General features: G+C 71.4%; 54 protein-coding genes and 3 pseudogenes (1 of these 57 running past the window's edge). 34 read left to right on the top strand and 23 right to left on the bottom strand.

Annotated features, from left to right (window positions below; translation table 11 throughout):
• Both ABZ857_RS37635 and ffh read left to right on the top strand, forming a co-directional pair.
• Positions 1-122, top strand: a pseudogene (locus ABZ857_RS37635) (ATP-binding protein); the annotation flags it as partial.
• 128 nt (positions 123-250) lie between these two features.
• Positions 251-1798, top strand: a complete 1548-nt coding sequence (gene ffh / locus ABZ857_RS37640; protein WP_357053460.1) for a signal recognition particle protein — start codon at positions 251-253, stop codon at positions 1796-1798.
• A gap of 125 nt (positions 1799-1923) precedes the next feature.
• Here the strand turns inward: ffh and ABZ857_RS37645 are convergent, their stop codons facing one another.
• A complete protein-coding gene (locus tag ABZ857_RS37645) occupies positions 1924-2607 on the bottom strand; it encodes a DUF4232 domain-containing protein (RefSeq protein ID WP_357053463.1) in 684 nt (227 codons plus the stop codon).
• A 265-nt stretch (positions 2608-2872) separates the two neighbouring features.
• Here ABZ857_RS37645 and rpsP point away from each other — a divergent pair, with 265 nt between their 5' ends.
• The 10 genes and pseudogenes from rpsP (at position 2873) to ABZ857_RS37695 (ending at position 9559) form a co-directional block, all read left to right on the top strand.
• Complete coding sequence (gene rpsP, locus ABZ857_RS37650) at positions 2873-3328, top strand: 30S ribosomal protein S16 (RefSeq protein ID WP_357053466.1); 456 nt, start codon at positions 2873-2875, stop codon at positions 3326-3328.
• A 1-nt stretch (position 3329) separates the two neighbouring features.
• Positions 3330-3572, top strand: a complete 243-nt coding sequence (locus ABZ857_RS37655) for an RNA-binding protein (RefSeq protein ID WP_079320659.1) — start codon at positions 3330-3332, stop codon at positions 3570-3572.
• 163 nt (positions 3573-3735) lie between these two features.
• The gene (rimM, locus tag ABZ857_RS37660; protein WP_357053469.1) at positions 3736-4254 is read left to right on the top strand and encodes a ribosome maturation factor RimM; all 519 of its coding nucleotides are present in this window, start codon (positions 3736-3738) and stop codon (positions 4252-4254) included.
• Between the two features lie 9 nt (positions 4255-4263).
• Positions 4264-5028, top strand: a pseudogene (gene trmD, locus ABZ857_RS37665) (tRNA (guanosine(37)-N1)-methyltransferase TrmD); the annotation flags it as partial.
• Between the two features lie 274 nt (positions 5029-5302).
• Positions 5303-5668: a 50S ribosomal protein L19 gene (gene rplS / locus ABZ857_RS37670; protein ID WP_139580156.1), complete on the top strand. Its 366-nt coding sequence runs from the start codon at positions 5303-5305 to the stop codon at positions 5666-5668.
• Positions 5669-5776: 108 nt separating this feature from the next.
• Positions 5777-6628, top strand: a complete 852-nt coding sequence (lepB, locus tag ABZ857_RS37675) for a signal peptidase I (RefSeq protein WP_357053473.1) — start codon at positions 5777-5779, stop codon at positions 6626-6628.
• Between the two features lie 44 nt (positions 6629-6672).
• Entirely contained in the window at positions 6673-7386 is a 714-nt protein-coding gene (gene lepB / locus ABZ857_RS37680) for a signal peptidase I (RefSeq protein WP_357053476.1), read from the top strand.
• A 78-nt stretch (positions 7387-7464) separates the two neighbouring features.
• The gene (locus ABZ857_RS37685; RefSeq protein WP_357053479.1) at positions 7465-8190 is read left to right on the top strand and encodes a ribonuclease HII; all 726 of its coding nucleotides are present in this window, start codon (positions 7465-7467) and stop codon (positions 8188-8190) included.
• A gap of 54 nt (positions 8191-8244) precedes the next feature.
• Positions 8245-8568 carry a DUF2469 domain-containing protein gene (locus tag ABZ857_RS37690; RefSeq protein ID WP_036327164.1) on the top strand — a complete coding sequence of 108 codons (324 nt, stop codon included), beginning with the start codon at positions 8245-8247 and terminating at the stop codon, positions 8566-8568.
• Positions 8569-9022: 454 nt separating this feature from the next.
• Positions 9023-9559: a M23 family metallopeptidase gene (locus tag ABZ857_RS37695; RefSeq protein WP_357053482.1), complete on the top strand. Its 537-nt coding sequence runs from the start codon at positions 9023-9025 to the stop codon at positions 9557-9559.
• A 187-nt stretch (positions 9560-9746) separates the two neighbouring features.
• Here the strand turns inward: ABZ857_RS37695 and ABZ857_RS37700 are convergent, their stop codons facing one another.
• From ABZ857_RS37700 to ABZ857_RS37720, 5 genes and pseudogenes are all read right to left on the bottom strand, one after another.
• A complete protein-coding gene (locus tag ABZ857_RS37700) occupies positions 9747-10667 on the bottom strand; it encodes a tyrosine recombinase XerC (protein WP_357053485.1) in 921 nt (306 codons plus the stop codon).
• Between the two features lie 550 nt (positions 10668-11217).
• Complete coding sequence (gene dprA, locus ABZ857_RS37705) at positions 11218-12489, bottom strand: DNA-processing protein DprA (protein WP_357053488.1); 1272 nt, start codon at positions 12487-12489, stop codon at positions 11218-11220.
• A pseudogene (locus ABZ857_RS37710) lies at positions 12489-13457 on the bottom strand (ATP-binding protein); the annotation flags it as partial. The gene dprA and the pseudogene ABZ857_RS37710, both read right to left, overlap by 1 nt.
• Positions 13458-13578: 121 nt before the next feature.
• Positions 13579-14334 (bottom strand): magnesium chelatase domain-containing protein, encoded by a 756-nt coding sequence (locus tag ABZ857_RS37715; RefSeq protein WP_357053491.1) that lies wholly within the window; start codon positions 14332-14334, stop codon positions 13579-13581.
• Position 14335: 1 nt separating this feature from the next.
• Positions 14336-14689 (bottom strand): YraN family protein, encoded by a 354-nt coding sequence (locus ABZ857_RS37720; protein ID WP_357053494.1) that lies wholly within the window; start codon positions 14687-14689, stop codon positions 14336-14338.
• A gap of 314 nt (positions 14690-15003) precedes the next feature.
• Between ABZ857_RS37720 and ABZ857_RS37725 the strand changes: the two genes are divergently transcribed.
• Positions 15004-16530, top strand: coding sequence for a CoA transferase (locus tag ABZ857_RS37725; RefSeq protein ID WP_357053497.1), 1527 nt, complete (start codon positions 15004-15006; stop codon positions 16528-16530).
• Positions 16531-16766: 236 nt separating this feature from the next.
• On the opposite strand, the gene ABZ857_RS37730 is transcribed toward ABZ857_RS37725, so the two are convergent.
• Positions 16767-18179, bottom strand: a complete 1413-nt coding sequence (locus ABZ857_RS37730) for a WGR domain-containing protein (protein ID WP_357053500.1) — start codon at positions 18177-18179, stop codon at positions 16767-16769.
• A 358-nt stretch (positions 18180-18537) separates the two neighbouring features.
• Here ABZ857_RS37730 and rpsB point away from each other — a divergent pair, with 358 nt between their 5' ends.
• The 5 genes from rpsB to ABZ857_RS37755 all read left to right on the top strand — a co-directional run bounded on the left by rpsB (position 18538) and on the right by ABZ857_RS37755 (position 23063).
• Positions 18538-19428: a 30S ribosomal protein S2 gene (rpsB, locus tag ABZ857_RS37735; RefSeq protein ID WP_357053503.1), complete on the top strand. Its 891-nt coding sequence runs from the start codon at positions 18538-18540 to the stop codon at positions 19426-19428.
• 193 nt (positions 19429-19621) lie between these two features.
• Positions 19622-20455, top strand: coding sequence for a translation elongation factor Ts (tsf, locus tag ABZ857_RS37740; RefSeq protein ID WP_079320644.1), 834 nt, complete (start codon positions 19622-19624; stop codon positions 20453-20455).
• Between the two features lie 52 nt (positions 20456-20507).
• Positions 20508-21278 (top strand): UMP kinase, encoded by a 771-nt coding sequence (gene pyrH, locus ABZ857_RS37745; protein ID WP_030511713.1) that lies wholly within the window; start codon positions 20508-20510, stop codon positions 21276-21278.
• 9 nt (positions 21279-21287) lie between these two features.
• The gene (gene frr, locus ABZ857_RS37750; protein WP_169981923.1) at positions 21288-21845 is read left to right on the top strand and encodes a ribosome recycling factor; all 558 of its coding nucleotides are present in this window, start codon (positions 21288-21290) and stop codon (positions 21843-21845) included.
• A gap of 105 nt (positions 21846-21950) precedes the next feature.
• A complete protein-coding gene (locus ABZ857_RS37755) occupies positions 21951-23063 on the top strand; it encodes a phosphatidate cytidylyltransferase (protein ID WP_357053506.1) in 1113 nt (370 codons plus the stop codon).
• A gap of 23 nt (positions 23064-23086) precedes the next feature.
• Here ABZ857_RS37755 and ABZ857_RS37760 read toward each other — a convergent pair whose 3' ends face one another.
• A complete protein-coding gene (locus ABZ857_RS37760; RefSeq protein WP_357053509.1) occupies positions 23087-24121 on the bottom strand; it encodes a suppressor of fused domain protein in 1035 nt (344 codons plus the stop codon).
• Between the two features lie 104 nt (positions 24122-24225).
• On the opposite strand from ABZ857_RS37760, the gene rlmN reads away from it, so the two are divergent.
• Positions 24226-25338 carry a 23S rRNA (adenine(2503)-C(2))-methyltransferase RlmN gene (gene rlmN / locus ABZ857_RS37765; RefSeq protein ID WP_357053512.1) on the top strand — a complete coding sequence of 371 codons (1113 nt, stop codon included), beginning with the start codon at positions 24226-24228 and terminating at the stop codon, positions 25336-25338.
• A gap of 67 nt (positions 25339-25405) precedes the next feature.
• Here the strand turns inward: rlmN and ABZ857_RS37770 are convergent, their stop codons facing one another.
• Positions 25406-26077, bottom strand: coding sequence for a hypothetical protein (locus ABZ857_RS37770; protein WP_357053515.1), 672 nt, complete (start codon positions 26075-26077; stop codon positions 25406-25408).
• On the bottom strand, positions 26074-26832 hold the full coding sequence (locus ABZ857_RS37775) for an ATP-binding cassette domain-containing protein (RefSeq protein WP_357053518.1): 759 nt from the start codon (positions 26830-26832) through the stop codon (positions 26074-26076). Before ABZ857_RS37775 ends, ABZ857_RS37770 begins: the two co-directional genes overlap by 4 nt.
• Before the next feature lie 123 nt (positions 26833-26955).
• On the opposite strand from ABZ857_RS37775, the gene ABZ857_RS37780 reads away from it, so the two are divergent.
• Complete coding sequence (locus ABZ857_RS37780; RefSeq protein ID WP_357053521.1) at positions 26956-27744, top strand: DivIVA domain-containing protein; 789 nt, start codon at positions 26956-26958, stop codon at positions 27742-27744.
• Between the two features lie 68 nt (positions 27745-27812).
• Positions 27813-29228 carry a M1 family metallopeptidase gene (locus tag ABZ857_RS37785; protein ID WP_357053524.1) on the top strand — a complete coding sequence of 472 codons (1416 nt, stop codon included), beginning with the start codon at positions 27813-27815 and terminating at the stop codon, positions 29226-29228.
• Between the two features lie 199 nt (positions 29229-29427).
• Here the strand turns inward: ABZ857_RS37785 and ABZ857_RS37790 are convergent, their stop codons facing one another.
• The 7 genes from ABZ857_RS37790 to ABZ857_RS37820 all read right to left on the bottom strand — a co-directional run bounded on the left by ABZ857_RS37790 (position 29428) and on the right by ABZ857_RS37820 (position 38234).
• The gene (locus ABZ857_RS37790; RefSeq protein ID WP_357053527.1) at positions 29428-30978 is read right to left on the bottom strand and encodes an FGGY-family carbohydrate kinase; all 1551 of its coding nucleotides are present in this window, start codon (positions 30976-30978) and stop codon (positions 29428-29430) included.
• Complete coding sequence (locus ABZ857_RS37795) at positions 30975-32645, bottom strand: glycerol-3-phosphate dehydrogenase/oxidase (RefSeq protein ID WP_357053529.1); 1671 nt, start codon at positions 32643-32645, stop codon at positions 30975-30977. The genes ABZ857_RS37790 and ABZ857_RS37795 overlap by 4 nt, the downstream gene beginning before the upstream one ends.
• Before the next feature lie 67 nt (positions 32646-32712).
• Positions 32713-33600 carry a 3-hydroxy-5-phosphonooxypentane-2,4-dione thiolase gene (gene lsrF, locus ABZ857_RS37800; RefSeq protein WP_182901282.1) on the bottom strand — a complete coding sequence of 296 codons (888 nt, stop codon included), beginning with the start codon at positions 33598-33600 and terminating at the stop codon, positions 32713-32715.
• A complete protein-coding gene (locus tag ABZ857_RS37805; RefSeq protein WP_357053532.1) occupies positions 33593-34603 on the bottom strand; it encodes an ABC transporter permease in 1011 nt (336 codons plus the stop codon). The genes lsrF and ABZ857_RS37805 overlap by 8 nt, the downstream gene beginning before the upstream one ends.
• A complete protein-coding gene (locus tag ABZ857_RS37810; RefSeq protein ID WP_357053535.1) occupies positions 34600-35559 on the bottom strand; it encodes an ABC transporter permease in 960 nt (319 codons plus the stop codon). The genes ABZ857_RS37805 and ABZ857_RS37810 overlap by 4 nt, the downstream gene beginning before the upstream one ends.
• On the bottom strand, positions 35559-37070 hold the full coding sequence (locus ABZ857_RS37815; RefSeq protein ID WP_357053538.1) for a sugar ABC transporter ATP-binding protein: 1512 nt from the start codon (positions 37068-37070) through the stop codon (positions 35559-35561). Before ABZ857_RS37815 ends, ABZ857_RS37810 begins: the two co-directional genes overlap by 1 nt.
• Before the next feature lie 48 nt (positions 37071-37118).
• Positions 37119-38234 carry an ABC transporter substrate-binding protein gene (locus ABZ857_RS37820; RefSeq protein WP_357053541.1) on the bottom strand — a complete coding sequence of 372 codons (1116 nt, stop codon included), beginning with the start codon at positions 38232-38234 and terminating at the stop codon, positions 37119-37121.
• Between the two features lie 251 nt (positions 38235-38485).
• Here ABZ857_RS37820 and ABZ857_RS37825 point away from each other — a divergent pair, with 251 nt between their 5' ends.
• Positions 38486-39223, top strand: coding sequence for a GntR family transcriptional regulator (locus ABZ857_RS37825; protein ID WP_079319797.1), 738 nt, complete (start codon positions 38486-38488; stop codon positions 39221-39223).
• Between the two features lie 10 nt (positions 39224-39233).
• Here ABZ857_RS37825 and ABZ857_RS37830 read toward each other — a convergent pair whose 3' ends face one another.
• Positions 39234-40691, bottom strand: coding sequence for a PucR family transcriptional regulator ligand-binding domain-containing protein (locus ABZ857_RS37830; protein ID WP_357053545.1), 1458 nt, complete (start codon positions 40689-40691; stop codon positions 39234-39236).
• A 135-nt stretch (positions 40692-40826) separates the two neighbouring features.
• On the opposite strand from ABZ857_RS37830, the gene ABZ857_RS37835 reads away from it, so the two are divergent.
• Positions 40827-41480 carry a cyclase family protein gene (locus tag ABZ857_RS37835; RefSeq protein ID WP_357053548.1) on the top strand — a complete coding sequence of 218 codons (654 nt, stop codon included), beginning with the start codon at positions 40827-40829 and terminating at the stop codon, positions 41478-41480.
• Positions 41481-41499: 19 nt separating this feature from the next.
• Here the strand turns inward: ABZ857_RS37835 and ABZ857_RS37840 are convergent, their stop codons facing one another.
• A complete protein-coding gene (locus ABZ857_RS37840; protein ID WP_139580184.1) occupies positions 41500-41991 on the bottom strand; it encodes an Lrp/AsnC family transcriptional regulator in 492 nt (163 codons plus the stop codon).
• Positions 41992-42215: 224 nt separating this feature from the next.
• Between ABZ857_RS37840 and ABZ857_RS37845 the strand changes: the two genes are divergently transcribed.
• The 6 genes from ABZ857_RS37845 (at position 42216) to ABZ857_RS37870 (ending at position 49259) form a co-directional block, all read left to right on the top strand.
• Positions 42216-43649 carry a gamma-aminobutyraldehyde dehydrogenase gene (locus tag ABZ857_RS37845; RefSeq protein ID WP_357053551.1) on the top strand — a complete coding sequence of 478 codons (1434 nt, stop codon included), beginning with the start codon at positions 42216-42218 and terminating at the stop codon, positions 43647-43649.
• Positions 43650-43700: 51 nt separating this feature from the next.
• Entirely contained in the window at positions 43701-44849 is a 1149-nt protein-coding gene (locus ABZ857_RS37850; protein WP_357053554.1) for an ABC transporter ATP-binding protein, read from the top strand.
• A 98-nt stretch (positions 44850-44947) separates the two neighbouring features.
• The gene (locus ABZ857_RS37855; RefSeq protein WP_357053557.1) at positions 44948-46165 is read left to right on the top strand and encodes a spermidine/putrescine ABC transporter substrate-binding protein; all 1218 of its coding nucleotides are present in this window, start codon (positions 44948-44950) and stop codon (positions 46163-46165) included.
• Entirely contained in the window at positions 46162-47025 is an 864-nt protein-coding gene (locus ABZ857_RS37860; RefSeq protein WP_357053560.1) for an ABC transporter permease, read from the top strand. Before ABZ857_RS37855 ends, ABZ857_RS37860 begins: the two co-directional genes overlap by 4 nt.
• Positions 47022-47807: an ABC transporter permease gene (locus tag ABZ857_RS37865; RefSeq protein ID WP_357053563.1), complete on the top strand. Its 786-nt coding sequence runs from the start codon at positions 47022-47024 to the stop codon at positions 47805-47807. The genes ABZ857_RS37860 and ABZ857_RS37865 overlap by 4 nt, the downstream gene beginning before the upstream one ends.
• A gap of 57 nt (positions 47808-47864) precedes the next feature.
• Positions 47865-49259, top strand: coding sequence for an FAD-dependent oxidoreductase (locus tag ABZ857_RS37870; protein ID WP_357053566.1), 1395 nt, complete (start codon positions 47865-47867; stop codon positions 49257-49259).
• 26 nt (positions 49260-49285) lie between these two features.
• On the opposite strand, the gene ABZ857_RS37875 is transcribed toward ABZ857_RS37870, so the two are convergent.
• Both ABZ857_RS37875 and ABZ857_RS37880 read right to left on the bottom strand, forming a co-directional pair.
• Positions 49286-50158: an aryldialkylphosphatase gene (locus tag ABZ857_RS37875; RefSeq protein ID WP_357053569.1), complete on the bottom strand. Its 873-nt coding sequence runs from the start codon at positions 50156-50158 to the stop codon at positions 49286-49288.
• Positions 50159-50223: 65 nt separating this feature from the next.
• Positions 50224-50949 (bottom strand): SDR family oxidoreductase, encoded by a 726-nt coding sequence (locus tag ABZ857_RS37880; RefSeq protein ID WP_357053572.1) that lies wholly within the window; start codon positions 50947-50949, stop codon positions 50224-50226.
• A 45-nt stretch (positions 50950-50994) separates the two neighbouring features.
• Between ABZ857_RS37880 and ABZ857_RS37885 the strand changes: the two genes are divergently transcribed.
• Entirely contained in the window at positions 50995-51456 is a 462-nt protein-coding gene (locus ABZ857_RS37885; RefSeq protein ID WP_357053574.1) for a nuclear transport factor 2 family protein, read from the top strand.
• On the opposite strand, the gene ABZ857_RS37890 is transcribed toward ABZ857_RS37885, so the two are convergent.
• On the bottom strand, positions 51453-52094 hold the full coding sequence (locus ABZ857_RS37890) for a VC0807 family protein (RefSeq protein WP_357053577.1): 642 nt from the start codon (positions 52092-52094) through the stop codon (positions 51453-51455). The genes ABZ857_RS37885 and ABZ857_RS37890 overlap by 4 nt on opposite strands.
• Positions 52095-52434: 340 nt before the next feature.
• Between ABZ857_RS37890 and ABZ857_RS37895 the strand changes: the two genes are divergently transcribed.
• Positions 52435-53226 (top strand): TIGR03619 family F420-dependent LLM class oxidoreductase, encoded by a 792-nt coding sequence (locus tag ABZ857_RS37895; RefSeq protein WP_357053580.1) that lies wholly within the window; start codon positions 52435-52437, stop codon positions 53224-53226.
• Positions 53227-53249: 23 nt separating this feature from the next.
• Here ABZ857_RS37895 and leuE read toward each other — a convergent pair whose 3' ends face one another.
• Positions 53250-53933: a leucine efflux protein LeuE gene (gene leuE / locus ABZ857_RS37900; protein WP_357053583.1), complete on the bottom strand. Its 684-nt coding sequence runs from the start codon at positions 53931-53933 to the stop codon at positions 53250-53252.
• A 111-nt stretch (positions 53934-54044) separates the two neighbouring features.
• Here leuE and ABZ857_RS37905 point away from each other — a divergent pair, with 111 nt between their 5' ends.
• From ABZ857_RS37905 to ABZ857_RS37915, 3 genes are all read left to right on the top strand, one after another.
• The gene (locus ABZ857_RS37905; RefSeq protein WP_357053586.1) at positions 54045-55448 is read left to right on the top strand and encodes a selenium-binding protein SBP56-related protein; all 1404 of its coding nucleotides are present in this window, start codon (positions 54045-54047) and stop codon (positions 55446-55448) included.
• A complete protein-coding gene (locus tag ABZ857_RS37910; protein WP_357053625.1) occupies positions 55436-56044 on the top strand; it encodes a hypothetical protein in 609 nt (202 codons plus the stop codon). Before ABZ857_RS37905 ends, ABZ857_RS37910 begins: the two co-directional genes overlap by 13 nt.
• Positions 56045-56160: 116 nt before the next feature.
• Positions 56161-56693 carry the 5' end (the start) of a BTAD domain-containing putative transcriptional regulator gene (locus ABZ857_RS37915; protein WP_357053589.1) on the top strand. The gene runs 2905 nt beyond the window's last position, so the window shows 533 of its 3438 coding nt (coding positions 1-533); it begins with the start codon at positions 56161-56163; its stop codon lies off the right edge, out of view.

Here is a 56693-nt window from a genome sequence, read left to right on the forward strand (position 1 = left end):
TGACGTTGTCGCCGGGGGTCCCGATCGTCCGTACCGACGCCCGTGACCGTGAGTCGGTCAAGAGCACCCTGATCACGCTCGTCGAACACGCCCTGGCGTCCCACGTGGGCGCGGCCCGGTGAGGACCGGGAACGGACAGCACCGGCGATCCGCGCCACGGCGGCACGGGCGTGAAGGGCGCGCGGGCGGATAGTCTGGGGAGACTGATGGTTCACCGACCCGTCCACTCGCTTCGAGGCTGGCCAAACACGTGTTCGAGACGCTTTCCGACCGGCTGACTTCGGTCTTCTCCTCCCTTCGGTCCAAAGGCAGGCTTTCCGACGCCGACATCGACGCGACCTGCCGCGAGATCCGCATCGCGCTGCTCGAGGCGGACGTCGCGCTGCCGGTCGTGAAGGACTTCGTGGCCCGGGTCAAGGAGCGGGCCCGCGGCGCCGAGGTCTCCCAGGCGCTCAACCCCGCGCAGCAGGTCGTGAAGATCGTCAACGACGAGCTCATCGAGGTGCTGGGCGGCGAGACGCGGCGGCTGCGCTACGCCAAGAACCCGCCGACCGTGATCATGCTGGCCGGCCTCCAGGGCTCCGGTAAGACGACCCTGGCCGGCAAGCTCGCCAAGTGGCTGCGCGAGCAGGGGCACGCCCCGCTGCTCGTGGCCTGCGACCTGCAACGGCCCAACGCGGTGCAGCAGCTCACCGTCGTGGCCGAGCGGGCCGGGGTGGCGGTGTACGCCCCCGAGCCGGGCAACGGCGTGGGCGACCCCGTGGCGGTGGCCCGGCAGTCGGTGGACCACGCGCGCCGCCAGCAGCACGACGTGGTCATCGTCGACACCGCCGGCCGCCTCGGCATCGACCAGGAGCTGATGAAGCAGGCCGCCGACATCCGCGACGCGGTCACCCCCGACGAGGTCCTGTTCGTGCTCGACGCCATGATCGGCCAGGACGCGGTCAGCACGGCCCGCGCGTTCATGGACGGCGTCGGCTTCGACGGTGTGGTCCTGACCAAGCTCGACGGCGACGCCCGAGGCGGCGCCGCCCTGTCGGTGCGGCACGTCACCGGCCGGCCGATCATGTTCGCCAGCACCGGCGAGAAGCTCGAGGACTTCGACGCCTTCCACCCCGACCGCATGGCGGGCCGGATCCTCGACATGGGTGACATCCTCACCCTGATCGAGCAGGCGCAGAAGACGTTCGACGAGCAGGAGGCCGCCAAGATGGCGGGCAAGCTCGTCTCCGGGGACGGCTTCACGCTGGAGGACTTCCTCGAGCAGATGATGATGGTGCGCCGCATGGGGCCCATCAAGAACCTGCTCGGCATGATGCCGGGCATGGGGCAGATGCGCGAGCAGCTCAACCAGGTCGACGACCGCGACCTGGACCGCATCGCGGCGATCATCCGCTCCATGACGCCCGGCGAGCGCCAGGACCCGAAGATCATCAACGGCTCGCGCCGGGCGCGCATCGCCATGGGGTCGGGCGTCACGGTCACCGAGGTGAACAACCTGGTGGTCCGCTTCTTCGAGGCACAGAAGATGATGAAGCGGATGACCCAGGGCATGGGCATCCCGGGCATGCCCGGCGGGCGCAAGCAGAAGGCGCAGAAGCCCAAGAAGGGCCGCCGTGTCAGCGGCGACCCGCGCAAGGCCGCGCTCGGCAAGGCCGGCGCGAACGCGTCGTCGTCGGACGCCCCGAAGCTGCCCAAGGGCCTGCTCGGCAACGTCGGCGGCGGTCAGCTGCCCCCCGGCCTGGAACTGCCGCCCGGCTTCGACCCGTCGAAGCTGAAGCTGCCCGGCCAGAACTGACGGCCCCGGCCGCCCGCCCGCCGGTTCTCGGCGGGCGGCTGGGTCAAAGGCTCGCCCTGCTTGTCAAAGGCTCGCGCCTGTTGTCAGAGGCTCGCGCGGCGTTGTCAGAGGCTCGCGCGGCGTTGTCAGAGGCTCGCGCCTGGGGCCATCGGCCTGGTGTCGATCCTGCCGTCGTCGCACACCGTCGCGGCGAACGGGACCTCCAGGTGCGCCACCTCGTCCGGCGGAATGATCATCAGCCGGGCCGAGGCGGGGCACCGGGTCTCGGGCCCGCTCGGCACCACCGTCCAGTGAAGCCGGGCGTGCGCGCTCGCGCCCGGGCGCAGCGTGACCCGATGCGGGGTGACGCTCTCGCGGCGGGTCCGCGTACGCAGCACGTCGCCGCGCCCGTCGATGAGGACGAGCCCGACGAAGCCGTACACCCAGCAGGTCTTCGCCGAGGTGTTGGCCAGCACGAGCGGCGCGTAGCGGTTGCCCGCCGCCGCGTCCTGCCGTCCCACGCGGGCCCGCAATCCCGTCGTACGGCACCGCTCGGGGGCGGCGCCCGTGCTTCGTGTGGCCGGGGTTCGTGCCGCGGCGCCGTACCGGACGGACGCCGTGCCCGCGGCGGTGGCCCGCCCCGTGTCCCCGGCGGCGCGCGGGGTCGTCGTCATGTTCGGGGCCGTCGTCATGTTCGGGGTCGTCGTTGTGGCGGAGGTCGTCGCCGGGGCCGCGGCGGCCGCGGAGGGCGGGGCGCTCGCGCCGCAGCCGGCGGCCAGCAGGGCGAGGGCCGCCGCTCCGGCCGTAAGGGTCCTGTTCGTCAGTCGCATAACCTTTGGACGGCCTACCCGCCCGATCAGTTCGCATGCCCGTTCCGGAGCCCTGGGCGTATCGGTGCCGAAATCAGGACGACGGCGGAACCGTCCTTTGCGGAGCATGGGGAATCATCTGGCAGAATGTCAGGCTGGAACATCGTGGCCAGGCGGGTGCCCTCTCACCCCCGCCGGTCGCGCCTGTCCCTCGGGCGGGCTCCCGTCGTGCCCCACTCGATGAGACACCGCTCACCCACGCTCTAATGCAGGAGAGACCACACCCGTGGCAGTCAAGATCAAGCTCAAGCGGCTCGGAATGATCCGCAACCCGCAGTACCGCATCGTCGTCGCCGACGCCCGGAGCAAGCGGGACGGCCGTGCCATCGAGGAGATCGGCCTGTACCACCCGAAGGAGAACCCCTCGCGCATCGAGGTGAACTCCGAGCGGGTGCAGTACTGGCTGGGCGTCGGCGCGCAGCCGACCGACCCGGTCCTGAAGATCTTCAAGCTGACCGGCGACTGGCAGAAGTTCAAGGGCGAGCCCGCCCCCGCCACGCCGCTCCAGGTCGCCGAGCCCAAGCCCGACCGGCACGCGGCGTACGAGGCCGCCGCCAAGGAGTCGCTGTCGGGTGACACCGGCGCCGCCGCCACCACGCCGAAGAAGGCCAAGAAGCCCGTGAAGGCCGAAGAGACCGCCGAGGCCCCGGCCGCGGAGGAGAAGCCGGAAGGCGAGGCCTGAGGTGCTCGAGGAGGCCCTCGAGCACCTGGTCAAGGGCATCGTCGAGCATCCGGACGACGTCCGGGTCCGCGCGCGGCGCATTCGCACCGGGCGTGTTCTCGAGGTCCGGGTCCACCCCGACGACCTCGGCAAGGTCATCGGCCGCGGCGGCCGTACGGCCAAGGCGTTGCGCACCGTCGTCAACGCGTTGTCGAACGGCAAGTACGTGCGGATCGACCTGGTCGACCTGGAAGAGGCGCGCTGAGCCGAACGACGCGTCCGGGGGACCCCGCACCGGGGTCCCCCGGCGTGTTTTCCGGCCTCGGACGGTCTCTTCCGGGTGGTTCATGTGACAGGCCGGTCCGGGCGGTGGCGTTCGGACCGTCGTGTAGAAGCCGCGTTGGAGCGGTAGCGGAGGTAGGCGACAAGTGCAGCTAGTCGTGGGCAGGATCGGCCGCCCGCACGGCGTGCGGGGCGAGGTCACGGTCGAGGTGCGCACCGACGAGCCCGATCTGCGCTTCGCTCCGGGAGCGACGCTGGCCACCGACCCGGCGCCCGCCGGTCCGCTGACAGTCGAGCGGGCCCGGTGGCACAAGGGGATCCTGCTGCTGACCCTGGCCGGAGTGGAGGGCAGGGACGCCGCGGAGGCGCTGCGCGGCACGCTGCTCGTCGTGGACTCCGCGGACCTGCCCCCGATCGAGGACCCCGACGAGTTCCACGACCACGAACTGATCGGCCTGACGGTGGTCACCACCGAGGGGGAGCGGGTCGGCGAGGTCAGCGACGTCCTCCACCACGGACAGGACCTGCTCGTGGTGACCCGTCCCTCCCGTGACGAGGCGTACGTCCCGTTCGTCAAGGCGCTCGTGCCCGAGGTCGACCTTGGCAAGGGGATCCTCGTCGTCGACGCCCCGCCCGGGCTGCTCGACGCCGCAGAGGCGGAGTAGGGGCCGCAGATGCGCGTCGACATCATCTCGATCTTCCCGGAGTACTTCGCCCCGCTCGACGTCTCTCTCATGGGCAAGGCCCGCGAGCGCGGCATCCTCGACATCCACCTCCACCAGCTCCGCGACTGGACGCACGACGTCCACAAGACCGTGGACGACACGCCGTACGGCGGGGGCCCCGGCATGGTGATGAAGCCGGAGGTCTGGGGCGAGGCCGTCGACGCCGTGATCGAGCAGGGACGCGCCGCGTCCGGGGAGGACGCGCTGCCCCGGCTGATCGTCCCCACGCCGAGCGGCCGGCCGTTCACCCAGGAAGTGGCGCTGGAGTACGCCGAGGAGCCCTGGCTGCTGTTCGCCCCGGCGCGGTACGAGGGCATCGACTCCCGCGTCGTCGCCGAGTACGGCGAGCGTCTGCGCGCCGACGAGGTGAGCATCGGCGACTACGTCTTAGCCGGGGGAGAGGCGGCCGTCCTGGTGATGGTCGAGGCCGTGGGCAGGCTGCTGCCGGGGGTCCTCGGCAACGCGCGCTCCGTCGCCGACGACTCCTTCGCGCCCGGGGCCATGGCCAACCTGCTGGAGGGCCCCGTCTACACCAAGCCGCCGGTGTGGCGGGGGCACGAGGTGCCGGAGGTCCTGCTGTCGGGCCATCACGGCAGGATCGCCCGCTGGCGGCGCGACGAGGCGCTGCGCCGTACGCTCGACCGGAGGCCGGAACTGGTCGCCCGGTTCGACCGGGACGGCCTCGACAAGCACGACCGGCGCGTCATCGAGGAGTTCGAGGAACGTCTCGAGGAGCGCCGTGCCGCCGCCGCGTCTCACACCGGGCTTCCCCCTGGGGTTCGCACCGGGTTTCGCACCGGGTTTCGCGATGGGCCGGAAGATGTGGCAGACTGAATCGCTGCTGCCTACTTCGGCATGGCCGGGTGCGCCCGGCCTGGACGTGGCAGACAAGACGTATCAAGCCAAGCGCGCGTGTCCCCCTCGTCGCCGAGCCTCCGGGCCGGCCGGGTGGACCTCCGCGTGCCCATGTCAATGAGGAACCGCCGCCATGCACACGCAGATCCAGGAGATCGAGAAGGCTGCCCTTCGCAGCGACGTACCGGCCTTCCGCCCGGGTGACACGCTGGAGGTCCACGTCCGCGTCGTCGAGGGCAACCGGTCCCGCATCCAGGTGTTCAAGGGCTTCGTCCTGCGCCGCCAGGGCGGTGGCATCCGTGAGACGTTCACGGTCCGCAAGGTCAGCTACGGCGTCGGCGTCGAGCGCACCTTCCCGGTTCACAGCCCCGTGATTGAGAAGATCAACGTCGTGACCCGCGGCGACGTCCGCCGGGCCAAGCTGTACTACATGCGTGACCTGCGCGGAAAGGCCGCCCGCATCCGCGAGAAGCGCGAGGCGCAGCCGGCCGCCAAGTAAGGCTTTGGGGATCGTGGTCCGTGCCTCAGGCGCGGGCCACTTTCTTTTTGCCGGTGATGCGGTGTCCCCGGCGCTCGCCGTCGTGGACATCATCTAGGCTCAGCAGCGATGGCTAGCGAGGGACAGGGGCCGGGCACGCGCCGCCCTGCCGAGGACGGGGTGGACGTGGTCGCCGAAGACGTCAAGCAGAACGCCGAGGACGGGAAGAAGAAAGGCTCGTTCTGGCGGGAGTTGCCCGTCCTGATCGTGGTCGCCCTCGCTCTGGCCCTGCTGATCAAGTCTTTCGTGGTCCAGGCGTTCTACATCCCGTCCGAGTCGATGGAGGACACCCTCCTCATCAACGACCGGGTGCTGGTGAACAAGCTGGTCTACCACGTACGCGACATCGAGCGCGGCGACATCGTCGTGTTCTCCGGGGTGGACTCCTGGGATCCCGAGGTGAAGCTCGAGGAGCCGTCCAACCCCATCGCGGCCGGGCTGCGCTGGCTCGGCACCGCGTTCGGGGTCGTGCCGGGGGAGAAGGACTACATCAAGCGCGTCATCGGCGTGCCGGGTGACAAGGTCAAGTGCTGCGACGAGCAGGGCCGGGTCACGGTGAACGGCGTGCCGCTGGACGAGAAGTCGTATCTGTACCCGGGGAACGCGCCGTCGGACCGGCCGTTCGAGGTCACCGTCCCGCCGGACCGCCTGTGGGTGATGGGCGATCATCGCTCGGTGTCCTGGGACTCCCGCCTGCACATGGGCGACCCGGGCGGCGGCACCATTCCCGCCGACAAGGTGATCGGTCGCGCGTTCGTCATCGTCTGGCCGTTCAACCGGGCCAAGATCCTGCCGATTCCGGAGACGTTCGCGCAGCCGGCGCTCCAGGCGGCCCTGGGGGCGGCGCCGTTCGTCGCGGGCTTCGCGGGGGCCGTGCCACTGGTGGCCCTGCGCCGGCGGCTGGTGAGGCGTAGGACGTGACGGGGGACGCGACGGGGGACGTGACGGGGCCGGAGGAGAGAGCCGTGGGAGAGGCCGACGAGAGTCGGTTAGGCGCCGCCGGGCCGGTCGGGTCCGCGGAAGGCGTTCCCGAGGACCCGGTGGAGCCGGCCGCGGAGACCGCGGGCGAGGGCGAGCGGAGCACCCGCGGAAAGACGGGCGGGCCCGCGAAGAAGAAGGGCTCCGGCCTTCTGGAGACCCTCATGTACACGCTCGGCGGGGTCGTCGTCGCCCTGCTGGTCCACACCTTCCTGCTGCAGTCGTTCTACATCCCGTCGGAGTCGATGCAGAACACGCTCCTGGTCAACGACTACGTGGTGGTCAACAAGCTCGCGTACAAGCTCGGGCCGGTGGAGCGCGGCGACATCGTGGTCTTCAAGGGCTGGGACGGCGAGGACACGATCAAGCGGGTGATCGGCGTCGGCGGCGACCACGTCAAGTGCTGCGACGCCAAGCAGCGCATCACCGTGAACGGGACGCCGCTGGACGAGGAGGGCAAGTACCTCTACCCGGGGGCCAAGCCCTCCGACCGTGAGTTCGACGTGAAGGTCCCCAAGGGGCGCCTGTGGCTGATGGGCGATCACCGGAACAACTCGGCGGACTCGCGCTTCTACACGGACGACGGGCACCAGGGCACGATCTCCGAGGACGACGTCACCGGGCGGGCGTTCCTGCGCTACTGGCCGCTGAACCGGATCTCGTTCCTCTCCCGGCCCGGCACTTTCTCCGTCGTACGCTGATCTCACCTGCGGCTTTGCCGTCGGTGGTGGTTCCGGCCGTATCGCCGGTCCCGAATGGGGCGTAATCTGCTTGTCGTCATGACAGCTGCCTATCGCCCGCGCCCGAGTGTCGTACGACGGGACTCCGGGCTCTACGGCTACGAGCGGGCCCTGGCCCGCCGGGGGTTCACGCCGGTCGCCGGGGTGGACGAGGCCGGGCGCGGAGCCTGCGCCGGGCCGCTGGTCGTCGCCGCGGTCGTGCTGGGGCGGGAGATCGACGGGCTGAGCGACTCCAAGCTCCTGACCGAGGCCGTACGCGAGCGCCTCTACGAGCGGATCACGGCGACCGCCCGGGCCGTGAGCGTGGTCGTGATCCCTCCCGAGGAGATCGACTCGCGCGGCCTGCACAAGTGCAACGTCGCGGGGATGCGGCGGGCCGTCGCCGGGCTGGGGCTCGTCCCCGGTTACATCCTCGTGGACGGCTTCCCGGTGGCCGGGCTGCCCGCGCCGTCGCTGGCCGTGTGGAAGGGCGACCAGGTCGCCGCGTGCGTTGCGGCGGCCTCGATCGTGGCGAAGGTGACGAGGGACCGGCTGATGCACGGCCTCGACGAGGTCTACCCGCAGTACGGCTTCGCCCTGCACAAGGGCTACGTGACCCCCGGCCACCGGCGGGCCCTGGCCCGGCACGGGCCCAGCCCCCACCATCGGTTCTCGTTCGTGACGGTGGCCAGGGTGACTCGTGGGACAAGGATCCCGGCCGGGGGCCTGTGGACGGGGCAGGATGAGGACATGCGCGAGAATGAGGTCGGGACCGGTGTCGCCTGAACGGGTCGGCCTCGACAGTGGGATCCCGACGGGGAGTGGAAGAGGAGGACCGGGATGAGCGCGGAAGATCTCGAAAAGTACGAGACCGAGATGGAGCTGCAGCTCTACCGGGAGTACCGCGACGTGGTCGGCCTGTTCACCTACGTGGTCGAGACCGAGCGGCGCTTCTATCTCACCAACTCCGTCGACCTCGACGTCCGCACCGCCGAGAACGGCGATGTCTTCTTCGACGTGAAGATGCAGGACGCCTGGGTCTGGGACATGTACCGCCCGGCGCGTTTCGTGAAGAACGTGCGGGTTGTGACCTTCAAGGACGTCAACATCGAGGAACTGGCCAAGCCCGACCTCGAGATGCCCAAGGAGGGCTTCTCGAGCTGATCGTGCGCCGCCTGTCCCCAGAACGGCGTTCGGCCACTCGGCGCACGCCTTCGGGGCGCATCGTCGTGGCATGCGTCTTGTCGCGTACGTGCTCGTACTGGTCCTGCTGACCGTCGCCCTCACCCGGCCATCCGGCGCCGTCCGGCCTGTGGCCGCCGCAGGCTCCATGGGGCCGCTCGTCACAACGGCGAGGGCGCCGGGAGCTTTCGGGGGTGTGGCGTCCCGGTCCGCGCGCGTGAAGAGGGTCGGGCCGGGTCGCTCTATCGGGCCCGGTCGCTCCATCGGGCCGGCAGGCGGATCGCCGGTCGGGCCTGACCGGGTTGAGGACGCCCTGTCGGTGGGGCCGGATCGGGCTGGAGAGGCCGTGCCGGTGGGGCCTGACCGGGTTGAGGACGCCCTGTCGGTGGGGCCGGATCGGGCTGGAGAGGCCGTGCCGGTGGGGCCGGATCGGGCTGTGAACGCCGTCTCCGCGGGGGCGGCCCGCTCTCGTGGGGTCGCGCGGCCGGTAGGGCCGGTCGCGCCGGGCCCGCTGGGGCCGCATGGGGAGGCGACCGGCTGGCGATGGCCGCTTTCCGGGCCCGCACGCCCGATCAGGCGCTTCGACCCGCCCCCGCAGCGGTGGCTGGCCGGCCACCGGGGCGTGGACCTGGCCGCGAGGCCCGGCGAGAAGGTCTTGGCCGTAGGACCGGGAACCGTCGGCCTGGCGGAGCGGGTCGCCGGCCGGGGGGTCGTGACGATCTCGCACTCCGGTGGCCTGCGCACCACCTACCTGCCGGTCCGCGCACTGGTCCGGCCCGGTGACGTCGTCGCGGCCGGTCAGGTCATCGGCACCGTCGAGGAGGACAGCGCCGCTCACTGCATGGTCTCCTGCCTGCACTGGGGACTCTTGCGTGGGCGTCTCTACCTGGACCCGCTCCTCCTGTTCGGCTTGGGGCAGGTCCGCCTCCTGCCCCGCTGGCCCGTCAGCGGAGCCCGCCAGACGCCACGATGACCGACAGGCGGGTGACAGCCGTGCCGGTGGGTGGGGCGTGGCTGACGCGCATCCCCAGTGCTCGGGCGCGACGGTCAGGCGGTGTGCTCAAGTGTGGTGGTCGGCGCGGTGGTCAGGCGCTGGTCAAGTGTGGTGGTCGGCGCGGTGCTGAGGCAGTGTCCTCAGGCAGTGCCCTCAGGCAGTGTCCTCAGGCGCGGGGATGGGCCTGGCGATAGGCCGCCCGTAGCCGCTCGATGGACACGTGCGTGTAGATCTGCGTGGTGGCCAGGGAGGCGTGCCCGAGCATCTCCTGCACGGATCGTAGGTCGGCCCCGCCTTCGAGCAGATGAGTGGCGGCGGTATGACGCAGCCCGTGCGGGCCCATGTCGGGGGCGCCCTCGACCTGCGCCAGACGCGCGTGCACGACGCGCCGGACGGTGCCCTGGTCGATCCGGCCTCCTCGGGCGCCGAGGAAGAGCGCGGGGCCGCTCTTTTCGCGAACCCACAGGGGCCTGCCCCGCACGCACCAGGCGTCAAGGGCGTGCAGGGCGGGCAGTCCGAAGGGAACCGTCCGCTCCTTGCGTCCCTTGCCCAGCACGCGGACCGTGCGGCGGCCCCGATCCACGTCGTCCACGTCCAGGCCGCACAACTCGCTCACCCGCATGCCGGTCGCGTACAGCAGCTCCAGCATCGCCCGATCGCGCAGGTCCCTGGGGTCGCCCGGCCCCTGCGTGCCGAGGACGGCCTCGGCCTCGGTCTGGTCCAGCACCTTGGGCAGCCGGCGTTCGGCCTTCGCCGTGCCGAGGAGCAACCCGGGGTCACTCGCCAGCCATCCCCGCCGATGGCAGAAGGCGGTGAACACCCGGGCACAGGCGGAACGGCGGGCCAGCGTCGCCCTCGAGCGTCCGGCCTGGTGCTGGTCCCCCAGCCAGTCGCGCAGGACGGTGACGTCAAGAGCGGACACGTCGTCGTGCCCGGCGGCCCGCATGTGCGCGAACAGCGAGGAGATGTCCGCGAGATACGCCCTGAGCGTGTGCGGCGACAGGTCCCGTTCGAGACGCAGATGCCGCTCGAACCGCTCCAGGACGGCGTCGAACTCCCCGCGACCCTGCGCTTCGCCGGTTGCCACGACGTCCCTCCCCCTCGCTTCCGGCTCGGTGCCGGTGCGGCCGGCGCCGCCCCACCGGTGAGCCGGAGCCCGGTGACTCTCGTAGTCGCGGTGGCGCGACCATGCGGCACGACCGTCGACGCGGACCGCCGTGTCCGTTGCGCTGTGTCCCCTTGCGCCGTCTCTTGCGCCGTGTCCCTTGCGCCGTTTCCCTTGCGCTGTGTCCCTTGCGCCGTGTCCCTTGCCCCCTGGACGGCATCCGATGCGCTTGAGTCATTCGTCCCCGCGAGCCCGGGCAGGAGACACGGACACGATCCGCATGCTATCCGTCGATCTCATCCCGCGGAGCGCCGAACGCCGGGCGCGCGGTGTCTGTATGTGCGACAGCGCGGGCCGCCCTGCCCGGCCGGTCAAGCGGATGGTCGTGGCCGGATAGGACGGGGCGGCGGCCTGCTGCACCCGCGCGGTCGGCACCGTCACAGCCGGGCGAGGGCCGACAACCGCGCCGGCAAGGGTCCGCCCAGTACGCCATGGTGTCGCCGCTGCCCCTGTGGCGCCGCAAGCCGCCCGTTCACTGGCGCGCGGCAGGCCGCAGCCGCCACCCTCGGTCCACGTTTTCGACGAACCCCGCGGCGGCCAGAGCGCCGAGACAGGCGACCGCCGTCCCGATGTCCACACCGGCGGCGACGGCGATCGCGGCGGGACCCGTGGCGCCCCGTGCGGGGATCGCTTCGAGCACACGTCTGGTCTCGTCGTTGAGCCCGTCACGAGGCCGCACGGGCCCGCGTCGCTCCGGTGCGAGGTCGTCACCAATGGAGCCGACCAGCTCGATGATCTCCTCGGGTGCGGTGACGCAGACGGCCTTGCCCTGACGGATCAGGACGTGGCAGCCCGTGGAGACCTCCGTGGTGATGGGACCGGGCACGGCCATCAGGTGCCGGTTCAGGCTCCAGGCGTGCGTGGCCGTGTTGAGCGCACCGCTGCGTGCGGCCGCCTGGACGACAACGGTCCCTCGGGACAGGGCGGCGATCACCCGATTGCGGATCAGGAACCGCAGCCGGGTGGGGTGTGCGCCTGGCGGCCACTCACTGACCACCACGCCCTGCTCGCGCACGGCGCGGAACAGGTCCTCGTGCGCGCTGGGATAACACACGTCTGTCCCGCAGGCGAGCACGACGATCGTCGGCGTTCCGGAGGCGAGCGCGCCCCGGTGGGCGGCGCCGTCGATCCCGTAGGCGCCACCGCTGATGACCGTCCACCCGCGCCCGCCGAGACTCATGGCGAACTCGGCCGCCACGGTCGTGCCGTACGCGGTCGCGGCCCTGGCTCCGACGACGGAGACCGAGCGCAGGCAGGAGAACCGCAGGTTCGCCCGTCCGTCCACCCACAGTCCGAACGGCCGGGCGTCCCCGAGGTCGTCGAGCTGAGTGGGCCATTCGACGTCACCCGGAACGACGAGCCGCGCTCCTCGCTGCGTGCCTTGCGCCAGGTCGCCTGCCGGGTCCGTGTAGCGGGCCGCCCAGGCGGCCGCATGCCGAGCGAGATCCAGGTGGCGCCTGGAATCCTCGGCGCGGTCCCTCTCATCACGCGCGAAGCCAGGGGCCAGCACGCCGCGTTTCGCCTGCTCCATCGCGCCCACGGGGCCATAGCGGGCGATCAAGCGGCCCATCACCGCGTCGCCTGCCTCAGCCATCCGCATGATCGCCACGCGGGCCAGCCGTTCCTCCCTTCCAGAACCGGCGGCGTCGCCGACGTCCCCGGCCGGGCCGGAGGCGTCCGCCGCCTGGGTGAGAGCGTCGCCGACCGGCGCGCCGGCCGCGGTGGGGAACTCAGTCGCTTCCATCAATCCACTCCGAGCCACAGTGCGAGGGCCGCCGACGTCTCGGTCTGGCCCGGACGGTCCTTGCCCGCGAGATCCGCGAGCGTCCAGGAGACGCGGAGCACGCGATCAAGACCGCGTGCGCTGAGCGTGCCCACGTCGAGACCTCGATGGAGCGGGGTCATCGCGGCGTCGGGCAGGCGGAAGTCACGGTGCAACGCGGAGGAGGCCACCTCCGCGTTGGTGCGCCAGGGGGTGCCGGCCAACCGTCTGGCGGCGCGCTCGCGCGCCAGCCTCACCCGCTCGGCCACGGTCGCGCTGGTCTCCACGAAGTGCCGGTCCGCGAGCAACTCGGCGCGGGTGGCCCGGCCGATCTTCACCTTCACGTCGACGCGGTCCAGCAGCGGCCCGGAGAGCCGGTCGAGGTAACGGCGCCGGCCCGCGGGGGTGCACCTGCAGGGGTGTCCGACCGTTCCCTGCAGGCCGCACGGACACGGATTGGCCGCCAGGACGAGCATGAACCGAGCGGGGAACGTGACCGTGCCGACGGCCCGCGCGATGGTCACCGTCCCCGACTCGAGGGGTTGCCGCAGGGAGTCGAGCACGGTCGTCGCGAACTCCGGTGCCTCGTCGAGGAAGAGCACGCCTCGATGTGCGAGCGACACCGCTCCTGGCCGCACGACGCCTCCGCTCCCGCCGCCCACGACGGCCGCCATCGTCGCGCTGTGATGCGGGGCCATGAAAGGGGGCCGGGTGAGCAGAGGACGCCCCGGCGGCAGCGTTCCCGCCACCGAGTGGATGGCCGACACCTCCAGGGCCTTCTCCTGGTCGAGCGGCGGCAGGAGGGTCGGCAGGCGCTCGGCGAGCATCGTCTTGCCACTCCCCGGTGGGCCCAGCATCCAAAGGTTGTGCCCTCCGGCCGCGCACACCTCCAGCGCCTTGCGGCCCATCGGCTGCCCGGCCACGTCGCACAGGTCCGGCCCCGGCACGCCCCGGTCGCCGCCGGAGGGTCCGGTCAGACGCGACGCATCGAAGGGCGCGGCCGGACCCGAGCCGCCGCGCGGGGTGCCCGGGACGCCGGCCGGACGGCGGCCCGACTCGCGCCCGACCGTGTCACCGCGGCAGCCGCCGGGTGCGTCGGCGGTGGCAGGAGACCTGCCGGACCGTACGTCCCCCACGTCCCCCCACGTCCCCCACGTCCCCCACGTCCCCCACGTCCCCCACGTCCCCGACGTGCTCGACGTCCCTGACGTTCCCGACGTGCTCCGGATCGTCGAAGCTCCCGGCGTCCCCGATGCGCTCGGCGTCCTGCGAAAGCGAGGCGGCGTCCGCCACCACCGGGAGCCGGTGCAGGTCTCCCGAGCGCAGCCACCCCACCAGTTCGCCGAGCGTGGCGACGGGAACCACGGTGAGATCGGGCACGAGAGCGGCCTCGGCGGCGTTGAGCGCGGGCACCACGACCGTGCGCACCCCCGCCTCCGCGGCGGCGAGCGCGGCCGGCAGCACACCTCTGATCGGCCGGACCCGCCCGTCGAGGCCGAGCTCACCGAGGAACATCGGCGCCGCGATCCGCTGCGCGGGCACGGCGCCGGCCGCGCCGAGCACCGCGATCGCGATGGCCAGGTCGAAGATCGATCCTCGCTTGGGCAACGTGGCCGGGAACAGGCTCACGGTGACCCGCGCGTCAGGCCAGGCGAACCTGCTGTTGATCAGCGCGGACCTCACGCGGCCCCGGGCTTCGCTGATAGCGGTGTCGAGAAGCCCGATGAAGTGCGTTCCGGCGATGCCGGGGCCCACATCGGCCTCGACCTCCACCAGGCGTCCTGTGACGCCCACGAGGCCGACGCAGTGGGTCCGGGCGACGGGCATCTCAGACCACCCCGCGTTCGTGCCTGAGCGAGAAGTCGCCGGCGAACCGCTCGATCGCGATCACGTCGACCCTGATCGTGTCGAAGCGCTCGGTGTGCGTGGCCAGCCACCTGACGGCCAGCGTCCGCAGGCGCAGCAGCTTCTCGCCGGTCACCGCCTCGAAGGCGGTGCCGTGGCTGCGCCCTGAACGGGTCTTCACCTCCACGATCACCAGCGCGTTGCCGTCACGCGCCACGATGTCGATCTCGCCCTCCGCGCAGCGCCAATTGCGGTCGAGCACGCGCATGCCCTTCGCCGTCAGAAAGGTCACGGCGAGTTGTTCGCCCTGCCTGCCCAGCCGATCCTTCGCCGCCATGGGACCACCTCCGGCGCAGACACTCGCCGAAGCGGCCCCCGGCCCGCGCCACCGAACCGCTTTCTGTGGAAAAGCCCGCCGCGCGAATCGACGGCTGTGGATGGCCGGAGGAAACCGCAGGTGGACATGGTGAGAGCGCTCTCGTCGTCCACAGCCAAGGCCAGGAGCGCAAGCGGGGAGGGCGGCCGCGGGCAGACTGCGACCGGCATGGATACTTGCCCCGGCTACCGGGAGGCGGGTGGCGGGCTCTGTCGTGACGGAGCACGCCGCCGGTTATCGGGCGGCGCAGGGCATCGGCGGTGAGGAGTCGGGCATTGACCGCGAAACTGATCAGGGAACTGGGCGCGGACGTCGGGGTCACCCTGCCAGAGGTCCGGGTCACCGGCGAGGACCCCGTCCTGCCGTCCGTCTTCCCCCTCGGGACGATGGCCGCGGCCTCCGCCGGCGCCCTGACCGCCGCCGTCGCGGCGCACGCCGCCCGAAGCGGGGGGAGCGGCCGGGCAGAGCCCGGCGCCCGGGAAGCGTCTCGCGGCGCGCACGGCGACCCGGACGTGACGATCGATGTCCGTCACGCCGCCGTGGCCTTCCAGAGCGAGCGGCATTTCCGCGCCGACGGGAATCCCATGGACGTCTGGGCCGCGCTGTCGGGGGACTACCGCACCTTGGACGGCTGGGTCAGGCTCCACTGCAACTTCGACCACCACCGTGACGCCGCCGTACGCGCGCTCGGGCTGCCCCCCGGATCCGGCAAGGAGGACGTCGGCAGGGCGTGCGCCGGCCGTACGGCGGTGGAGATCGAGGAGGCGGTGATTCGCGAGGGCGGCTGTGCGGCGGCGATGCGGAGCAGGGCCGAGTGGCTCGCGCACCCGCAGGCACGGGCGGTGGCCGGCCTTCCTCTCGTCGGCGTCTCCCGGTTGCCCGATCCGGGCGGCCAGAGGGGTGGGGGCGGAACCGGCAGTGGTGGGGCCGGCAGCGGTCGAACCGGCAGTGGTGGGACCGGCAGCGGTGGGACCTGGCGCACCAGGGTCGGCCATATGCCGGGCGGTCTTGGAAGGGGACTCACGGCCGGGCCGGAGCGGCCGCTCGGCGGCGTGCGGGTTCTCGACCTGACCCGCGTGATCGCCGGGCCGGTGGCCGCGCGGGCGCTCGCGGCGTACGGCGCGGACGTGCTGCGTGTCGGCGCCGCCCACCTGCCCGAGGTGCCGGGGCTGGTGGTGGAGACGGCGTTCGGCAAGCGGTCGTGCCACATCGACCTGCGTTCCGAGGCGGACACGCTGCGGGAGCTGGTCCGCCAGGCCGATGTGATCATCCAGGCGTACCGGCCCGGGGCCCTGCGGGCCAGGGGCTTCGGGCCGGACGACCTCGCCGCGCTGCGGCCCGGCATCGTCTGCGTCGACATCTCCGCGTACGGCTCGCGCGGGCCGTGGGCCTCACGGAGGGGATTCGACAGCCTGGTCCAGATGGCATGCGGGATCGCCCACGAGAACGGCGACGGCCTGCGGCCGAGCCCGCTGCCCGCGCAGGCTCTCGACCACGGCACCGGTTACCTGGCCGCGTTCGGTGCGGTCGCCGCGCTGCTGAGGCGGACGGCCGAGGGCGGCTCCTGGCACGTGGAGGTGTCGTTGGCGAGGACCGCGGCGTGGCTCGACGACCTCGGCAGGATTGACGCGGCGGGGGTGCGGCAGCCCCAGGTGGAGGATCTTCTGGCGACGATGGACAGCCCCTTCGGCACGCTCACCTATGTGACCCCGCCCGGCGCCGTCGACGAGGAACGGCCACGCTGGACGAGCCCGCCGCCCCGCCAGGGAGAGCACCCCGCCACGTGGCCTCCCTCCTCCTGACGGTCGACGGCATGAGGCAGGGGGAACAGCGGTGGCCATCTGGGATGCGGGCCCGCTGGGTAGGGGCGACGGTCGCGTGGGTGAGGCTCGTTGCCGGAAGAGCGACGGCGGCCCTCCGGAGCACCCCGACGGCTCGCGGGGGCGGCCGCTCTGTCGGGCCGGGTCCGGACAGGCGTTCGAGAGGTCCGGCAGGCGCGTGGAACGCCGCTGACGGGACGATCGCGGCCGTGCCGCGCCTACAGCAGCCGCCTGATCTCGCCACAGGTCCGGTAGAAGCCGCCCCGGCCGGCGGGGCGAACGCCCTCGACCAGGTAGCGGGCGCCGGGCTCGCGGATGTCCTTGGGGAACTGCACGTTCCACGCCTCGTAGCCCGGGCTGGTCACGCGGACGCGCAACCGCTCACCTTCGCGCACGCACTCCACGACCACTCCGTCGCCGGCGTGGCTGACGGTCTCCAGCACGACCGACGGCTCCACCACCGGAAGCGAGGCGGCGGCCTTCACGTCGACGGGCTCGGGCACCGAACCCTCACACGCGGCGGCGATCGCGGCCTCGCTCGCGTCGATGCAGGCCAAAGACCCGTCGGTGGTGACGATGTAGAGGCGGTCGTCGAGGAACTGCATGGAGAAGGCCGATCCGCAGCCGGTGCCGAGCTTCCACAGCCGCTCTCCGGACGCGGCGAAGCAGTACACCGACGAGTGGCTGTCGCCCGCGAAGACGTAACGGCCCTCCGGCGAGGTGGCGCAGGAGTAGACGGGACCGTCGCACCGGTAGACGGCCTCGACCCGGCCGTCGCTCTTGGCCAGACGGTGGACGGTGCGGCGAGCGGTCGCGGCGTAGACGGCGTCCTCCTCCTGCCAGCCGAACAGGACCTGGTCGGCCGAGGAGGTGTGCCAGACGAGGGCGCCGTCGGAGGCGTCGTAGCGGGCCACGCCACCGGAGTGGCCGTGGTAGACCGCGTCCTCGTCGCACCGCACCATCCAGGCGTAGTCTCCCTGGCCCGTACGCGCCCACTGGAACTCGTCCTCGTAGTCGATCGTGGTGATCCGCCCGGCCCGGTCGGAGACGCCGAGGACGCCGTCGTGGATGTCCAGCCAGTAGATGTCGACGTCGGAGGCGATCTCGTAGGCCACCCTGGGCACCTTGCCGCTCAGGTCGTACACCTTGCCGTCGTCGCAGCCCGCGTAGATCCAGAAGTCGTCGGCCACGATGCACTTGACTCCGTCCGGCAGGCGGAAACGGCCGGTCACGGTGCCGGAGTGGGTGATCGTGTACACGTCGCCGCGCTGGTTGCCGACCCAGCAGCGCTCCTCGTCCACAAACACGCCGAAGGCGGAGGCGCCGCTGTCGAAGCGCCACAGGACCGGCGCCTGCCGGGCGGTGGAGTGGGTGCTCACGATGGTCCTGCGGGTGACCGGCCTGCGCTGGCGCACGCCCCGGACCGCCGGGGCGTAGCCCTTGCGCAGCTTCTCGTTGATCTTCTTGGCCGCCGCGGCCCGCGCCTTGTCCTCGGTGGGGAAGTCGGTGACCTTGGTCTGCCCCGCCTCGCCGATGCGCCCATACGTGATGGTCACCCGCGTTCCGGAGACGATGGTCTCGTAGAACTTGTGCGCTCCGCCGCCGTCCTCGGACAGCTCAAGGTAGGTCATGTCCCGCCTTCTCCAGTTAAGACCGGCTTGATCGATTGGTCGGGAGGCTAGAGGACGGCGGCGACAATCCGCGGGCGAATGATCGGCTTCGCCGGCGGGCGCGTGTCCGCCGGCCACGCGCCAGGGCGTGTGGTGTGGCGGCGTGCTGATCCGGCAAGGGTCAACTGAAGGGGTGGATCCGGGTAGACTGTTCGACGGCCTGCTAGGCGGGCCGAATTCGCACGCCCATCCACGAGCCGCCTTCTCGGTCCGGACCGCGTCCGGTGAAAGCGGCCCGGGGCGTCAGGGCGCGGGCAAGACGTCCGCGTGACCAACCGAGACCGTGCCCGAGGGCACACGACCATGGAGGACCATCACCATGGCCCCTGTCGTCACCATGCGGCAGCTGCTGGAGAGCGGCGTCCACTTCGGCCACCAGACCCGCCGGTGGAACCCGAAGATGAAGCGCTTCATCTTCACCGAGCGCAACGGCATCTACATCATCGACCTGCAGAAGTCGCTGTCGTTCATCGACCGTGCCTACGACTTCGTGAAGGAGACCGTCGCGCACGGCGGCACCATCATGTTCATCGGCACCAAGAAGCAGGCGCAGGAGTCGATCGTCGAGCAGGCGTCGCGCGTCGGCATGCCGTACGTGAACCAGCGCTGGCTGGGCGGCATGCTCACCAACTTCTCCACCGTGCACAAGAGGCTCCAGCGTCTGAAGGAGCTCGAGGAGCTCGACTTCGACAACGTGGCCGGCTCCGGGCTCACCAAGAAGGAGCTCCTGATGCGCCGCCGCGAGAAGGAGAAGCTGGAGCGCACCCTCGGCGGTATCCGTGACATGGCCCGCGTCCCGAGCGCGGTCTGGGTCGTGGACACCAAGAAGGAGCACATCGCGATCAACGAGGCCAAGAAGCTCGGCATCCCGGTCGTCGCGATCCTGGACACCAACTGCGACCCGGACGAGGTCGACTACCCGATCCCGGGCAACGACGACGCCATCCGCGCCGTCAGCCTCCTCACTCGCGTGATCGCCGACGCCGTCGCCGACGGCCTCATGACCCGTGCGGGCGCCGGCCGCGGTGACGAGAAGCCCGCGGGTGTCGCCGCCGCCGAGCCGCTGGCCGAGTGGGAGCGCGAGCTCCTCGAGGGCGGCGAGGCCGCCCCGGCCGCGGAGGCTCCGGCCGCGGAGGCTCCGGCTGCCGAGGCCGCCGAGGCCGCCGAGGCTCCGGCCGCCGAGCAGCCCGCGCAGGGCGAGCAGGCCTGACGAACGACCACGGGTCCCCGCCGGGCGCGACGCCTCCGGCCGGCCGCGACGGCGGGGATCTCCCAGGGAACGACCTGGTTCCGGTGCGGTAGGGCGACGCCCGCCGCGCCGAGGGCTTCACCGGGTGGGCGCCCGGCACGGGTGCCCACCCCCCAGACGATTCGCATCCGGGTCCCGAAGAGGAAATTGGACAATGGCTTCCGTAAACATGGCCGACGTCAAGCGGCTTCGCGAGCTGACCGCCGCCGGCATGATGGACTGCAAGAAGGCGCTCGAGGAGTCCGAAGGCGACTTCGACAAGGCCGTCGACATCCTGCGTCTGAAGGGCGCCAAGGACGTCGGCAAGCGCGAGGCCCGCACCGCGTCGAACGGCCTGGTCGCCGTCAAGCACGAGGGCGACTCCCTCGCGGCGCTGCTTGAGCTCAACTGCGAGACCGACTTCGTCGCCAAGAACGAGCGTTTCCAGGAGCTCGCCGCCGACATCGTCGCGCACATCGTCGCGACCAAGCCCGCCGACGTGCCGACGCTGCTCGAGTCGGAGCTGAGCGGCAAGACCGTCAAGGAGCTGCTCGACGAGGCCAACGCGGCGCTCGGCGAGAAGATCGAGATCCGCCGGTTCGCGCTGCTGGAGGGTGGCTTCATCACCTCCTACATGCACAAGACCGACCCGCAGCTCCCGCCGGCCGTGGGCGTGCTCGTGCAGCTGGACACGCCGAACGCCGAGGTCGCCAAGGACATCGCCCAGCACACCGCCGCGATGGCGCCGAAGTACCTCAGCCCCGCCGAGGTGCCCGCCGAGGTCATCGAGAAGGAGCGGTCGCTGTTCGAGCAGATGACCCGCGAGGAGGGCAAGCCCGAGGCCGCCATCCCGAAGATCGTCGACGGCCGGGTCAACGGCTGGTACAAGGACTTCACGCTGCTGGAGCAGGCGTTCGTGAAGGACAACAAGAAGACGATCGCGAAGGTCGCGGACGAGGCCGGCGTCAAGGTCCTGGCCTTCACCCGCTACAAGGTCGGCCAGGCTTAGGCTTACTGCCAGGAGCTTTTCGACCCGCGCTACACCCGAGGAGGCCGCCGCCGTGCAGGAGAACACCAGACCCGCCACGCCGGCGGCTTCGTCGTACGACGGGCCGCTGCGCTGGAAGCGGGTGATGCTGAAGCTGTCGGGTGAGGCGTTCGCGGGCGGTGAGTCGCTCGGGATCGACCCGCGCGTCGTCGCCCAGCTGGCGGACTCGGTCGCCGAAGCGGTCCGCGAGGGCGTGCAGGTGGCGGTCGTCGTCGGCGGCGGCAACATGTTCCGCGGCGCCGCCCTGTCGCAGGGCGGCATGGACCGCGCCCGGGCCGACTACATGGGCATGCTCGGAACCGTCATCAACTGCCTCGCCCTGCAGGACTTCCTGGAGAAGCGCGGCATCGACACCCGCGTGCAGACCGCGATCACGATGCAGCAGGTGGCCGAGCCGTTCCTGCCGCGCCGCGCGATCCGCCACCTGGAGAAGGGGCGCGTGGTCATCTTCGGCGCGGGGCTCGGCTCGCCGTTCTTCTCGACCGACACCTGCGCGGCGCAGCGCGCACTGGAGATCGGCGCCGAGGCGCTGCTCAAGGGCACCCAGGTCGACGGCGTGTACGACTCGGACCCGCGCAAGAACCCCGACGCGGTCCGGTTCGACCAGCTTGATTACGGTGAGGTGCTGACGCGGGGCCTCGGGGTCATGGACGCTACCGCGATCAGCCTGTGCATGGACAACGGCCTGCCCATCGTGGTCTTCGATCTCATGGGCGAGGGCAACATCCTCCGGGCGGTCCGTGGTGAGAAGATCGGCACGCTGGTGAGTCCGGCAGGGAAGTAGGGAGCCGCAGTGATCGACGAAACCCTCCTCGAGGCCGAGGAGAAGATGGACAAGGCGGTGACGGTCGCCAAGGACGACTTCGCGAGCATCCGCACCGGCCGTGTGACGCCCTCGATGTTCAACAAAATCACGGTTGACTACTACGGGTCGCCGACGCCGATCCAGCAGCTCGCGTCGTTCCACGTCCCCGAGGCGCGCATGGTGCTCGTGCAGCCGTACGACAAGGGCTCGTTGAACGCGGTCGAGAGGGCCATCCGCGACAGCGACCTCGGCGTCAACCCGAGCAACGACGGCACCGTGATCCGCGTGGTGTTCCCCGAGCTGTCGGAGGAGCGCCGCAAGGAGTACATCAAGGTCGCCCGCAACAAGGCGGAGCACGGCCGGGTGTCCGTACGGAACATCCGCCGGCACGCCAAGGAGATCCTCGACAAGCTCGTCAAGGACGGCGAGGCCGGCGAGGACGAGGTCCATCGCGCGGTCAAGGAGCTCGACGACCTCACCCAGAAGCACGTCGCGAAGATCGACGAGCTGCTGAAGCACAAGGAAGCCGAGCTGCTCGAGGTCTGACGTCGCGGCCCGGCACGCGGGCCGTACGGCACGACCGTGATCCTTGTGCCGCACCGCGAGGGCGGGGCGGCACAAGGATCACGCGTATGTAGAGAGTGGGACGCTGTGGACGGAACTGCTGCCGCCGGCGACCGGAACCCGGCGGGGGGCCCGGCGGGCCCCTCCGGTGCCGGACACGGCCCCGAGACGGGTGGTCGCACCGGCGCCGGTCCCGGTGCCGGTCAGGCGTCCGCGCCGAACGGCCTCACCGATGCCGGCGCGGGCTGTGGCGCCGCGCCGAACGGCGTCACCGGCACCGATTCCGGCGCCGACGCCGGCCGGGTTGCCATGCCGAACGGCCTCGCGGACCCGGCGGACACCGGAGCCCCGGGCGGCACGTCCGGCGATGCCGCCAAGAAGTCCTCGGGCCGTACGGGCCGCAACCTTCCGGCCGCGGTGGGGGTCGGCGTCGCGCTGGGCGCGGTGGTCATCGGCTCGCTCTACTTTGTCAAGGTCGCCTTCCTCGTCGTCGTCCTCGTGGCCATCGGCGTCGGGATCCACGAGATCGTCAAGGCGTTCGGCGGGTTCGGCATCCGGGTGCCGCTGCCGCCCCTGCTGGCCGGCATGGCGGCCATGGTGCTCGGACCCTACTGGGGCGGCACGACGTTCCTGGTCGGCGCGTTCGCCGTGACCGTGATGGTGTTGCTGGCCTGGCGCATGTTCCAGGGCGCCGAAGGCTTCGTCAGGGACGCGACCGCCGCGGTGTTCGTCGCCGTCTATCCGGCGCTGCTCGCGGGGTTCGTGCCGCTGCTGCTGGCTCCCGACAAGGACGGGCCGGACCGCGTGATCGTCTTCATCGCGGTCACCGTGTGCAGCGACATCGGGGGATACTTCGCCGGGATCTTCTTCGGCAAGCACCGGATGTCGCCGCTCATCAGCCCGAAGAAGACCTGGGAGGGCTTCGCCGGGTCCACCCTCGCCTGCGTCGTGGGCGGCGCGTTACTGGTCCACTTCCTGCTGCAGAGCGAGTACTGGGTGGGCGCCGTCGTCGGCCTGGCGGGAGTCGTGTGCGCGACGCTCGGCGACCTGGTCGAGTCGGTGATCAAGCGTGACATCGGCATCAAGGACATGGGCACGCTGCTGCCGGGACACGGCGGGGCGATGGACCGCCTCGACTCGCTGCTGTTCACGCTCGTCCCCGTGTGGCTGCTGCTCACGCTCCTGGTCCCGGTCGCCTGACGGCCCGGTGAACCCCGTAGACGTCAGATCCGGCTGGCCATCGCGAGCCGCTCGCTGATCGCCCGATGGCCGTGGTCGGCCACGAGGCGGAGTTCTGACTCGGTGAGCGGGAGCAACCACAGCCACCGTACGGCGTCGCCGCCGAACACGAATCCCGACATGTCCGGTAGCCCGGGCGGGTCCATCAGCATGAGCACGCCCTGGTGCCCGCCGTCCAACGGGAACGTGAGCGGGTTCTGGAACCAGCGGGCCGTGTGCCCGTGCCCCAGCCATGTCACCGACCGCCACGGATACTGCCCGAGCCAGGCGAACAGCCGCGCGGCGACCCTCGGATCCTGCCTGGTCGCCAGCGCGAGTTCCACCCGGCACGCCGTGTCGTACATCTCCGCGGCGGGCATCCGCTGGCAGCTCATGCCGACCGTGGACAGCACGGTGTAGTCCCGCGTGAACGTGGGCGGGCGCTCGCTGACGCCGACCAGGGGGAACCGGTCGCCGCCGACGTCCCAGTAACGGCCGGGCGGCCCGAGCCTGCCGTCGAGATGGCCCAGCACGAACTGCTGGTAGGTGGCCCAGCTGCCCTCCGCCTGCCGCCACTGCCAGTACGCGCGGGCCTTGGCCACCCGGGGCGACAGACCCTCCAGCGCCTCGCCGAGCGGCCAGGCGAACGGCGACTCCCCGACGGCGTCCCGCGCGTATCCGGGCATGCCGCGCTCCATGTCGGCCCACGCCGGAATGACCGCCAGGAGCGTGTCGTTCTCGTACAGGGCGACGCCGTCGCCCTCCTCGAACCACAGCACCGACAGCGACTCCGCGTCCAGCGGCGGCCGGCCGGACGGATGCGCGGTGTGCGCCTCGGGCATCACCGGCGGCAGCCCGGCGCCGGCCCGGCCGAGATCGGCCTCGGCGGGCGCGGGGACGTGGTTGGCCAGCCAGACCGCTCCGTGGACGATCCCCTTCGCGTCACGAAGGTAAGCTACGGAGGAGGTCCGGTCGGCTTCGATCGTCAGTGTGCGGCTCCCGTAGGGGTTGGTGCTGGTGAGCACGACAGTGGTGTCCACACCTCACCTCTCGTACGCCTCCGGGAATCGACCGCCAGACAGAATGTAAAGCCGCGTGCGCCAGTCGTTAAGACCACGGCCGCGGAAGATGGAAAGGGTTTTGCGTGAGCGAGCAGCCGAAGACCGGGCAGCTGACCTTCGTGGCGCCCCGCCGGGCCAAGCCGCAGCGCCACCTCGCCGACCTGACCATGGCCGAACGCAGGGCGGCGGTGGCGGAGCTGGGGGAGAAGCCGTTCCGCGCCGACCAGCTGTCCCGCCACTACTTCACCCGGCTGACCGGTTCCCCCGAGCAGATGACCGACCTGCCCGGCGCGCTGCGCGAGCGGCTGGTCGAGCAGCTCATGCCCCCGCTGCTGACCTCCGTACGCGAGATCACCTGTGACGGCGGCATGACGCGCAAGACGCTGTGGAAGCTGTTCGACGGCTCGCTGGTCGAGTCGGTGCTGATGCGTTACCCCGACCGCGTCACCATGTGCGTCTCCTCCCAGGCCGGATGCGGCATGAACTGCCCCTTCTGCGCGACGGGCCAGGCCGGGCTCACCCGCAACATGTCCACGGCCGAGATCGTCGAGCAGGTCGTCGCGGGTGCGCGGGCGCTGGCGCGCGGCGAGGTCCCCGGCGGTCCCGGCCGGGTGACCAACGTGGTCTTCATGGGCATGGGCGAGCCGATGGCCAACTACAAGGCCGTCATCGGCGCCGTACGCCGCCTGGTCGACCCCGCGCCTGAGGGCCTCGGCATCTCCGCCCGCGGGGTCACGGTCTCGACGGTCGGCCTGGTGCCGGCGATCGGCAAGCTCGCCGACGAGGGCCTGCCGGTGACGCTCGCCGTCTCCCTGCACGCGCCGGACGACGAGCTCAGGGACACCCTCGTGCCGATCAACACGCGGTGGAAGGTCGCCGAGGTGCTCGACGCGGCCTGGAACTACGCGGCGAAGACGAAGCGGCGCGTGTCCATCGAGTACGCCCTGATCAAGGACATCAACGACCAGGAGTGGCGGGCCGACCTGCTCGGCCGCCTGCTCAAGGGCAAGCTCGTGCACGTCAACCTGATCCCGCTCAACCCCACGCCCGGCTCCAAGTGGACCGCTTCCCGTCCCGAGGACGAGCGGGCGTTCGTACGACGCCTGGAGTCCCACGGGGTCGCCGTCACCGTACGGGACACCCGGGGGCGGGAGATCGACGGGGCGTGCGGGCAGCTCGCCGCCGCGCCCCAATAACCCGGGCCTCAATAACCTGGGCGCCGATAACCCATGCCCCAATGACCCGGGCGGCCCCAGCAGTGACCTAGGGCCGTGTGCGGCGCAGCCACGCGTAGGCCGCCAGGCCGATCGCGGGCCACAGCAGCGACTGCACCGTGATCAGGGGCAGCCCGGACAGCAGCACACCGTGGTGGGCGTCCCGCATCCAGGCCATGACCGGCACGGTGAGCCAGCGGGCCCCGGCCATACTGATCATCAGCATCGACAGGTAGCCGAGGACCAGGGCGATCGTGGAGACCGCCGGGGAGGGCAGGATCGGGCGGCTCGTCAGCGCCCCCAGCACGAGCCCCGCCGCCGCGGACAGCAGATGCAGCCACACCCCGGTCAGGAGCACGGTGAGCGTGGGGGAGGCGGCGAGGCGGAAGAGCAGCGCGGCCTCGGCGAGCGCGGCCAGCACGAGCAGCGACGCGAAGGCCGCCAGGAGGCCGCTCACCAGTTCCCTCGGCCCCAGCGCGGACAGCGCGACGCTGCGCTGCTCGTCGGGTTCGGTGTCGAGCAGGCCGCGCGCGGCCCAGGCGAGCACCGGCACGAGCATGGCCGCCGAGTCCGCGGTGGCCCCGATCTCCTGACCGGCGGGGACGGAGCCGGCGTAGAGGACCGCCAGCAGCGCCAGCAGCGCGATCAGCGGTTGCAGCGCCCGGTGTGAGGCGACGTATCCGGCCAGGCGGAACCTCGCCAGCGCGATCACGGGTGTCATCCGGTGGCCTCCCCGGCGGCGCGGGCCTTGATATGCCCCGTGATATGCACCGTGCAGCCCTCGGCGCGCAGGCGGTCGGCCAGGTCCGACGCCCTCGACGCGGTCACCGCCACCTCCAGCACGGTCAGGGCCGTCTCGCCGGGCTGCTCCACCGGATCGAGTTCCCGTACGGCCCGGTCGCGGACCTCGCAACGGCGCAGGCCGGGGAAGGCGCGCAGATCGCCCTGGTGGTCGCTCACCACCACGATCCCGCCGCGCGCGCGGATCTCCCCGATGATCCTGGGGAGTTCCGCGCGGGTGGCGGCGTCGAGACCGGCGAAGGGCTCGTCGAGCACGAGCAGCCCCGGCTCGGCGAGCAGCGCCTGCGCGAGGCCCACCTTGTGCGCGCTGCCCTTGGACAGATCGGGCAGGCGCTGCCCGAGCAGGTGGTCCATGCCGAGCCGCTCGCTCCACCGGCCGATCGACTCCGTGCTCACCCTCCGCACCGCCGCCATGTGCCGCAGGTAGGACGCCACGGTGAACGGCTGGTCCGCGGGGAACCGCTCGGGGGCGTACCCGACGACCCTGGGGCGGTCCTCGACGCTTCCGCGTACGGGCCTGAGCAGCCCGGCGACCAATCGCAGGAGGGTCGACTTGCCGGTGCCGTTGGGCCCGGTGACCTCGACCACGTCCCCCGGATCGAGGACCAGGCCGGCGTCGGACAGAACCCATGGGGCCCGCCGTCCGTACCGGAAGGAGAGGCTGGCGATCCGCATAGTTTTCTGAGCTTATCGGGATGTTCCTCCCGGCGTACGAGCATCGGGCGATCTTTGGGTCTCGCCTTTCTGTTCGGACTCCCGCCAAAATAGACGGGCGTCAGCAACGGGCCGGGAGGTGTGGTGAACCGCTTTCCCCGAGTCATGGCCGTGCGCCTGGGCTATGACCCCGAACAGGTCGACGACTTCGTGCGCAGGATCGAGCGGTCGCTCGGGCTCGGCCCGCTCGACGAGCCGCCGGTGACCGCCGACGAGATCAGGAACGCGAAGTTCGCCGTCAAGCTCGGGGGTTACAACGAGACGGCGGTGGACTTCGCGCTCGACGCGTTCATCGTGGCGGTCGAGGCCAGAGCGGGCCGGGACGCCGTGACCGTCCCGTCCGCGCCGGTGCGGGACGCTCCGAGGGCGGCCTCCGGACGCGAGCGGCCCGGGACTTCCGCCGAGCCGCCCGACGCCGCCGTCCAGGACGTTTGGGAACGCGCCGCCGTCCAGGACGTTTCCGAACGCGACGCCGCCGTCCAGGACGTTTCGAAACGCGAGGCCGCCGCGCCTGCCCATGCCGCCGCTGCCGAGGACCGGTCCGCACAGGCCGTGCCTCCGTCGGAGCCGCCCCCACCGGAGCCGGGCACACCGGATCCCGGCACACCGTCCTGGCTGGAGACGCAGGCGGCCCGGGCGGAGCGGGTGGCCTTCCGTCCGGGGCGGCTCGGGATGGGCTACCGCGAGGAGGAGGTCGACGCGTTCCTCGACCGGGTGGTGGCGACGCTGCGCGGGACGGCGGCCCATCCGTTGACGGCGGAGCAGGTCAGGAAGGCCACGTTCGCCACCGTCGTGTTTCGGCCGGGCTACGCGATCCGTGAGGTGGACGGCTTCCTGGCCGAGATGGCGAGCGTGCTGGAGCGCTGCCCCTGATGCGATCTGCACCCGCTAAAAGCGCATAAATCCTAATTTTCGTGGAGCAATGCGCCACGCTAGGGATCATGCTTCGCAGATCATCCCCCCTGGCGGGGCTCGTCGCCGCCGGTCTCACGTTCACCATCGCCCCGCCGGCCGCGCCGACGGCCCAGGCGAGCACCGGCTCCGGTGCCTACACGGCCGGCTCGGCCGGTCTCGGCGACCCCTACTTCCCCCACGCGGGCAACGGCGGATACGACGTCGGCCACTACACGATCCGGCTGCGGTTCACGCCGAAGACCCGCCACCTCAGCGCCACGACGACGATCACGGCGACGGCGACGAAGAACCTGTCCCGGTTCGACCTCGACTTCTCCGGGCCGACGATCGGCAAGGTGGAGGTGAACGGCGAGCGGGCCTCGTACACCCGGAAGGGGCAGGAGCTCGTCGTCACGCCCCGGCACGGGCTGCCGTCGGGGAAGACGTTCACCGTCGAGGTGTCCTACGCCGGCCGGCCGAAGGCGATCAAGGACAAGGCGCTCGGCGTCACCGGCTGGATCGACACCGAGGACGGCGCCGTCGTGCTGGCCGAGCCGGACGGCGCCCGCAGCTGGTTCCCGGCCAACGACAACCCGCGAGACAAGGCCACCTACACTTTGGAGGTCACCGCGCCCGAAGGGCTGACCGTCCTGGCCAACGGCGAGCCGGGGAACTCCGGCGTCGCCGGCCCCCGCGACGGCTACAGGACCTCGAAGTGGGAGATGCGGCATCCCATGGCGTCGTACCTCGCCATGGTCGCGATCGGGAAGTTCACGGTCAGCCGGGGCACCGTCGACGGCATGCCCAACATCACGGCGTACGATCCCTCCCTGGCCAAGGAGTTCAAGCGCCTGCACGGCACCACCGCCAAGGCGATCAGATGGGAGTCGGAGATCTTCGGCGACTACCCGTTCTCCTCGACCGGCGGCGTCGCCGACCGGCTCGGCATCTACTACGCCCTGGAGACGCAGGGCAGGCCGGTGTACGACACGGGCATGTCGGACGAGCTGACCATCGTGCACGAACTGGCCCACCAGTGGTTCGGCGACAGCGTCGGCCTGCGCAGCTGGAAGGACATCTGGCTGAACGAGGGCTTCGCGTCGTACGCCGAGTGGCTGTACCAGGAGCAGCACGGCGGACCCTCTGCGGACACGACCTTCGCCAAGCACTACAAGCACAAGGCCGGCAGTGCCTTCTGGAAGCTCAAGACCGGCGACCCGGGCCGCACCGGCATGTTCGACTGGAACGCGATCTACGTCCGCGGCGCCATGACCGTGCACGCGCTGCGCAAGAAGATCGGCGACGAGACGTTCTTCACGCTGCTGCGCACGTGGACGAAGGAGCACCGGCACTCCTCCGTCACCACGAAGGACCTGATCGCCCTGGCGGAACGGCTGTCCGGCCAGGACCTGGACGACCTGTTCGACGCGTGGCTGTACACGGCGGCCAAGCCGAAGCTCTGACCGGCCAGGTCGCGGCCAGGTCGCGGGCGGCGGCGAGACGGGCGGCCGATGACACGGCCGCCCGCACCCGCGACCGCTCCGGCCCGCAGCGCCGGGCCCACCGCACTGGATCCGACGCGCCGGGCCCACCGCACTGGGTCCGGCGCGACCGCGACCGGCGCGACCGTGACCGGTGGCGCGGGGCGCCACCGGGGACTCGTCAGGCGCCGGCGGTCGCGGGAGCCGGTTCGAACCCCGCCGTGCGGTACCGCTCGACCTCCGACCACACGGCCGACATCCCGGCCAGGCACCGGTCGAACACCTCCGCCTGCCGGACGTACGCCTCCCGGGCGGGACCGGGGCGGACGCACAGGTCGTCGGTGTCGCTGACCGACCAGGGCACGTCGCTGTGGCCGAGCGCGGCGGGCAGCAGCGAGGCGACCCCGCGTGCGCCGAGTTCGCTGGTGAGCTGACGGCGGACGGGACGGCCGAGCACGTCGGCGAAGATCTGGGCCCAGACCTCCGACCGCGCGCCGCCTCCGGCGAGCCGCCACGGGCGGTCGCCCACGTCGGCCCCGCTGGCCAGGACCCGGTCGAGCTGCACCCGGTGATACTGGGCGACCCCCTCGATGACCGCACGGGTGAGATGACCGCGACGGTGCACGGCGGAGATGCCGAGGAAGGTCCCCGAGGCCGCCGGATGCTCGGGCGCGCCGTTGACGAACGGCAGGAACAGCAGCCCGTCCGCGCCCGGCGCCACCGTCGCCGCCTCTGCCAGCAGGTCCGCCGCCGGGACGCCGGCGGCCCCCCGGTGCGGCACCGACGCCGTGCTCAGCCAGTCGAGGTTGGCGGCCGACGTGGGGGCGACCTCCATGGCGAGCATCGTCCCCGAGTCCGGCATGAGCGCGCTGAGCGTGACCTCGGGCGCGGGGGTGGCGGCGGGGACGACGACCCCGTTGATGGCCCAGGTGCCCACGATGATCGTGACGTCGCCCGGCGCCCGGCCGCCCGCGCCCAGGGTGGCGGCCACGCAGTCCATGCAGCCCGCGATCACGGGCAGCCCCTCCGGCAGCCCGGTCAGCTCCGCGATCCGCGCGCTGAGCCCGGCCACGACCTGCCCCGACTCCCGCAGCGGCGGGAAGCGGCCGAGGTCGCCGGCCGGCAGCCCCACCAGTTCGAGCGCCGTCGGGGTGTATTCGCGGGTGTCCAGCGCCACCATGCCGAACGCGCTGGCGTCGCTGTAGTCGGCGCTGGGCACGCCGGTGAGCTGCGAGGTCACCCAGTCCTTGCACGACAGCGCCCACCGGGTCCGGGCGTACGCCTCGGGCTCCGCGTCGTGCATCCAGCGCAGGAGCACCGACGGCTGGGCCGCCCACGGGATCGAGCCGGTCTCGGCGGCCAGGCGGCGGGCCGCCTCCGGATCGATCGCGTCCACGATGTGCTGGGCCCGGCTGTCCGACGACGCGATGGCCGGGCCGACCGGCCGCAGCGACGCGTCGACGGGGTAGAGCCCGTTGCCGTGGGCGGCCACGCCGATGCCGGCCGGCGCGTACCCGTCGGCCGCGAGCTTGCCCGCGAGGTCGCCGAGCAGCGACACGACGGTGTCGGCCAGCCCGGTCATGTCCACGTCGTGCCGGTGGGCGGTCACGCTGGTCCGCGGGGTGCGGGCGTGCACCACGCCCACCTCGCGCCCCTCGGCGTCGAACGCCGCGGCCTTCGACGCGGTCAGGCCGACGTCGACCCCGATATAACACGTGGCCAGGCTCGTCATGCTGTCCTCCCGTCGCTGCCCGCGCCCCCGCCCGTGCGCGCCGCCGCGGCCAGCGCCCGGGGACGGTGGCGCCGCAGCTCGTTCTCGTAGGCGGCCACCTCGGCGCGGGCCCGCCCCTCGTCCCAGCCGAGGTGCCGTACGGCGACGTCCGCGCAGGTCGCGGCGCTGGAAAGGCCCATGTCGCCGTTGAGCCCGACAAGGATACGCCGCAGCATGACATCGGCCAGCGTGACCGCGCCCTCCTCGCGTACGGCCATGACGACCTCGGCGGCCAGGGCGCCGGTCTCCTTGTCGACGACCTCGGCGAGCGAGGGGTCCTCGGCGGCGAGGTCGAGCACCCGGCGGGCGCGCACGCCGTACAGCTGCAGCAGGCGCCGGGAGGACGCGTTGTCCAGCGGTGACTGACGCAGGAAGTCGCGCACGAACTCCGGCCAGTCCGAGGTCTCCGCGCCGGGGAACGGCCGGGTCCGGGTGACGCACGGGCGGGGCCGCCTGCCGAGCACGCGCAGCGCCTCGTCGGTCACGTCTTCCGCGAGCGCCCGGTGGGTCGTGAGCTTGCCGCCGATGACCGTCAGCAGGCCCCGGTAGGCGGGCGCGTGGTTGAGCACGGTGTGCCCACGGCTGATCTTGGCGTTGTCCGACACCCCGGCCGTGTACGGCAGGGGACGGATCCCGGCGACGCTCCAGAGCACGTCGTCGGGCGTCAACCTCGCCGCAGGGAAGATCCGGTTGGTCTCGGCGAGCAGGTAATCGATCTCGGCGTCACTGGCGACGACCTCGTCCAGGTCGCCCTCGTAGGTGAGGTCGGTGCTGCCGAGCACGTAGCGGCCCTGCCAGGGGAAGACGAAGATGGGCCGCCCATCGGCCGCCGCCTCGAAGAAGATGCAGGTGTCGGGGGCTCCGGGGAACGGGTCGAGGACGACGTGGCTGCCCTTGGTGCCGCCGTTGAGCCGCCGGCTCTCGATCTGGCCGTCGAGGATCCGGTCGATCCACGGCCCCGCGGCGTTGACGGTGACGGCGGCCCGGATCTCCCCGCGCTCCCCGGTCCGTACGTCCTCGGTGCGCAGGCCGGCGACGCGGTCGCCCTCGACGATCAGGCCGGTGACGGAGGTGTAGGTGAGGACGCGCGCGCCCAGGCGGCGGGCGTCGAGGAGCAGCTCGACGCAGAGCCGCTCCGCCCACGGCACCTGCGCGTCGTGGAACAGCGCCGCCCCGCGCAGCCCCTCGCGCGACAGCGTGGGCCACCGGCGGGCCACCGTGCGCACCGGCACGCCCCGGCTGAGCCCGCGTCCCCGGCCCAGGGCCATCGTGTCGAACGCCAGCAGGCCGAGCCGGATCAGCGCTCCCGGCCGGGTGTACCCCTTGTAGAAGGGGATCAGCATCGGGTAGTCGCGGATGAGGTGGGGAGCGGTGCGGAACAGCAGGTGCCGCTCCCGGATGGATTCGTGCACGAGCGTGAAGTCGTAGCGCTCGAGGTACTTGAGGCCGCCGTGGATCAGCCGGCTGGAGGTGCTCGACGTGCCCGAGCCCACGTCGGCGCGGTCGACGACGACGACGCGCAGGCCGCGGGCGGCGGCGTCCCGGGCGATGGCGAGCCCGTTGATACCGGCTCCGATGACGGCGAGATCGACGACGTCGTTCTCACCGGTGGGGACGTGATGCGACATGGGAGGCTCCCGGAGGGTGACGGGCGCGGGTCCGCGGGCGGCGGACCCGCGCCGGAGAAGAATCGGACTAGGCTGCGGAGCCGCCCGCCTTCTCCTTGTAGATCTCGTACGCCTCCTCGGGCTTGAGCCCGTCGTGCACGACCGCGCGGACCGCGGCGAGCATGCCGGCGGGGCTGTCGCTCTGGAAGATGTTGCGGCCCATGTCGACGCCGGCGGCGCCCTCCTGGATCGACCGGTAGGCCATCGTCAGGGCGTCGATCTCGGGCAGCTTCTTGCCGCCCGCGACGATGATCGGCACCGGGCAGCTCGCGGTGACGGTCTCGAAGCCCTCCTCGACGTAGTACGTCTTGACGATGTGGGCGCCCATCTCGGCGCTGATCCGGGTGGCCAGCCGGAAGTAGCGGGCGTCGCGGACCATGTCCTTGCCGACCGCGGTCACGCCGAGCACGGCCACGCCGTGCCGCTGGCCGGCGTCCACGAGCGCGGCCAGGTTGGCGACCGACCGCGACTCGTGCTCGCCGCCGACGAACACCTGGATGGCCACGGCCGCGGCGTTGAGGCGCAGCGCGTCCTCCATGTCGAGCGCGATGTGCTCGTCGGACAGCTCGCGCAGGATGCTCGGGCCGCCGCTGGCACGCAGCACGATGCCGGCGCCGGTGGTCGCGGGGATGCTGGTGCGCAGCGCGCCGCGGGTCATCATGATCGCGTCGGCGTCCGGGACGAGCGGGGCGATCCGGGTGTCGAGGCGCTCCAGGCCGGCCATCGGGCCGACGAAGTAGCCGTGGTCGAACGCCAGCATGACCGTGCGCCCGGTGTCCGGCCGGAAGATGCGCGACAGGCGGTTGCGCAGGCCCCAGTCCTGCCCGTGCGCGCCCTTGACGTGGAAGCCGCTCGCCGCGGGCCCGGCGGACGTCCCGAAGTCGCGGGCGTCGAGCAGGCCGTCGGTGTCAGCCATCAGTGTCGTCTCCTGTGCTAGTGGTGGTGGCGGTCGCGGTGCGCGATCGCCGTCTGAACAGTGATGCCGTACGGTCGCCTCCGCCGGCGAGGAAGAGGACGAAGAGCACCAGGCCGCCCTTGAGCAGGTTCTGCGCCGCGGTGCTCCAGCCGACGAGGTTGACCAGTCCGTCGAGCAGGATGAAGAAGAGGGCCGCGCCCCACACGCCCACCGGGACCGCCCGGCCGCCGGAGATGAGCGTGCCGCCGATGACCACGACGGCCACCGAGTCGAGCAGGTAGCGGGTGCCGAGATCGGCCGAGGGCGCGATGTAGGCGGCGAGCAGCGCGCCGGTCAGCCCGGCCAGCGCCCCGCTCAGCAGGTAGGTCGACCCGATGATCCGGGCGACCGGGATGCCGGCCCGTTCGGCGGCCCGGCGGCTCTGGCCCACCGCGATCAGCGACCGGCCGTAGACCGTACGGCGCAGCAGCGCGACGACGAGCACGGTCAGCACCGCGATCGCCAGCGCGAGGAGCGGAACGCCGGCCGGGCGCAGGTTGAGCGCCGAGCGCAGGCCGGGGTCGGGCACGGCGGTGAAGCCGTTGGCCATCGACAGCGTGATCGACGAGGCGACGAGCCCCGCGGCCAGCGTGGCGATGATCGGGGGGACGGACAGGCCGAGGATGGCCACGGCGCTGACCGTCGCGACGAGGACGCCGACGCCGATCCCCGCGAGGATCCCCACGGCCGCCGAGCCGGTCGCAGAGGCCGCCGCCACCGAGACGAACCCGGCGAGCGAGATGACCGACCCCACCGACACGTCGATGTTGCCGGGGCCCGCGGTGATGACCAGCATCTGCCCGAGCCCGACGATGACGAGGTACGGCGCGAGCGACAGTGCGAGGGAGACGGTCTGCCCGCCGCCCTGGCCCGAGATGGCCAGGATCACCAGCCACACGAGCGCGGCGGCGGCGAAGCCCCAAATCCAGGGGCCGCTCCACGGGCGAGTCACGCGGATGTTCATCGCAGCACCTTCCCCACGACGACGCGGCCGGCGAGCACGGCCAGGACGATCACGCCTTGCACGGCCGACTGCATGTCGGACCGCACGTCGAGCAGGCTGAGGACCACGCTGACCAGCCCCAGCGTCACCCCGCCGATCGCGGCGCCCCACGGCACCGCGTTGCCGCCGGAGAAGGAGCCCCCGCCGAGGATCACCGCGGCCACGGTCATGAGCGTGTAGCTGGAGGCCGACGACACGTCTCCGCCGCCGGTCTGGGAGGCCAGGACGAGGCCGGACAGCACGCCGAGCGCGCCGGCCGTCGCGTAGGCGATGACGCGGGAGGTGAGCGGGCGCAGGCCGGCCCGCCGCAGCGCGACCGGGTTGCTGCCCAGCCCGCGCATCCGCACGCCGGCGGCGCTGCGCGCGGTGAGCAGGTAGACCACCAGCGCGACGACCAGGATCGGCAGCAGCGGCGCCGGGAAGCCCGCGGGCTGCCACGCGCCGAACGACGCCAGCCACCCGGGGGTCGTGCCGCCCGGCGTCGGCAGCAGGAACAGGCCCAGCCCGAGCCAGACGAACGAGGCGCCGAGGGTCGCGATCAGCGCCGGCACCTCGCGCAGGTGGATGAGCAGGCCGAGCACGGCGTACGCCGCGACCAGCCCGAGCAGGACGAGCACGCCGACGAGGGGGGACGACACCAGCAGGGTGGCGGAGACCACCGTGACCAGGCCGACGAAGTTGCCGATCCCGAGGTCGATGTCGCCGACCGCCATGAGCGTCATCTGCGCCTGCGCGGCGATCACCAGCGGCACGGTCGCGGACAGGACCAGCGTGAGGCCCTCCACGGTCAGCACGCCCGGCTGGAGCGACGAGCAGACGCAGATCATCGCGATCAGGGCGACGGCGCTGACCGCGGCCGGGGCGGAGCGGCGCATCCGCGCGCGGTCGGGCAGCGCAGGAGCGAGAAGCTGGGCCATCAGTCGTTTCCTCCGTCCTCGTTGAAGGAGACGGCGATGATGCGTTCCTCGGAGATCTCCTCGCCCGTCAGTTCGGCCACGATCCGGCCGGCCCGGAAGACGTAGACTCGGTCGCAGTGGGCCATCTCGGCGTTCTCGCTGGAGTACCAGACGATGCTCCGGCCCTTAGCCGCCTCCTCCCTGATGAGGCGGTACAGATCGGTCTTGGTGTGCACGTCCACGCCGCGGAACGGGTCGTCGAGCAGCACGAGCCCGGCGGGGGAGGCGAACGCGCGGGCGACGATGACCTTCTGCTGGTTGCCGCCGCTCAGCTCGGTGATCCCGGCCTCCGCGCCGCCCCTGATGGCCAGGCGCTTCACCCAGTCGCCGACGACCGCGCGCTCCTCGGCCGGGCGGCGCAGCCCGCGCCGGGCGATGCCGCGCAGCGCGGTCACGATCAGGTTGTCGCCCACGCTCCACAGGGGCAGGACGCCCGACCGCTGCCGGTCGCCCGGCACGTACGCCCGCGTCACCTTCACCGTGGTGTCGCGCCGGACGGGCCGCCACAGGCGTTCGAGCACCTCCTGCTGGCCCTGGCCGGCCAGCCCGGCGAGGCCCACGACCTCGCCCTTGCCGACCCGCAGGGTGACCTCGCGCAGGCCGGGGCCGGTGGCGCCGCGCAGCTCGGCCACCGTCTCCCTCGTGGCGGCCCCGCCGGCGGCCGTCCGCGTCCCGGCCGCCGCCGGAGCGGCGACGTGGGCTCCCATCAGCTCCAGGACGTCCGGCTCGCCGAGCCCGGCGGCGGGCCGTTCGGCGGTGACCGCGCCGTCGCGCAGCACGGCCACCCGGTCGGCCACCGAGAGGACCTCGCGGATGCGGTGCGAGATGAGCAGCACGGCCGTGCCGGTCTCGGTCAGCCTGCGCACGTAGGCGTACAGCGACCGGGCGGCGTCCGGGCCGAGCGACTCGGTGGGCTCGTCGAGGATCAGCAGGTCGAGCCGGTCCACCAGGCAGGCCCGGGCGATCTCCACCATCTGGCGCCGGGCCAGCGACAGGTCCTCCACCCGGTCGCGCGGGGAGACGCCGTGGCCGGGGAACATCTCGTCGAGGCGGCGGCGCACCGCGTCGCTCGCCGCCCGCCGCCACCCCAGGCGGGGCAGGCAGTGCCGCGAGGACACCCACATGTTCTCCGCCACGGTGAGGTCGGGGCACAGTGACGTCTCCTGGTAGGCCATCCGCACCGACCGGAAGTCCCCGGCGGACGCCTTCCTCCCGTGGACGAGGACCGTGCCCGTGTCGCAGGCCTCCAGCCCGGCGAGCACGCGCATGAGCGTGCTCTTGCCCGCGCCGTTGTGACCGACCAGCCCGAGCACCTCGCCCGCGCGGACCTCCAGGTCCACGCCCGTCAGCGCCCGGGTGCGCCCGTACGCCTTGGTCACGCCCCTGGCGGTGACGACGGGCGGCCGGGCGGCCGGTCCGGTGTCCGTCTCCGGCGGCGCCGTGCCGCCGGCCGGGAGATTGTCGACGTGCATGCCCGGTCTCCTCCGTCTCCTCCGTGCCGTGGTCGATGTGAAGCCGCGTCAGCCCGCGGCGGACGGGATCGGCGGCTGGACCGGCTTGCCGCCGGTCTTGACGGCCTCGACCTGCTGGCGGAACAGCTCACGCGTCCACGGCCAGGCGGCGTACTCGTCGGGCTTGAGCACCGAGGCCCAGGCGTCGCGGTCCTTCTGCTCGATCAGGACGATCGGGAAGGTCATCTGCTTGGGCACGTCCTTGCCGTCGAGCAGGTCCAGGGCCTCCCAGAGGGCGGCGACCGACTGGCCGGGGTCGGACATGACCGCGACGGAGCCGTTGTCGATCTTGTTGTCCCGCCAGTAGCTCAGCGCGCGGCCGTTGGTCTCGAAGTCGACCGCCGGCACGGGCTTGCCCGCCGTCGCGAACGCCTGGGCCACGCCGTAGCCGTCGCCGCAGCCGATGACGCCGTCCACCTTCGGCACGCTGGACAGCACGCCGAGCACGGCCTTCTGCGCGGTGGCGCCGTCGCACATGCCGGTGACCGTCGCCACGGTCTTCACTCCGGGGTAGTCCGCGAGGATCTTCTTGGTGGTGTCGAGCATCTCGGCCTCGGGCTGGGAGCCGACCACGCCGCGGCTCACGATGACCGAGCCCTTGCCGCCGATGCCCTCCAGCAGCGGCTTGGCGGCGTACGTCGCCCAGTCGACGAAGCTGTTCTGCAGCACGTGCGCGCAGGGCGCGTCGATGGCGGAGTCGAAGACCACGACCTTGACGCCGGCCGTACAGGCCTGCTGGATCACCGGCTGCAGCGCGGTCGGCGACGCGGGGTCGATGAGCAGCGCGTCGGGCTTCTGCAGCAGCAGGCTCTTGATCTGCGCGACCTGCTCGGTCGCCGAGTTCTCGCCCGGCGCGTTCACGACCTTGTACTTGCCGATCAGTCCGTCGGTCTTGGCCTGCTCGGCGGCGGCCTCGAACTTGGCGATCATCGTCTGGCGCCAGCCGTTGCCGATGAAGCCGTTGCTCAGCGCGATGAAGGGCTTGTCACCGCCGCCGCCCGCGGACCCGCCGGCGGCGTCCGCGGTGGCACCGGAGTCGCCGGAGCCGCAGCCCGCGGCCAGTACGGCGAGAGCGGAGATCGCCGCGGCGGAGGCGGCGCGCCAGGGCCGGCGTGTGGGACGCATGTGCATGGTGTCTCCAGAGAGCGGGTTCGCGAGGGGGGAGAGTCGGCGTGAAGGCATCGCCCGAACGGCCTGTCATTACAGGCCTGTAGTGACAAGCAAACTAAGCGGGCGTTACGGGCATGTCAAGAGCCTGTTTTTGGTCACTTCGGACCGTCGGCAGCGGATAATCTTGGTGACAGTCGGGCCCACTTGTAGTTACAGGTCGCAGTGGGGCATTCTGCTGCGGTGCCGCCGAGGAGGTTCCCGTGACGATGACCTATCCCCCCCTCAACCGCGACGGGGCGGAACCGCTGTGGATGCAGCTCATGCGGGCGTTGCGCGCGGAGATCGAGAGCGGCGTGCGCGGGCCGGACCAGCCGCTGCCGTCGGAGGCCGAGCTGAGCGACCTGTTCGGGGTCTCCCGCACGGTCGTCAGGGAGGCGCTGCGCGAGCTGGTCCAGCAACGGCTGATCTACAAGGTGAAGGGCAAGGGAGCCTTCGTCGCGCCCCGCAAGACCGAGCTGAGGTTCGTCGGGTCGATGTCCGGGTCCGCCGACGACCTGCGGGAGTCGGGGCGCCGGGTGACCACGCAGACCGTCCGCCAGGCGCTCGGCGAGGCCGACGAGCGGGAGGCCGCGCTCCTGCGGATACCGCTGGGGGAGCAGGTCGTCCGGCTACGCAGGCTCCGCCGGGTCGACGGCCAGCCGTGGCTGCTGGTCGACACCGCCCTGCCCGCCCGGCTCGTCCCCGGGCTCGAACGCGCCATCCTGGAGAACCAGTCGCTGTACGACGTGCTGCGCCGCCGCTACGGCATCGAGCCCGCGGCGGCCGACCGCTGGATAGAGGCGGTCTTCCCCAACCGGGAGGACGCGGCCCTGCTGGAGGTGTCGACCTCGACGCCGCTGCTCGGCATCGAGTCGGTCGCGTGGCTTGAGGACAACACCAGGTTCGAGGCCTACTACGCCCTCCACCGCAGCGACCAGACGCGCTTCTACGTCGGCATCCGCTGATCCCCGTCGTTCACAGGCCGCCGAGTTGGGAGGCCGCGCGGATGGCGAGCCAGACCTCGGCGAAGTCGCCGGTCGCCGACAGGTCGCGCCCGGTCAGCGCGCCGAAACGGCGCAGCCGGTAGGACAGCGTGTTGGGGTGCACGTGCAGGGCCCGCGCGGCGTCGTCGACGCGGCGGTCGCGCTCCATCCACGTCCGGACCGACGCGATCAGGTCAGAGCCGTGCTCGGCGTCGTACCGCAGGACGTCGCCGAGCACGTGCTCGACCAGAGCGGCCAGCACGTCCACGTCGTCCGGCAGCCACCGGCCCGTGGTGTCCTCGCCGTAGGCGACCAGCGGCCTGCCCGCCTCGGCGGCGCGGGAGGCGGCCCACAACGCCTCGCGCTGGGCGACGCGCAGCGACGACCCGGGCGGCAGGGGGCGGCTGGCGCCGGCGGCGATGCCCGGCACCGCCTCCAGCTCCGCGGCGCCGACGGCCGCCGACGTCAGCACGTACAGGTCCCGGTGGCGGCGCAGCATGAGGTGCGGGTGCTCGCCGAGGGCCTGGACGACGGCGTCGTCGGCGGCGTCGCGCACCACGAGCAGCACGACGTCGCGGTCCGATGGCAGGCCCATCAGGGCGAGCCTGCGCCGGGCGGTCTCCGGGTCGAGCACGTCCTGCAGCAGCTCGGCCAGCGTCTCCGCGCCCTGGCGGCGCAGCGTCTCGCGCTCGCTGCGCACCATCGCCACCCGCAGGGCGGCGACGGTCGCGATGTGCTGGACCACGGCGAGCCCGGCCGGGCGGGCCCCCTCCCGCTCGAAGGCGACCAGGAACCCGGCCGGCCCGCCGGGCGCGGGCACCGGGAGCGCGAACCCGCCCGGGATCGTCGGCGGCGCGTCCGCCGAGGCGGGCAGCCGTACGGACGGCGGCGGCGCCGGCACGCCGGGCAGCAGCGGGCGGCCCTGTGGTGTGCTCAGATAGATGTCGTAACCCGACAGCCGTTCGAGCCGCCCGAACAGCCCGGCCGTGTCCAGCCCCTCGGACGCGAGCCAGCGCAGCGCGCCGAACACCTGGAGCTGGGCCCCCAAGCGCTGGCGGGCGTCCTCCTGCACGGCCGCCGCGACCTCCTGCGCGATCGCGATGAACGGCACGGCCAGCGGCACCTCCAGCACGGGGAACCCCCGCTCCTCGGCGGCGTCGAGGAAGGCCCGGCGCAGCGGGGGGACGTGCAGGCCCGCGCTGAGCGCGAGCGCGGCCACCCCCGCGTCGTCGAGTCGCTCCAGGTACGCGCGCTGCGCCGCGGCGGTGCGCGGGACCCCGATGCCGGTCGTCATGATCACCTCGGCCCCGAGCAGCCAGGGTGTGGGATCCTCCAGCTCGCTCACGTGGGCCCAGGAGACCGACCTGCCGAGGCCGCGCTCGCCCGCCAGCACCCTCAGCTGCAGCGCGGGGGAGCGCAGCAGGTCCTCCACGGTGTTGTGCGCGTCCACGACGGCCAGCCTATTTCCCGTGGCCGGAGGCGAACCGCGCCGCCGCGGAGGCCGTCGCCGGGGCCCGCCCGCCCAGGTGGCCTACGATCTGATCGGCCCGCTCGCGCCCGCAAAGGCCTGACACCAGGAGAAGCGATGATCGTCGACCTGTCGGTGCCCGTCGTGAGCGGCATGCCCGTCTACCCAGGAGACCCGGAGGTGGAGATCGCTCCCGCCCTCACCGTGGCGGCGGAGGGGGTGAACGTCCTCGGCCTGCACCTCGGGTCGCAGTCCGGCACGCACGTGGACGCGCCGTACCACATCGACGACGCGCTGCCCACGCTCGACGCCCTTCCGCTGGAGCGGTTCCTCGGTCCGGCGGTGGTCCTCGACGCCCGGGGCCTGCCACCGCGCGCGCCGATCACCTCCGCGATGTTCGCGACGGTGGCCGGGCGGCTGGGCCCGGGGACCGTCCTGCTGGTCGCGACGGGCTGGGACGAGCACTGGGGCACGCCGGGCTACCTGGCCCACCCCTACATGGAAGCGGAGACCGCCCGCGAGATCGTCGCCGCAGGCGTGCGGACCGTCGGCGTCGACGCCCTCAGCGTCGACCCCACCCCGGCTCCCGCCGACCTGCCGGCGCATCGCGTCCTGTGCGGCGCGCACGCCGTCATCGCGGAGAACCTGCGCGGCCTCGGCCCGCTCCTGGAGGCCCAGGCCGACGGCCGCCCGATCGAGGTCTCCCTGCTGCCGCTGCGTCTGCACGCCGCCGACGGGTCGCCCGTACGCGCCGTCGCCCGGATCGGCTGAGGGAGGCCGGGGCCTGCCGTCAGTGCGTGCCCCAGGAGTAGGTCTGCTTGTGCAGCTTGAGGTAGACGAACGTCTCGGTCGCGCGCACGCTGGAGATCGCCCGGATCTTCCCGAGGATCTCCAGCAGGTGGGTGTCGCCCTCGCAGACCACCTCGACCATGATGTCGACCGAACCGGCCGTGAGCACCACGTAGTCGATCTCGGGGATCTGCGACAGCTCGTCGGCGACCCGCTCCAGGTCGCCCTCGCACTTGATGCCGATCATGGCCTGGCGGGGGAAGCCCAGGGTGAGCGGGTCGGTGACGGCGACGATCTGCATGACGCCGAGATCGAGCAGGCGCTGCACACGCTGGCGCACCGCGGCCTCCGACAGTCCCACCGCCTTGCCGATGGCGGCGTACGGCTTTCGCCCGTCCATCTGAAGCTGCTCGATGATCTGCTTGGAGATCTCGTCGAGCACCACCGGCCCACCCTTCGCGGCAGCCGCGCGAGCCTTAGGCGGAGTCGTCATCCTCGGGGGGTGTCCTCTCTTGGCGGGCTTCGGCCGCCGTAGCGACCTGGTGTTACAGCACCGTTTTTGACATGTTGCGATCGTGATCTGACATGTTGTCAGCTCCGTCGCTCACGTCAAGCGATTCCGTAGCAATTTGGTATCTTAGCGACGAAATCCCTTGTCGTAGGCTCTTTCCTCTGCCAGAGTCGCGACAACTCAGCCACCTCAACAGGAGGTCAACGGTGACCACCCGTCTCCAGAACTTCGTGAACGGGAAGTTCGTCGACGCCGCGAGCGGCCGTTTCTCCGACGTCGTAGACCCTACGACGGGCGAGGTCTACGCCCAGGCACCGGTGTCGGGTCAGGAGGACGTCGACGCCGCGTACGCCGCCGCGACGGCCGCCTTCGAGACGTGGGGCCAGACGACGCCGGGCGAGCGCGCCGCGCTGCTGCTGAAGGTCGCCGACGCGATCGAGGCCCGCGCCGACGAGATCAACGAGGCCGAGTGCCGCAACACCGGCAAGCCCCGCGCCCGCATGGCCGAGGACGAGACCCCGGTCGCCGCCGACCACTTCCGGTTCTTCGCCGGCGCGGCCCGCACCCTGGAGGGCCCCACCGCCGGGGAGTTCCTCGCCGACCACACCTCGGTGATCCGGCACGAGCCGATCGGCGTCATCGGCCAGGTCACGCCGTGGAACTACCCGATGATGATGGCGGTCTGGAAGATCGCCCCCGCTCTCGCGGCCGGCAACACGATCGTGCTCAAGCCGTCCGACACCACCCCGGTCTCCACGCTGAAGCTGGCCGAGATCCTCGGTGACGTCCTGCCGGCCGGCGTCTTCAACGTCGTGACCGGCGACCGGGAGACCGGCTCGCTGGTCGTCGGCCACCCGGCCGCGAGCATGGTCGCGATCACCGGCTCGGTCGGCGCGGGCATGTCGGTCGCCAGGACCGCCGCCGAGGACCTCAAGCGCGTCCACCTTGAGCTGGGCGGCAAGGCCCCGGTCGTGGTCTTCGAGGACGTCAAGGACATCAAGGCCGTCGCCGAGGCGATCGCCGGGGCGGGCCTCTACAACGCCGGCCAGGACTGCACCGCCGCCTGCCGCGTGCTGGTGCAGGAGAGCATCCACGACGAGTTCGCCGCGGCGCTGGCCGAGGCCGCCGCCGCCACCAAGCTGGGCGGCCTCGACGTGGAGGACGCCTACTTCGGGCCGCTGAACAACGCCAACCAGCTCGCCCGGGTCGAGGGCTTCTTCCAGCGGCTTCCCGAGCACGCCAAGGTCCTCACCGGCGGCGCCCGCGTCGGCGACAAGGGCTTCTTCTTCGCCCCGACCGTGGTGGACGGGCTGAAGCAGGACGACGAGATGGTGCAGGACGAGATCTTCGGTCCCGTCATGACCGTCCAGACGTTCACCGACGAGGCCGACGCGCTGGCCAAGGCCAACGGCGTCCGCTACGGCCTGTCCGGCTCGGTGTGGACCTCCGACCACGGCCGCGCGATGCGGATGTCCAAGCGGCTCGACTTCGGCGTCGTCTGGGTCAACACCCACATCCCGTTCGTGTCCGAGATGCCGCACGGCGGCTTCAAGCACTCGGGCTACGGCAAGGACCTGTCCGTCTTCGGGCTGCACGACTACACCCGCGTCAAGCACGTCATGCACTACATCGGCGAATAGGTACGCCCGGCTCCGGCCGGACACCTATCGAAAAAGAGGGATAAGCCTGGAATGACAGAGATCCAGGCGGGCCCGGGGGCAGCCGTCGCGGCTGCCCCCGTATCAGGAGACGTGCCCGCCATCGAACTCGACAACGTGGTCAAGGAGTACGTCTCGCACGGCGAGGTCGTACGGGCGGTCAAGGGCGTGAGCCTCGCCATCGCGGAGGGGGAGTTCTTCTCCCTCCTCGGCCCCTCAGGCTGCGGCAAGACCACCAGCATGCGAATGATCGCCGGGTTCGAGGACCCCACACAGGGGGTCGTCAGGCTCCACGGGGAGGACGTCACGAACGTTCCTCCGAACAAGCGTGACATCAACATGGTGTTCCAGTCCTACGCGCTGTTCCCGCACATGAACGTCTGGGACAACGTCGCGTTCGGGCTCAAGCGCAAGAAGGTCCCCGACGCGGAGATCAAGCGCCGCGTCGGCGAGATCCTGGAAGTGGTGGACCTGGTCGGCCGCGAGAAGCGCCGGCCGAAGGAGATGTCGGGAGGCCAGCAGCAGCGCGTCGCGCTCGCCCGCGCCCTGGTCAACCGGCCCCGCGCGCTCCTGCTCGACGAGCCGCTCGGCGCGCTCGACCTCAAGCTCCGCCAGGCCATGCAGATCGAGCTCAAGCGCATCCAGCGTGAGGTCGGCATCACGTTCGTCTACGTGACGCACGACCAGAGCGAGGCGCTGACGATGAGCGACCGCATCGCGGTCATGAACGACGGCCTCGTGGAGCAGCTCGCCGAACCCCGCGAGATCTACGAGCGGCCCGCCAGCAAGTTCGTGGCCGGGTTCATCGGCACCTCCAACCTGCTGAGCGGCACCGTCCAGCAGGTCGCCGGCGACACCGCCGTGCTCGCGCTCGGCGCGAGCGACCGGATCCTCGTCCCCGCCGACGGCGTGCTGTCGGCCGGCGCCACGGTCGACCTCACGGTCCGGCCCGAGAAGATCAAGATCGCGAAGGACCAGCCGGAAGGCGACCTCAGCGTGGTCCGGGGGACGGTGGCCGAGGTCGTCTACCTCGGCACCTACAACAGCTACGTCGTCGTGCTCGGCGACGGCGCCGAGATCACGGTGTTCGAGCAGAACGCGAACGACAGCACGATCACCGCCGAGCGAGGCGACACGGTCTGGCTCTCCTGGCAGCCCTGGCACTCCTACGCGCTGCGGTAAGTCCCCGAACCCCTGGTTTGCAGAACCCGGTCCCCAGAACCCGGAGCACGAACCCCATGAACGACCCCTTTGGGCAGGATCCTGCCCTTCTTCGCGGCATGACCCAGCGACGGCTGGGACGGCGTGACGCCTTCCGCCTCGCGGGCCTGTCGGCCGCCGGGCTCGCCCTCGCCGCCTGCGGCGTCCAGGGCAAGGGCACGGCCCGGCCCACCTCCTCGGCGCAGGTGCAGTCCGAGGTGGAGAAGTACTGGTCGGGCAAGGCGAAGAACGGCCACGTCGACTTCGCCAACTGGCCGCTCTACATGGACCCCAAGAAGCCCGAACTCAAGGAGTTCACCAAGCGCACGGGGATCACGGTGACCTACAAGGAGGTCATCCAGGAGACCACCGGCTGGTACGCCAAGATCCAGCCGCAGCTGGCCGCCGGGCAGTCGATCGACTACGACCTGATGGTCTTCACCAACAGCGTCCAGCTCACCCAGCTCATCAAGCTCGGCTACCTGGTGCCGCTCGACCACGACCGGCTGCCGAACTTCACCAAGAACGTCGGGGCGCGGTACACCCAGGAGGCGTTCGACCCGGGCAACGTCTACACCGTCCCGTGGGCGTCCGGCATGACCGGCATCGCGTACAACCCGAAGTACATCGACACGCCGCCGACGAGCTACTCGGCCCTGTGGGACCCGAAGTACAAGGGCAAGGTCGGCATGATGGCCGACTCGCAGGAGATCGCTAACTTCGCGATGTTCGCGCTCGGCATCGACCCGAGCAAGTCCACCCCGGCCGACTGGGAGAAGGCGGCAGCGAAGCTCACTGAGCAGCGCGACTCGGGGATCGTCCGGAAATACTACGACCAGTCGTACATCGACCCGCTGGCCAAGGGCGACATCTGGATCTGCCAGGCGTGGTCCGGCGACATCTTCCAGAAGAACCTCTCCGACGGCACGGACCTGAAGTTCGTGATCCCGCAGGAGGGCGCCACGATCTGGACCGACAACTTCATGATCCCGAAGACCGCCGCCAACCCGGTCGACGCGATCACCCTGATCGACTTCTTCTACGACCCCGAGATCGCGGGAAGCCTGGCGGAGTACATCAACTACGTCACCCCGGTCCCGTCCGCCAAGGACGCCATCCTCGCCGACGCGGCCAAGGCGTCCGGGTCCGACAAGAAGACCCTCCAGACGATCGCCGACAGCCCGCTGGTGTTCCCGAGCGACGACGACTACGCCAAGCTGCGAACCTACGTGACCTTCGACAACAGCGAGGAGCACAAGAAGTTCGAAAGCATCTTCCAGCCCATCACCACGTCATGAGCAGGCTCAGGGCGGCGCTCACGCCGTACGCGCTGATCTTCCCGGGCGGTCTCTGGCTCTCGATCTTCTTCGTGGTCCCGATGATCGTCATGCTGTCCCTGTCGCTGCAGTCGGGCAGCGTCGAGGACGGCTACGCCTTCACCTTCAACTGGCACTCGTACGCCGACGGGCTGGCGAACTACCACGACCAGATCATCCGGTCGTTGCTCTACGGCCTGGCCTCGACCGTGCTGCAGATCGTCATCGGCTTCCCGGTGGCCTACTGGATCGCGTTCAAGGGCGGCAGGCACAAGTCGGTCTACCTGTTCCTGCTGCTGCTGCCGTTCCTGGTGTCGTTCGTGCTGCGGACGATCTCCTGGCAGTTCCTGCTGTCGGACAACGGCATCCTGCTCGGCCCGCTGAAGAACATCGGGCTGCTGCCCGACGGCTTCCGCGTCCTCGCCACCCCGTACGCCGTGATCGGCGGCCTCGCGTACAACTTCCTGCCGTTCATGGTGCTGCCGATGTACGTGGCGCTGGAGCGGATCGACCCGCGCGTCCTCGAGGCGGCGCAGGACCTGTACGCGAGCCGGTTCCAGACGTTCCTGCGCGTGGTGCTCCCGCTGTCGCTGCCGGGCGTCTTCGCCGGTGTGCTGATGACGTTCGTGCCGGCGACGTCGGACTACGTCAACGCGTCCGTGCTCGGCGGCACGAACACGACCATGATCGGCAACGTGATCCAGAACCAGTACCTGGTCACGCAGGACTACCCGACGGCGTCCGCGCTGTCGTTCACGCTGATGGCGCTCCTGCTCGTCGGCATCTTCGCCTACGCCAGAGCGCTCGGCACCGAGGACGTGCTGGAGGTGGCGGCCCGATGAGGCAGGGACTGCTGAGGGGGCGCGGCCTCCAGATCTACACGTGGCTGGTGGTCGCCTGGCTGGTCGTGCCGATCGCGGTCATGATCCTGTTCGGGTTCAACGACACGCACGGCCGCTACAACACCGCCTGGCAGGGCTTCACCCTCAAGTGGTACGGCAAGCTGTTCGAGATCGGCGACCTCACCCAGGCGCTGCTGAACTCGCTGCTCATCGCGGTGCTGACGATGATCATCGCGGGTGTGCTCGGCTCGCTCATCGGGCTGGCGCTGGGCCGCTACCGCTTCCGCGGGTCGGCGACGATGAACGTCGTGATGTTCGCGGCCATCTCCTGCGCCGAGATCGTGATGGGCGCGTCGCTGCTGTCGCTGTTCGTCACCCTCGCCATGCCGCTGGGGTTCTGGACGATCGTGATCTCGCACGTCATGTTCTCGATCTCGTTCGTGGCGGTGACCGTACGGGCCCGGGTGATGACGCTGGACCGCTCGCTGGAGGAGGCCGCCAGGGACCTCGGAGCCGGGACCTGGACCACGTTCCGCCTGGTCACCCTTCCGATGATCTTTCCGGGTGTGCTGGCCGGGTCGATGCTGGCGTTCGCCCTGTCCATCGACGACTTCGTGATCACCAACTTCAACGCGGGCGGGACCGTGACGTTCCCGCTGTGGATCTGGGGAGCCACCCGCGTGGGAATCCCGCCCCAGGTCAACGTCATGGGCACGCTGATCTTCGCGGCCGGCGTGCTGATCGCCGTGGTCAACGCCCTGATGGCCCGTCGCAGGAACTGACATAGGACCCTGTAAGAACCTGTGAGATCCCCGGGATCTCGAGGGGAAGTGAAATGTGTGAGTCCGCTGAAAGCTCTCGCTGACGCGGAGCGCAAACCGTACTGGCTGGACCGGCCGATCGCGCCCGAGCCGCTGCCCCCGCTGACAGGAGACGTCACGGCGGATCTGGCGGTGGTCGGCGGCGGCTTCACCGGTCTGTGGACCGCCCTGATGGCCAAGGAGCGCGACCCCTCGCTCGACGTGGTCCTCCTCGAGGGCCGCGCGGTCGGGTGGGCCGCCTCCGGCCGCAACGGCGGGTTCTGCGCGGCGAGCCTGACCCACGGGCTCGGCAACGGCCAGGACCGCTGGCCCGCGGAGATCGCCGTGCTGGAACGGCTCGGCAGGGAGAACCTCGACGAGATCGAAAGCACCCTCACCCGGTACGGCGTCGAGTGCTCCTTCGAGCGGAGCGGCGAGCTGCGGGTGGCCACCGAGGAATGGCAGCTCCCCGGGCTCGACGAGGAGGTGGGCGCGGCGGCCTCGCTCGGCCTGCGGCTTGAGCGGCTCGACCGCGAGCAGGTGCGGGCCGAGGTGGACTCCCCGACGTACCTCGGCGGCGTGTGGGACCGGCAGGGCGTCGCCATGGTCGACCCGGCGCGGCTGGCGTGGGGGCTGCGCGACGTCTGCGTGCGGCTCGGCGTGCGCGTCTTCGAGCACACGCCGGTGCGCTCCCTGCACGACGACGGCGTCGCGCTCGAGCTGGGCACGCCGAAGGGCCGGGTCAGGGCCGGGCGGGTGGCGCTCGGCACCGGGGTCTTCCCGCCGCTGCTGCGCCGGCTCAGGCACTTCCTCGTGCCGGTGTACGACTACGCGCTGATGACCGAACCGGTGCCGGACGACCTGCTGGCGGAGATCGGCTGGCGCAATCGCCAGGGCATCGGCGACTCGGCCAACCGGTTCCACTACTACCGGCTGACCGACGACAACCGGATCCTGTGGGGCGGCTACGACGCCGTCTATCACAACGGCGGCCTGGTCAAACCGGAGTACGACCAGCGCGACGCCACCTTCGAGAAGCTCGCCACGCACTTCTTCGAGACGTTCCCGCAGCTCCACGGCCTGCGCTTCACGCACAGGTGGGGCGGGGTCATCGACACCTGCAGCCGGTTCAGCGCCTTCTTCGGCACGGCGTACGGCTCGCGCCTCGCCTACGCCGCCGGATACACCGGCCTCGGCGTGGGCGCCACCCGGTTCGGGGCCAACGTGATGCTCGACCTGCTGCAGGGCCGGGTGACCGAGCGCACGGACCTGCGCATGGTGCGGCAGAAGCCGGTGCCGTTCCCGCCCGAGCCCGTGCGGTCCGGGGTCATCCAGCTCACCCGCTGGGCCATCGCGCGGGCCGACGAGCACGAGGGCCGCCGCAACGCCTGGCTGCGCACCCTCGACGCCCTCGGCGTCGGCTTCGACTCCTAGGTCGTGGGCCGCCCGCGATGCCGCCGTCAGGCGGTGAGCCAGCGGAGCGGGTTCTCGTGGGTGATGAGACGCAGGGTGTCGCCGTCCACGCCGGCCTCCCGCAAAGCCGGGAGGACGGTGGAGAACAGCCGGCCGTAGCCCTGCCCGCCGTAGCCGGCCAGGTGCTCACGCAGGCGTACGCCGCTGCTGAGCAGGACGCGCTCGGCGTGGCCGGCGTCGAGGAGGGTGAGGACGTCCTCGACGTCGTCCACGCTCACGTACGCCCCGGTCTCGGCGATCTTGCGCTGGGCCAGCGGGTCGCCGGTGCGGGCGCTGAGACGCCGGGCGGGGACGTTCTGCGAGAGCAGGAGTTCGAGCAGTTCCAGGCCGCCCGTCGCGACCGGGAGGTCGGTGCGCAGCGAGGCGCGGGCGGCGGCGGTGACGGCCCGCTCCTCCGCGGGGGTGGGCGCCTCGTCCCACGCGGCGGCGACGATGACCCCCGGCCGCGCGCCCGTGCCGTCCAGCCCGGCGCCGATCTCGTGCAGCAGGTCGGCGGTCAGGTCCTCCACGCCGTACCGGGTGATGGCCTCACCCGCGAACGGCTGCGCGGCGAAGCCGGTGGCCGCCACGATCGGGACCCGCGAGGCCATCGAGATCCGGGCGAGCGCGGCGGGGTCGCGCGCCATCCCGATGCAGCTGTGCTCCACGATCAGGCCCAGCGACTGCTCCCTGCCGAGGAGCTTGACCTCGGCCAGCACGTATCGCTCCTCGTCCAGCCACCGGTGGGGATCGGAGTCCACGCCGATCCCCCAGCGGGTGTCGGTGCGCAGGTGCTCGTACGGCAGCACCGGCCCGTCGATCTCGGAGACGGGGACGGCGCCCGTGACGGTCTGGATTCGGGGAAAATATGCGCCGGACATGAACGGACATTAACCGATTTTTTGCCGAAACCGCTCCCGAATCTCTAGATCTTTTACTGAAAGGGTCAGCTCATCGTCTTGCCGCCGTTGACGGCGAGCCGCTGACCGGTCACGAACCGGGCACCGGGGGAGGCGAGGAACGCCACCGTCTCGGCCACGTCCATCGGCACGCCCATGTGGCCCAGCGGGACGTCGCGCAGGTAGCCGGTGTAGTCCTCCGGGGGGACGTCCGCGTGGCGCTCCACCGGGATCCAGCCCGGCTCGACGGTGTTCACCGTGATCCCGTACGGCCCCAGCTCCCGGGCCCACGACCGGGTGAGCCCGTGCATCGCGGCCTTGGCGGAGACGTAGTGCCCGAACTCCGGGTTGCCGAGGTCGGCGACCTCGCTGCCCACGTTGACGATCCGGCCGGAACCGGCCTCGCGCATGCCGGGCAGCACGGCCTGCAGGATCAGCAGCGGGGCCTTGACGAAGAAGCGGAGCTGGCCGAGGTGGTCCTCCCAGGTCTGCTTCTCCACCGGCATCAGCGGCTGGGGGCCGGTGGCGTTGTTGACGACGACGTCGACGTGCCCGATCGCGGCCACGCCCTCCCGTACGGACTCCTCGTCGGTGACGTCGAACCGGGCCAGGCGGGCCGAGCCGCCGGCCGCGGTGACGCGGTCGACGACGGCGGAGGCCCCGGCCGTGTCGTTGGCGTAGTTGACGGCGACGTGCCAGCCGTCCGCGGCGAGCCGTTCGGCGATGACGGCGCCCAGACCTCGCGAGGCGCCCGTGACCAGTGCGGTACCCATGAGAACCGTGCCTATCACAGATCATGTTGGGGCAGGATGGTGCCCATGGATGAGATCGCCGCACTGGTGGACCGGGCCGAGATCATGGACGTCGTCACGGCCGTCTTCGACACCGTGGACGCCAAGAACTGGCCGGTGTGCCGGGAGCTGTTCGACGACGAGGTGGACGCCGACTTCACCAGCCTCAACGGCGGGGAGCCCGCCCGGATCAGCGCCGACGACCTCGTGGGCGGGTGGCGCACCGGCCTGCACGCCCGCAAGCAGAGCTTCCACACCGTGAGCAACTTCGCCGTGACGGTGGACGGCGCCGAGGCGCACGTGACCACCAAGGGGTACGCCTACAACCTGCTCGACGCGGCGCTGGGCGGCGGCATGTTCGAGGTGTGGGGCGTCTACCGGCTCCGGCTCGTACGGCAGGCCGAGGGATGGAAGGTCGTGGCCTTCGCGTTCGACGCCTGGCACACGCGCGGCGACGAGGCGGTGCGCACGCACAGGCTGGAGGACTAGCGGGTGATCGCCGGGACCTCGGTGTGCAGCCGCCGCAGGACCCGGCGGAAGGCCCAGATGGACGCCACGAAGGCCAGGCCGGTGACGACGGCGACGGCGGCGGTGCGGATGATCAGGTAGTCGCCGATCGACTCGTGCAGCAGCAGCCAGATGCTCATGGCCGAGTTGACCAGGAGGACGAACGCCCACAGCAGGGTGATGCGGGCGAAGAAGGTGCGGACGCGCTCGTGCCGCAGCACGAACGACGGCAGGTGGACGTAGTCGAGCGTGAGCCGCTGGACCAGCGGGCGGCGCATCCGCACCGACGCCAGGAGCACCATGCTGATGCAGATCGTGCCGAGCTCCGGCTGGATGAAGTAGAGGACGGGGCTGCCGGTCCACAACCCGATCACGGTGCGGAAGGTGATCGCGATCGTCGCCATGATCATCGTTCCCGGCACGGGCTGACGCCGGACGAGCCGCCACAGGACGCCCAGGTAGACCCACGACACCGCGGCCATCAGCGCGCCGCGCAGGCCCAGCACCGCGAGGGCCGTGTAGAAGACCACGAGGGGGGCCACAACGCCTTCGAGGAGCCGGGGCACCGCCTGCTTGATCAGCGCGGTGAGCCGTGGCAGTGCGAAGGGTGCGTGGTTCATGGCGACTCCAACGGGCCGGTGGGGGAGACCGACGCTGTAGTTGGGCAACGCGCCTACCCGGACATAGCGGACGGAAACGCCCGAGTTTGGCGGCTTCGTCGGTGGCTTACCGTACCTGACCGTCAGGCCTGTGGGGGCCGAATGCGCCAACCGCCCCCGCGCTTCATAACGGTACGGCATACCTCTCGCGGGCGTCCTGCCCGATGGAAAACCCCTGATCAGCGCTTTACCGGGGGCCGCTTGGCGCTTTCCCCGGGGGGCGGTGGACGCGGGTTACGTTGACGGCATGGACTCAGGTTTCGGCTATTTCGCAACGGATGATGCGGTTCGTCCTGATGCCTTGGCCCGGCTCGTCGAGCAGCGCGGCCACACGGCGCTGCTGTTCACCGAGCACACGCACATCCCGGTGCCGCCCGGCGGCCAGACGCCGAAGGACGAATGGGGAGGCGAACTGCCCCGGCGCTACTGGCACAGCTACGACCCGTTCGTCGCCTCGACGGCCGCGGGCGCCGCGACGACCCGGCTGCGCGTGGGGACGGGCATCTGCCTGGTGCCCGAGCACGAGCCCATCGGCCTGGCGAAGACGGTGGCGAGCGTGGACAACCTGACCGGCGGGCGGTTCGAGTTCGGCATCGGCGCCGGATGGAACCGCGAGGAGCTGCGCCACCACGGTGTCGATCCGGCCCGCCGCTTCGCCGTGATGCGTGAGCGCGTCCGGGCGATGCAGGAGATCTGGACCCGAGACGAGGCCGAGTTCCACGGCGACTTCGTGTCCTTCGACCCGATCTGGTCATGGCCCAAACCGGCGCAGAAGCCTTACCCGCCGATCCTGGTGGGCGGCGTCGGGCCGCGCGTGTTCGACCGCGTGCTCGCCTACGGCGACGCGTGGCTGCCCAACTACGGCCCGGGGATCCTGGAGCGCGTCCCCGAGCTGTTCCGGCGCGCCAACGAGGAGGGCAGGCACGTCGAGGTCGTGATGCTGTCCGCGCCGGCCGACCCCGGCGCGCTGGAGCAGTGCGAGAAGGCCGGGGTCTCCCGTGTCATGGCCTGGCTGCCGTCGGCCGGGTTGGACCGGATCGAGCGGGCGATGGACGCCTTCGAGAACGCCCTCGCCGACCTGCACGGCGAATGAGCACGGCCGGTGGGGAGCGAGCGTCAGCTCAGCGTCGCGGTGGCCAGCTTGGCGCCGAAGCCGAGGAAGAGCGCGCCGACCCCCGAGGTGAGCCCCGCGGCCAGCTTGCGACGGCGCCGGAAGTGGGTCGCGAGGAACGTGCCGCCGAAGATGAGCGTGCTCAGGTAGGCCACGCTGAAGACCTGCACGATCAGCGCCAGGATCAGGAACGACAGCGCCGGCGCGCCGTACGACGGGTCCACGAACTGCACGAAGAACGCCACGAAGAACAAGATGGCCTTGGGGTTGAGCAGGCTGATCGTGAACGCCTTGCGGAACGGGTCGCCCACCGGCGCGGGGACCCCCTCCTCCACGGCCTGGGACGCCTCCGTGACCTGAGAGGCCGCGGTCCCGTCGCGGGAGGCGCGCAGGGAGCGCCAGGCGCCGCGGAGCATGCCGAAGCCGATCCACGCCAGATAGATCGCGCCGGAGTACTTCACGATCGAGAACAGGAGGGGCGTGGACTTCAGCAGCGAGGCGACCCCCGCGGCCGACAGGAACATGAGGACCGAGTCGCCGGCGAAGACCCCGGCCGCCGCGCGGTAGCCCTGCCGCACGCCGCGCTGGGCGGCGGTGGACAGCACGAACACCGAGTTCGGCCCGGGCAGCAGGATGATCAGGAATGATCCCGCGATGTAGGTCCAGATGTTGGTGATCCCGAAGAACATGTCCGCTCCCGTCACGAAACCGCATGTCCTGTTATAGCCCTATCCAGGCGCCGGTCACAGTCGGTAGATTCCTATTGACTTGGTAGGGAACACCAGAGAATCCTGGGATGCATGACGTTGTGGAAGCCTGACCCCACCTTCTATCCCTCGCCCAGGGACGCGGCCGAGGCACCGCCGGAGAAGCTGGCCTACGTCGCCGCCTTCGACCGGTCGGCCCAGCGGCCCGACGCGCTCGCCGTGCTGGACACCGACCCCGGCTCCCCGTCCTACGGGAGCGTGGTCGGCTGGACCGACCTGCCGTACACGGGGGACGAGCTGCACCACTTCGGCTGGAACGCCTGCAGCAGCGCGCTGTGCCCCTACGCGCCGCACCCCCACGTCGAGCGGCGCTACCTGATCGTCCCCGGCCTGCGGTCGTCGCGGATCTACGTGTACGACACCAAGGACCGGGTCAGCCCGGAGCTCGTGAAGGTCATCGAGGCCGAGGAGCTGGGCAAGCGGGCCGGCTACTCCCGCCCGCACACCGTGCACTGCGGCCCCGAGGGGTTGTACGTCAGCGCGCTCGGCGGCTACGGCGACGACGGGCCCGGGGGCATCGCGATCCTCGACCACAACTCGTTCGACGTGCTCGGCCGGTGGGAGGTGGACCGCGGCCCGCAGTACCTGGCCTACGACTTCTGGTGGCACATCAACCACGACGTGATGATCACCTCCGAGTGGGGCACGCCCTCCATGATCGAGGACGGTGTGGTCGGCGAGCTGCTGCTCGGCCGCAAGTACGGCCACAAGCTGCACTTCTGGGATCTGCGCAAGCGTAAGCACGTCCAGGAGGTGGATCTCGGCGACCAGCACCAGATGACGCTGGAGCTGCGCCCCGCCCACGACCCGACCAAGACCTACGGCTTCGCCGGGGTCGTCGTCAGCGTCGAGGACCTGTCGGCCTCCGTGTGGCTGTGGCACAGAGATGTCGGGCACGGGGACGGCTCCCGCTGGGCGGCGCAGAAAGTGATCACCATCCCGGCCGAGCCAGCCTCGCCGGACGACCTGCCCGACGTGCTCAAGCCGTTCGGCGCGGTGCCGCCGCTGGTGACCGACATCGACCTGTCGGTGGACGACCAGCGCCTGTACGTCTCGTGCTGGGGCACCGGCGAGCTCAAGCAGTACGACGTGTCCGACCCGTTCAAGCCGGTCGAGATCGGCTCGGTCCGCCTCGGCGGAATCGTGCGGCGGGAGGCACACCCGGCCGCGCCGGACGAGCGGCTCGCCGGCGGGCCGCAGATGGTCGAGGTGAGCCGCGACGGCCGCCGCGTCTACGTCACCAACTCCCTGTACGGGGCCTGGGACGACCAGTTCTACCCCGACGGCGTGGGCGCCTGGATGGCGAAGATCGACACCGAGTCGTTCTCGCTGGACGAGCGGTTCTTCCCACACGGTGACGACTTCCGCGGCCTGCGCCCGCACCAGACCCGGCTCCAGGGCGGTGACGCGTCCTCCGACTCCTACTGCTACCCGTGACGCTGGCCGCGGTCGTCCTGCTCGGCGCCTTCCACGGGATCAACCCCGCGATGGGCTGGCTGTTCGCCGTCGCCCGGGGGCTGCAGGAGCGCAGCCGCGACCTGCTGCTGCAGTCCCTGCCGGTCATCGCGCTGGGCCATCTCGCGTCGGTGGCCCTCGTGGTGGCCGTCGTGTCGGCGACCGGGTCGCTGGTGACGGCCACGGCTCTCGCGATCGGGGCGGGCGTCGTGCTCGTCGGGTTCGGCCTGTGGCACCTGCTCGCCCGGCGGCACTTCCGCTGGGTGGGCATGCGGCTGTCGCTGCCGCAACTCGCCGCCTGGTCGTTCCTGATGTCGTCGGTGCACGGCGCGGGCCTGATGCTGCTGCCCGTGCTGACCCGCATGCCGGCGGGTCATCACGGGCACGTCCTGTCGGGCGGCATGCTCGTCGCCGGGGTGCACACGCTCGCGATGTTCCTCACGGCGACCGTGGTCGCCGTCGTGGTGTACGAGTTCCTCGGCGTCGCCGTCCTGCGCCGGGCCTGGTTCAACCTCGACAGGATGTGGGCGTTCGCCCTGGTGGGAGCGGGCGTCGTCACCCTGGTCGGCGCCATCTGAGCGGCGTCACCTGAACGACCGACGGACGGGCAGGCGTCGCGGCCGCCGGGCGCCCCGCGCGTTGGCGCTCGGCGCTTGGCAGGACGGTGCGCGGGCGCCTGGCAGGATTGACCGGCGTGCGGGTTCGTCTCCTCGGCGCGATCGAGGTCCTCGACGACGACGGGGCTCCGGTCGCCGTCGCGGGCGCGCGCGTGCGCGCGCTGCTGGCCGCGCTGGCCCTGCAGCCGGGCCGCCTCGTCCCGGCCGACCGGCTCGTTGACGCGCTGTGGGAGGACGGCCCGCCGGCCAACGCCGCGAACGCCCTTCAGACGCTGGTGAAGCGCCTGCGCGCGGCGCTCGGGCGGCCCGGCGCGGTGGTGTGGCGCGACGGCGGGTACGTGCTCGCCATCGAGCCGGCACAGGTCGACGCCCACGTCTTCACCCGGCTGACCCTGCCGTACGCGACCGGCACGCTGCCGGACCGGGTGGCGGACCGGGTGGCGGACGCGGAAGCCCCGAACGCGGAGCTGGAAAAGGCGTGCGCGGAGCTGGACGAGGCGCTGGCGTTGTGGCGCGGGCCCGCCCTGGCCGACCTGCGCGCGGTGCCCTATCTGGCGGCCGCCGCGACCCGGCTGGAGGAGCGGCGGCTGGCCGGGGTCGAGGCCCGCGC

The organism is Microbispora sp. NPDC046933 (genome assembly GCF_040644635.1).
Classification (GTDB): Bacteria; Actinomycetota; Actinomycetes; order Streptosporangiales; family Streptosporangiaceae; genus Microbispora.

Bases quoted from the DNA above. Each gene is read 5' to 3' on its own strand.
- ABZ857_RS37715 (WP_357053491.1), bottom strand. From the start codon at position 14,334: ATGCCCGTCGCCCGGACCCACTGCGTCGGCCTCGTGGGCGTCACAGGA.
- lepB (WP_357053473.1), top strand. From the start codon at position 5,777: ATGGCTAGCGAGGGACAGGGGCCGGGCACGCGCCGCCCTGCCGAGGAC.
- ABZ857_RS37875 (WP_357053569.1), bottom strand. From the start codon at position 50,158: ATGTCCGGCGCATATTTTCCCCGAATCCAGACCGTCACGGGCGCCGTC.
- ABZ857_RS37805 (WP_357053532.1), bottom strand. From the start codon at position 34,603: ATGAACATCCGCGTGACTCGCCCGTGGAGCGGCCCCTGGATTTGGGGC.
- dprA (WP_357053488.1), bottom strand. From the start codon at position 12,489: ATGGAAGCGACTGAGTTCCCCACCGCGGCCGGCGCGCCGGTCGGCGAC.
- leuE (WP_357053583.1), bottom strand. From the start codon at position 53,933: ATGTTCTTCGGGATCACCAACATCTGGACCTACATCGCGGGATCATTC.
- ABZ857_RS37690 (WP_036327164.1), top strand. From the start codon at position 8,245: ATGAGCGCGGAAGATCTCGAAAAGTACGAGACCGAGATGGAGCTGCAG.
- ABZ857_RS37645 (WP_357053463.1), bottom strand. From the start codon at position 2,607: ATGCGACTGACGAACAGGACCCTTACGGCCGGAGCGGCGGCCCTCGCC.
- ABZ857_RS37840 (WP_139580184.1), bottom strand. From the start codon at position 41,991: ATGACGACTCCGCCTAAGGCTCGCGCGGCTGCCGCGAAGGGTGGGCCG.
- ABZ857_RS37855 (WP_357053557.1), top strand. From the start codon at position 44,948: ATGACCCAGCGACGGCTGGGACGGCGTGACGCCTTCCGCCTCGCGGGC.
- ABZ857_RS37790 (WP_357053527.1), bottom strand. From the start codon at position 30,978: ATGACGAGCCTGGCCACGTGTTATATCGGGGTCGACGTCGGCCTGACC.
- rplS (WP_139580156.1), top strand. From the start codon at position 5,303: ATGCACACGCAGATCCAGGAGATCGAGAAGGCTGCCCTTCGCAGCGAC.
- rpsB (WP_357053503.1), top strand. From the start codon at position 18,538: ATGGCCCCTGTCGTCACCATGCGGCAGCTGCTGGAGAGCGGCGTCCAC.
- tsf (WP_079320644.1), top strand. From the start codon at position 19,622: ATGGCTTCCGTAAACATGGCCGACGTCAAGCGGCTTCGCGAGCTGACC.
- ABZ857_RS37775 (WP_357053518.1), bottom strand. From the start codon at position 26,832: ATGCGGATCGCCAGCCTCTCCTTCCGGTACGGACGGCGGGCCCCATGG.
- ABZ857_RS37770 (WP_357053515.1), bottom strand. From the start codon at position 26,077: ATGACACCCGTGATCGCGCTGGCGAGGTTCCGCCTGGCCGGATACGTC.
- ABZ857_RS37890 (WP_357053577.1), bottom strand. From the start codon at position 52,094: ATGAACCACGCACCCTTCGCACTGCCACGGCTCACCGCGCTGATCAAG.
- lsrF (WP_182901282.1), bottom strand. From the start codon at position 33,600: ATGGCTGACACCGACGGCCTGCTCGACGCCCGCGACTTCGGGACGTCC.
- ABZ857_RS37815 (WP_357053538.1), bottom strand. From the start codon at position 37,070: ATGCACGTCGACAATCTCCCGGCCGGCGGCACGGCGCCGCCGGAGACG.
- ABZ857_RS37860 (WP_357053560.1), top strand. From the start codon at position 46,162: ATGAGCAGGCTCAGGGCGGCGCTCACGCCGTACGCGCTGATCTTCCCG.
- ABZ857_RS37785 (WP_357053524.1), top strand. From the start codon at position 27,813: ATGCTTCGCAGATCATCCCCCCTGGCGGGGCTCGTCGCCGCCGGTCTC.
- ABZ857_RS37825 (WP_079319797.1), top strand. From the start codon at position 38,486: ATGACCTATCCCCCCCTCAACCGCGACGGGGCGGAACCGCTGTGGATG.
- ABZ857_RS37880 (WP_357053572.1), bottom strand. From the start codon at position 50,949: ATGGGTACCGCACTGGTCACGGGCGCCTCGCGAGGTCTGGGCGCCGTC.
- ABZ857_RS37795 (WP_357053529.1), bottom strand. From the start codon at position 32,645: ATGTCGCATCACGTCCCCACCGGTGAGAACGACGTCGTCGATCTCGCC.
- ABZ857_RS37730 (WP_357053500.1), bottom strand. From the start codon at position 18,179: ATGACCTACCTTGAGCTGTCCGAGGACGGCGGCGGAGCGCACAAGTTC.
- ABZ857_RS37865 (WP_357053563.1), top strand. From the start codon at position 47,022: ATGAGGCAGGGACTGCTGAGGGGGCGCGGCCTCCAGATCTACACGTGG.
- ABZ857_RS37720 (WP_357053494.1), bottom strand. From the start codon at position 14,689: ATGGCGGCGAAGGATCGGCTGGGCAGGCAGGGCGAACAACTCGCCGTG.
- ABZ857_RS37885 (WP_357053574.1), top strand. From the start codon at position 50,995: ATGGATGAGATCGCCGCACTGGTGGACCGGGCCGAGATCATGGACGTC.
- ABZ857_RS37835 (WP_357053548.1), top strand. From the start codon at position 40,827: ATGATCGTCGACCTGTCGGTGCCCGTCGTGAGCGGCATGCCCGTCTAC.
- ABZ857_RS37820 (WP_357053541.1), bottom strand. From the start codon at position 38,234: ATGCGTCCCACACGCCGGCCCTGGCGCGCCGCCTCCGCCGCGGCGATC.
- ABZ857_RS37850 (WP_357053554.1), top strand. From the start codon at position 43,701: ATGACAGAGATCCAGGCGGGCCCGGGGGCAGCCGTCGCGGCTGCCCCC.
- ABZ857_RS37905 (WP_357053586.1), top strand. From the start codon at position 54,045: ATGACGTTGTGGAAGCCTGACCCCACCTTCTATCCCTCGCCCAGGGAC.
- ABZ857_RS37810 (WP_357053535.1), bottom strand. From the start codon at position 35,559: ATGGCCCAGCTTCTCGCTCCTGCGCTGCCCGACCGCGCGCGGATGCGC.
- ABZ857_RS37685 (WP_357053479.1), top strand. From the start codon at position 7,465: ATGACAGCTGCCTATCGCCCGCGCCCGAGTGTCGTACGACGGGACTCC.